This window comes from Acinetobacter legionensis (genome assembly GCF_048552295.1).
In the GTDB taxonomy this organism is placed as follows: domain Bacteria; phylum Pseudomonadota; class Gammaproteobacteria; order Pseudomonadales; family Moraxellaceae; genus Acinetobacter.
The window spans coordinates 1-57373 of sequence record NZ_JBIMCW010000015.1; the positions used below are offsets into that span (position 1 = coordinate 1).

The 57373-nt window shown below is 36.1% G+C and carries 66 protein-coding genes; 48 read left to right on the forward strand and 18 right to left on the reverse strand.

The window, feature by feature from the left end:
* Window positions 1-73 precede the first annotated feature (73 nt).
* Genes ACG916_RS12785 through ACG916_RS12805 form a run of 5 tightly spaced genes read right to left on the reverse strand, consistent with a single transcriptional unit; the run spans window position 74 to window position 3843 of the window.
* Window positions 74-772 carry a hypothetical protein gene (locus tag ACG916_RS12785; RefSeq protein WP_419330070.1) on the reverse strand — a complete coding sequence of 233 codons (699 nt, stop codon included), beginning with the start codon at window positions 770-772 and terminating at the stop codon, window positions 74-76.
* Window positions 773-811: 39 nt separating this feature from the next.
* A complete protein-coding gene (locus ACG916_RS12790; protein WP_419329075.1) occupies window positions 812-1651 on the reverse strand; it encodes an HNH endonuclease in 840 nt (279 codons plus the stop codon).
* 1 nt (window position 1652) lies between these two features.
* Window positions 1653-2054: a (deoxy)nucleoside triphosphate pyrophosphohydrolase gene (locus ACG916_RS12795; protein ID WP_419329076.1), complete on the reverse strand. Its 402-nt coding sequence runs from the start codon at window positions 2052-2054 to the stop codon at window positions 1653-1655.
* Window positions 2055-2095: 41 nt separating this feature from the next.
* Complete coding sequence (gene xseB, locus ACG916_RS12800; RefSeq protein ID WP_419329128.1) at window positions 2096-2224, reverse strand: exodeoxyribonuclease VII small subunit; 129 nt, start codon at window positions 2222-2224, stop codon at window positions 2096-2098.
* 59 nt (window positions 2225-2283) lie between these two features.
* Window positions 2284-3843, reverse strand: a complete 1560-nt coding sequence (locus tag ACG916_RS12805) for a tyrosinase family protein (RefSeq protein ID WP_419329077.1) — start codon at window positions 3841-3843, stop codon at window positions 2284-2286.
* Window positions 3844-4515: 672 nt separating this feature from the next.
* Here ACG916_RS12805 and ACG916_RS12810 point away from each other — a divergent pair.
* From ACG916_RS12810 to ACG916_RS12935, 26 genes are all read left to right on the forward strand, one after another.
* Window positions 4516-4875 (forward strand): DUF6572 domain-containing protein, encoded by a 360-nt coding sequence (locus tag ACG916_RS12810; RefSeq protein ID WP_419329078.1) that lies wholly within the window; start codon window positions 4516-4518, stop codon window positions 4873-4875.
* A 515-nt stretch (window positions 4876-5390) separates the two neighbouring features.
* On the forward strand, window positions 5391-5777 hold the full coding sequence (locus ACG916_RS12815; protein WP_419329079.1) for a hypothetical protein: 387 nt from the start codon (window positions 5391-5393) through the stop codon (window positions 5775-5777).
* A 44-nt stretch (window positions 5778-5821) separates the two neighbouring features.
* Window positions 5822-6292: a PDDEXK family nuclease gene (locus ACG916_RS12820; RefSeq protein WP_419329080.1), complete on the forward strand. Its 471-nt coding sequence runs from the start codon at window positions 5822-5824 to the stop codon at window positions 6290-6292.
* Entirely contained in the window at window positions 6252-6893 is a 642-nt protein-coding gene (locus tag ACG916_RS12825) for a putative metallopeptidase (protein ID WP_419329081.1), read from the forward strand. Before ACG916_RS12820 ends, ACG916_RS12825 begins: the two co-directional genes overlap by 41 nt.
* Window positions 6894-6951: 58 nt before the next feature.
* Entirely contained in the window at window positions 6952-7428 is a 477-nt protein-coding gene (locus ACG916_RS12830) for a DUF2280 domain-containing protein (RefSeq protein WP_419329082.1), read from the forward strand.
* Window positions 7406-8932 carry a phage terminase large subunit gene (gene terL / locus ACG916_RS12835; protein ID WP_419329083.1) on the forward strand — a complete coding sequence of 509 codons (1527 nt, stop codon included), beginning with the start codon at window positions 7406-7408 and terminating at the stop codon, window positions 8930-8932. The genes ACG916_RS12830 and terL overlap by 23 nt, the downstream gene beginning before the upstream one ends.
* Before the next feature lie 8 nt (window positions 8933-8940).
* Window positions 8941-10278 carry a DUF1073 domain-containing protein gene (locus ACG916_RS12840; protein ID WP_419329084.1) on the forward strand — a complete coding sequence of 446 codons (1338 nt, stop codon included), beginning with the start codon at window positions 8941-8943 and terminating at the stop codon, window positions 10276-10278.
* Window positions 10223-11032: a phage minor head protein gene (locus ACG916_RS12845; protein WP_419329085.1), complete on the forward strand. Its 810-nt coding sequence runs from the start codon at window positions 10223-10225 to the stop codon at window positions 11030-11032. The genes ACG916_RS12840 and ACG916_RS12845 overlap by 56 nt, the downstream gene beginning before the upstream one ends.
* An 82-nt stretch (window positions 11033-11114) precedes the next feature.
* Window positions 11115-12110, forward strand: a complete 996-nt coding sequence (locus ACG916_RS12850) for a DUF6602 domain-containing protein (RefSeq protein WP_419329086.1) — start codon at window positions 11115-11117, stop codon at window positions 12108-12110.
* 70 nt (window positions 12111-12180) lie between these two features.
* Complete coding sequence (locus ACG916_RS12855) at window positions 12181-13368, forward strand: DUF2213 domain-containing protein (RefSeq protein WP_419329087.1); 1188 nt, start codon at window positions 12181-12183, stop codon at window positions 13366-13368.
* 12 nt (window positions 13369-13380) lie between these two features.
* Entirely contained in the window at window positions 13381-13851 is a 471-nt protein-coding gene (locus ACG916_RS12860) for a structural cement protein Gp24 (protein WP_419329088.1), read from the forward strand.
* Between the two features lie 3 nt (window positions 13852-13854).
* The gene (locus ACG916_RS12865; RefSeq protein ID WP_419329090.1) at window positions 13855-14835 is read left to right on the forward strand and encodes a major capsid family protein; all 981 of its coding nucleotides are present in this window, start codon (window positions 13855-13857) and stop codon (window positions 14833-14835) included.
* A 12-nt stretch (window positions 14836-14847) separates the two neighbouring features.
* On the forward strand, window positions 14848-15177 hold the full coding sequence (locus ACG916_RS12870; protein ID WP_419329091.1) for a hypothetical protein: 330 nt from the start codon (window positions 14848-14850) through the stop codon (window positions 15175-15177).
* Between the two features lie 9 nt (window positions 15178-15186).
* Window positions 15187-15570, forward strand: a complete 384-nt coding sequence (locus tag ACG916_RS12875) for a DUF4054 domain-containing protein (RefSeq protein WP_419329092.1) — start codon at window positions 15187-15189, stop codon at window positions 15568-15570.
* Between the two features lie 9 nt (window positions 15571-15579).
* Window positions 15580-15771, forward strand: a complete 192-nt coding sequence (locus tag ACG916_RS12880) for a hypothetical protein (protein ID WP_419329094.1) — start codon at window positions 15580-15582, stop codon at window positions 15769-15771.
* A gap of 7 nt (window positions 15772-15778) precedes the next feature.
* Window positions 15779-16255 carry a hypothetical protein gene (locus ACG916_RS12885; protein WP_209827000.1) on the forward strand — a complete coding sequence of 159 codons (477 nt, stop codon included), beginning with the start codon at window positions 15779-15781 and terminating at the stop codon, window positions 16253-16255.
* The gene (locus tag ACG916_RS12890; protein ID WP_419329095.1) at window positions 16248-16688 is read left to right on the forward strand and encodes a hypothetical protein; all 441 of its coding nucleotides are present in this window, start codon (window positions 16248-16250) and stop codon (window positions 16686-16688) included. Before ACG916_RS12885 ends, ACG916_RS12890 begins: the two co-directional genes overlap by 8 nt.
* Before the next feature lie 64 nt (window positions 16689-16752).
* The gene (locus ACG916_RS12895; RefSeq protein ID WP_419329096.1) at window positions 16753-17520 is read left to right on the forward strand and encodes a hypothetical protein; all 768 of its coding nucleotides are present in this window, start codon (window positions 16753-16755) and stop codon (window positions 17518-17520) included.
* A gap of 6 nt (window positions 17521-17526) precedes the next feature.
* Window positions 17527-17838 (forward strand): hypothetical protein, encoded by a 312-nt coding sequence (locus tag ACG916_RS12900; RefSeq protein WP_419329097.1) that lies wholly within the window; start codon window positions 17527-17529, stop codon window positions 17836-17838.
* Window positions 17839-17864: 26 nt separating this feature from the next.
* Window positions 17865-18089: a hypothetical protein gene (locus ACG916_RS12905; RefSeq protein ID WP_419329098.1), complete on the forward strand. Its 225-nt coding sequence runs from the start codon at window positions 17865-17867 to the stop codon at window positions 18087-18089.
* Window positions 18090-18151: 62 nt separating this feature from the next.
* On the forward strand, window positions 18152-18769 hold the full coding sequence (locus ACG916_RS12910; RefSeq protein ID WP_419329099.1) for a hypothetical protein: 618 nt from the start codon (window positions 18152-18154) through the stop codon (window positions 18767-18769).
* Between the two features lie 57 nt (window positions 18770-18826).
* Window positions 18827-20710, forward strand: a complete 1884-nt coding sequence (locus ACG916_RS12915; RefSeq protein ID WP_419330071.1) for a tape measure protein — start codon at window positions 18827-18829, stop codon at window positions 20708-20710.
* A gap of 83 nt (window positions 20711-20793) precedes the next feature.
* On the forward strand, window positions 20794-21279 hold the full coding sequence (locus ACG916_RS12920) for an SGNH/GDSL hydrolase family protein (protein ID WP_419330073.1): 486 nt from the start codon (window positions 20794-20796) through the stop codon (window positions 21277-21279).
* Between the two features lies 1 nt (window position 21280).
* Window positions 21281-22033, forward strand: coding sequence for a hypothetical protein (locus ACG916_RS12925; protein WP_419371670.1), 753 nt, complete (start codon window positions 21281-21283; stop codon window positions 22031-22033).
* Window positions 22034-22106: 73 nt separating this feature from the next.
* On the forward strand, window positions 22107-22478 hold the full coding sequence (locus tag ACG916_RS12930) for a hypothetical protein (protein WP_419329111.1): 372 nt from the start codon (window positions 22107-22109) through the stop codon (window positions 22476-22478).
* Window positions 22475-23059, forward strand: coding sequence for an N-acetylmuramidase family protein (locus ACG916_RS12935; RefSeq protein ID WP_419329112.1), 585 nt, complete (start codon window positions 22475-22477; stop codon window positions 23057-23059). Before ACG916_RS12930 ends, ACG916_RS12935 begins: the two co-directional genes overlap by 4 nt.
* Before the next feature lie 143 nt (window positions 23060-23202).
* Here ACG916_RS12935 and ACG916_RS12940 read toward each other — a convergent pair whose 3' ends face one another.
* The 3 genes from ACG916_RS12940 to ACG916_RS12950 form a co-directional block, all read right to left on the reverse strand.
* Window positions 23203-24315 (reverse strand): macro domain-containing protein, encoded by a 1113-nt coding sequence (locus ACG916_RS12940; RefSeq protein ID WP_419329114.1) that lies wholly within the window; start codon window positions 24313-24315, stop codon window positions 23203-23205.
* Window positions 24302-25693 (reverse strand): DarT ssDNA thymidine ADP-ribosyltransferase family protein, encoded by a 1392-nt coding sequence (locus ACG916_RS12945; protein WP_419329115.1) that lies wholly within the window; start codon window positions 25691-25693, stop codon window positions 24302-24304. Before ACG916_RS12945 ends, ACG916_RS12940 begins: the two co-directional genes overlap by 14 nt.
* A gap of 199 nt (window positions 25694-25892) precedes the next feature.
* Window positions 25893-26216, reverse strand: coding sequence for a hypothetical protein (locus ACG916_RS12950; protein ID WP_419329116.1), 324 nt, complete (start codon window positions 26214-26216; stop codon window positions 25893-25895).
* A gap of 57 nt (window positions 26217-26273) precedes the next feature.
* On the opposite strand from ACG916_RS12950, the gene ACG916_RS12955 reads away from it, so the two are divergent.
* The 3 genes from ACG916_RS12955 (at window position 26274) to fumC (ending at window position 29368) form a co-directional block, all read left to right on the forward strand.
* Window positions 26274-26402, forward strand: coding sequence for a hypothetical protein (locus tag ACG916_RS12955; protein WP_419329117.1), 129 nt, complete (start codon window positions 26274-26276; stop codon window positions 26400-26402).
* 410 nt (window positions 26403-26812) lie between these two features.
* Window positions 26813-27817, forward strand: coding sequence for an SDR family NAD(P)-dependent oxidoreductase (locus tag ACG916_RS12960; RefSeq protein ID WP_419329118.1), 1005 nt, complete (start codon window positions 26813-26815; stop codon window positions 27815-27817).
* A gap of 156 nt (window positions 27818-27973) precedes the next feature.
* Entirely contained in the window at window positions 27974-29368 is a 1395-nt protein-coding gene (fumC, locus tag ACG916_RS12965) for a class II fumarate hydratase (RefSeq protein ID WP_419329119.1), read from the forward strand.
* Window positions 29369-29527: 159 nt separating this feature from the next.
* On the opposite strand, the gene ACG916_RS12970 is transcribed toward fumC, so the two are convergent.
* The gene (locus ACG916_RS12970; protein ID WP_419329120.1) at window positions 29528-30451 is read right to left on the reverse strand and encodes a metal-dependent hydrolase; all 924 of its coding nucleotides are present in this window, start codon (window positions 30449-30451) and stop codon (window positions 29528-29530) included.
* Window positions 30452-31016: 565 nt separating this feature from the next.
* Between ACG916_RS12970 and ACG916_RS12975 the strand changes: the two genes are divergently transcribed.
* Window positions 31017-32237 carry a hypothetical protein gene (locus ACG916_RS12975; RefSeq protein ID WP_419330075.1) on the forward strand — a complete coding sequence of 407 codons (1221 nt, stop codon included), beginning with the start codon at window positions 31017-31019 and terminating at the stop codon, window positions 32235-32237.
* A gap of 52 nt (window positions 32238-32289) precedes the next feature.
* On the opposite strand, the gene ACG916_RS12980 is transcribed toward ACG916_RS12975, so the two are convergent.
* The 3 genes from ACG916_RS12980 to ACG916_RS12990 are packed head-to-tail and all read right to left on the reverse strand — an operon-like array spanning window position 32290 to window position 37121.
* A complete protein-coding gene (locus tag ACG916_RS12980) occupies window positions 32290-35127 on the reverse strand; it encodes a DEAD/DEAH box helicase family protein (protein WP_002121599.1) in 2838 nt (945 codons plus the stop codon).
* Window positions 35120-36871 (reverse strand): site-specific DNA-methyltransferase, encoded by a 1752-nt coding sequence (locus tag ACG916_RS12985; RefSeq protein WP_161404915.1) that lies wholly within the window; start codon window positions 36869-36871, stop codon window positions 35120-35122. The genes ACG916_RS12980 and ACG916_RS12985 overlap by 8 nt, the downstream gene beginning before the upstream one ends.
* Window positions 36872-36902: 31 nt before the next feature.
* Window positions 36903-37121 carry a DUF6471 domain-containing protein gene (locus ACG916_RS12990; RefSeq protein ID WP_002121548.1) on the reverse strand — a complete coding sequence of 73 codons (219 nt, stop codon included), beginning with the start codon at window positions 37119-37121 and terminating at the stop codon, window positions 36903-36905.
* Window positions 37122-37241: 120 nt separating this feature from the next.
* Between ACG916_RS12990 and ACG916_RS12995 the strand changes: the two genes are divergently transcribed.
* A complete protein-coding gene (locus ACG916_RS12995) occupies window positions 37242-38267 on the forward strand; it encodes an IS1595 family transposase (RefSeq protein ID WP_002121625.1) in 1026 nt (341 codons plus the stop codon).
* On the opposite strand, the gene ACG916_RS13000 is transcribed toward ACG916_RS12995, so the two are convergent.
* On the reverse strand, window positions 38264-38689 hold the full coding sequence (locus ACG916_RS13000; protein WP_002121608.1) for a hypothetical protein: 426 nt from the start codon (window positions 38687-38689) through the stop codon (window positions 38264-38266). The two genes, ACG916_RS12995 and ACG916_RS13000, sit on opposite strands and share 4 nt — an antisense overlap.
* A 79-nt stretch (window positions 38690-38768) precedes the next feature.
* Between ACG916_RS13000 and ACG916_RS13005 the strand changes: the two genes are divergently transcribed.
* A complete protein-coding gene (locus ACG916_RS13005; RefSeq protein ID WP_419330078.1) occupies window positions 38769-39365 on the forward strand; it encodes a zinc-dependent metalloprotease family protein in 597 nt (198 codons plus the stop codon).
* Window positions 39365-40072: a metalloprotease secretion chaperone CpaB gene (gene cpaB, locus ACG916_RS13010; protein ID WP_224965454.1), complete on the forward strand. Its 708-nt coding sequence runs from the start codon at window positions 39365-39367 to the stop codon at window positions 40070-40072. Before ACG916_RS13005 ends, cpaB begins: the two co-directional genes overlap by 1 nt.
* A 129-nt stretch (window positions 40073-40201) precedes the next feature.
* On the opposite strand, the gene ACG916_RS13015 is transcribed toward cpaB, so the two are convergent.
* The gene (locus tag ACG916_RS13015) at window positions 40202-40882 is read right to left on the reverse strand and encodes a hydrolase (protein ID WP_056511050.1); all 681 of its coding nucleotides are present in this window, start codon (window positions 40880-40882) and stop codon (window positions 40202-40204) included.
* A 128-nt stretch (window positions 40883-41010) separates the two neighbouring features.
* On the opposite strand from ACG916_RS13015, the gene ACG916_RS13020 reads away from it, so the two are divergent.
* The 8 genes from ACG916_RS13020 (at window position 41011) to ACG916_RS13055 (ending at window position 47785) form a co-directional block, all read left to right on the forward strand.
* Window positions 41011-41907, forward strand: coding sequence for a LysR substrate-binding domain-containing protein (locus ACG916_RS13020; RefSeq protein ID WP_056511052.1), 897 nt, complete (start codon window positions 41011-41013; stop codon window positions 41905-41907).
* Between the two features lie 200 nt (window positions 41908-42107).
* The gene (locus tag ACG916_RS13025; protein ID WP_004821426.1) at window positions 42108-42599 is read left to right on the forward strand and encodes a hypothetical protein; all 492 of its coding nucleotides are present in this window, start codon (window positions 42108-42110) and stop codon (window positions 42597-42599) included.
* Window positions 42600-43295: 696 nt separating this feature from the next.
* Window positions 43296-43898, forward strand: a complete 603-nt coding sequence (locus tag ACG916_RS13030; RefSeq protein WP_419329123.1) for a nitroreductase family protein — start codon at window positions 43296-43298, stop codon at window positions 43896-43898.
* A gap of 503 nt (window positions 43899-44401) precedes the next feature.
* A complete protein-coding gene (locus ACG916_RS13035) occupies window positions 44402-44839 on the forward strand; it encodes a DUF2946 domain-containing protein (protein ID WP_419329124.1) in 438 nt (145 codons plus the stop codon).
* Between the two features lie 90 nt (window positions 44840-44929).
* Complete coding sequence (locus tag ACG916_RS13040) at window positions 44930-45139, forward strand: hypothetical protein (protein WP_336951280.1); 210 nt, start codon at window positions 44930-44932, stop codon at window positions 45137-45139.
* Window positions 45130-46566, forward strand: coding sequence for a cytochrome ubiquinol oxidase subunit I (locus ACG916_RS13045; protein WP_419329125.1), 1437 nt, complete (start codon window positions 45130-45132; stop codon window positions 46564-46566). Before ACG916_RS13040 ends, ACG916_RS13045 begins: the two co-directional genes overlap by 10 nt.
* The gene (cydB, locus tag ACG916_RS13050) at window positions 46566-47570 is read left to right on the forward strand and encodes a cytochrome d ubiquinol oxidase subunit II (protein WP_004821432.1); all 1005 of its coding nucleotides are present in this window, start codon (window positions 46566-46568) and stop codon (window positions 47568-47570) included. Before ACG916_RS13045 ends, cydB begins: the two co-directional genes overlap by 1 nt.
* A 107-nt stretch (window positions 47571-47677) precedes the next feature.
* Window positions 47678-47785 carry a hypothetical protein gene (locus ACG916_RS13055; protein WP_004720571.1) on the forward strand — a complete coding sequence of 36 codons (108 nt, stop codon included), beginning with the start codon at window positions 47678-47680 and terminating at the stop codon, window positions 47783-47785.
* 327 nt (window positions 47786-48112) lie between these two features.
* On the opposite strand, the gene ACG916_RS13060 is transcribed toward ACG916_RS13055, so the two are convergent.
* From ACG916_RS13060 to ACG916_RS13070, 3 genes are all read right to left on the reverse strand, one after another.
* Window positions 48113-49351 (reverse strand): type II toxin-antitoxin system HipA family toxin, encoded by a 1239-nt coding sequence (locus ACG916_RS13060; RefSeq protein WP_419329126.1) that lies wholly within the window; start codon window positions 49349-49351, stop codon window positions 48113-48115.
* Window positions 49352-49364: 13 nt separating this feature from the next.
* On the reverse strand, window positions 49365-49706 hold the full coding sequence (locus ACG916_RS13065) for a helix-turn-helix transcriptional regulator (protein WP_419329127.1): 342 nt from the start codon (window positions 49704-49706) through the stop codon (window positions 49365-49367).
* Window positions 49707-49924: 218 nt separating this feature from the next.
* Window positions 49925-50842: a LysR family transcriptional regulator gene (locus ACG916_RS13070; protein ID WP_419328869.1), complete on the reverse strand. Its 918-nt coding sequence runs from the start codon at window positions 50840-50842 to the stop codon at window positions 49925-49927.
* 106 nt (window positions 50843-50948) lie between these two features.
* Here ACG916_RS13070 and ACG916_RS13075 point away from each other — a divergent pair, with 106 nt between their 5' ends.
* From ACG916_RS13075 to ACG916_RS13105, 7 genes are all read left to right on the forward strand, one after another.
* Window positions 50949-52187 (forward strand): acyl-CoA dehydrogenase family protein, encoded by a 1239-nt coding sequence (locus ACG916_RS13075; protein ID WP_419328871.1) that lies wholly within the window; start codon window positions 50949-50951, stop codon window positions 52185-52187.
* Window positions 52188-52320: 133 nt separating this feature from the next.
* A complete protein-coding gene (locus tag ACG916_RS13080) occupies window positions 52321-53442 on the forward strand; it encodes a phosphotransferase family protein (RefSeq protein ID WP_419328873.1) in 1122 nt (373 codons plus the stop codon).
* Complete coding sequence (locus tag ACG916_RS13085; protein WP_419328875.1) at window positions 53439-54137, forward strand: histidine phosphatase family protein; 699 nt, start codon at window positions 53439-53441, stop codon at window positions 54135-54137. The genes ACG916_RS13080 and ACG916_RS13085 overlap by 4 nt, the downstream gene beginning before the upstream one ends.
* A gap of 43 nt (window positions 54138-54180) precedes the next feature.
* Window positions 54181-54924 (forward strand): SDR family oxidoreductase, encoded by a 744-nt coding sequence (locus ACG916_RS13090; protein WP_336951266.1) that lies wholly within the window; start codon window positions 54181-54183, stop codon window positions 54922-54924.
* 101 nt (window positions 54925-55025) lie between these two features.
* Window positions 55026-55298, forward strand: a complete 273-nt coding sequence (locus tag ACG916_RS13095) for a hypothetical protein (RefSeq protein WP_419328876.1) — start codon at window positions 55026-55028, stop codon at window positions 55296-55298.
* A gap of 117 nt (window positions 55299-55415) precedes the next feature.
* Complete coding sequence (locus ACG916_RS13100) at window positions 55416-56129, forward strand: SGNH/GDSL hydrolase family protein (RefSeq protein ID WP_419328877.1); 714 nt, start codon at window positions 55416-55418, stop codon at window positions 56127-56129.
* A gap of 88 nt (window positions 56130-56217) precedes the next feature.
* Complete coding sequence (locus ACG916_RS13105; RefSeq protein WP_419328878.1) at window positions 56218-56532, forward strand: hypothetical protein; 315 nt, start codon at window positions 56218-56220, stop codon at window positions 56530-56532.
* 129 nt (window positions 56533-56661) lie between these two features.
* On the opposite strand, the gene ACG916_RS13110 is transcribed toward ACG916_RS13105, so the two are convergent.
* Window positions 56662-57021, reverse strand: coding sequence for a hypothetical protein (locus tag ACG916_RS13110; RefSeq protein WP_419328879.1), 360 nt, complete (start codon window positions 57019-57021; stop codon window positions 56662-56664).
* Window positions 57022-57373: the final 352 nt, after the last annotated feature.

The window sequence follows — 57373 nt, forward strand, 5'->3', positions numbered from 1 at the left end:
TTTTGATTGTTGCTTCATCCATGTGAAGTACCTTTTGTAATTATCCTCTGAAGGATAAATGAAAATTAAGTACTTACACAAAATTTAGAACAGTCCCTTCTTTTTCGACAGAATCCCTAAGAAAAAAAGGTCTTGAGTAGTTTTCTGGAAGATACGTAATAATCTGTTTACTATCTAGATCGATTCCATAACATTTATAGTTACCACATAAGATTGGAGCTGTTCTCATAATTTTATTATTTACAGATACATAGCCTTCTTTGTACTCACAAGTAGTATTTGTTTGGATCCTCTTATATTCAGTAATTAACTCTTTTTTTCCTTTATCAAAGTAATGAATGATTATTAGAATTGTAAATAGAAAAATAAAGGAATAGATTAAAAAAATTCCCAGAAAACTATTCAGAAATCTAACAGTACTAAATTTCCATTCAGGTAAGTTAAATTGAATTTGATAGCATAAAGCTTTAATTCGATATCTCTCATTATTACGCTCAGAAGGATGAACTGCGAGTATGTGAAACAATAGAGCAATGAATAAAAAAAACATTAATTTTAATAATGACAACATTAATTCATTAAAGGATTCTAAGGCTAAATTAGATGTATCCAAGTAACCGATTAGTAATACTTCACTGTAATTCAAACCTAATGTTGCAATCTGGACTCTCAATGGTTCACAAATTCCTGAATAATAGGCAAATTGGCAAGCAAAGATCAAAGCAGGTAAATAGATTAAAAAGAAAGAAATTCTTTTAAGAAGATTTTCCATAATATTCTCATGATTAGTAATGTTATTAGACTGAATTAATTATTCGATAATTTTTTTATTAAGGTTCAAATTAGCAAGTATTAATTTTTTCTTATCTTGATCAGAATTCACAATGTGCATTTTCTTATGGCAATTAGGACATAAAGCAACTGTGTTCTCTAGCGTATCAGTGCCGCCGTGTGCTAACCATTCAATATGATGAGTCTCTAGGTAGGGCTCTCCATTTGCATCTTTAAAAGGAGCGGACTCTTCACATAACTGGCAAATACCATTGGCCAAACGTTTTGCTAGCTGAGCAATAGAATCAGAACGGATAAAATATTTTGTCTGCGTATTACGATAGCTGACTTCAATCTGTGATGAAGCTTTGGCATCTGTAATAAGTTGTTCAGTCGTTTTTCTCTTATATTTACGTTGTTTCTTCTGACTAGCTTTAACGATGGTTTCTGTACTAATAGCCGAATGAGGGTTAGATAGTTTAAGAGGGAAAATCCATACGGAACGATTTTCCTTATTAGCATCTGGTTGATTTCTTTGATATGGCTCACTTATAAGGGTAACAGGGCCTTGGTAGATATATTCTTTATCAGTAAATACTTCGAATAGATGAACAGAAACACTATTAGTATGGGACTCTGCAAGTGTTTTATTCTGGCTTTTAAGCTCCTGGTCTCCCAGTTGACCCATACCAGTGTAATGAAGCTCATCACCAATCCATCTATCTTCATAGATTGATTCAACGTGATTCGAAATGATGACTAAAGTATTTGTTTTAAGAGACCGGCGCATTCCGCCTTGTGGCGAACAACCGAAATATTCACAAAGTCCTGCATTGTCTAAAACAGTACCAGGCAGTAAATCTTTATAATTTTTTAACATCTTAAATTTGATTCTCAAGTAAGTAATTAACTATTGGCTTATCAGCTGCTGCCCAATCTAATGATAAAAGTTCAGATGAATTTAACCATTCTACTTTTTTATGCTCTTGTATTATAAGATTATTGATAGAATAAGTTTCACAAAGAAAAGTAATTAATTCAATTTTAAAGTTCGGGTATTCATGAGATACCGTGATTAGATGTTTCTTTACACGGATTAGTAAATTAAGTTCTTCAAAAACCTCTCGGACTATAGCTTGTTCTGATGTTTCATTAAGCTCAACTTTTCCTCCAGGAAATTCATATTTATTCGATAAATACTCATACTTATGATCTCCTTTAAGAGCACATAATATTTTCGTTTCATGAAGTATAACTGCGGCAACAACTTTAACAATTTTCATGTCTATTCTTTAAAAGTCTCATTCAATGCCTGTTGAAATGCTTATACAAGCGATTTGCATGCGTTGTAAACTGACATAGACTCCTCAACAATTTTTATTAAATTATCGATATCAGGTTCTTCTTGAGATATTAGCAATTCTGCATAGTTGCACTCAAGATATGGTTTTATAGTAAATAAAAAAGCACAATAATGTGCTTTTTTATATTTAGTAGCGCTTTTTGGTTAACTTACTTAGCAGTTTTTAACTCCAGACTAACATCAGAAATCTCAAATTCATGAGAAATTTTCGCTTTATTTTCAGTTGTAAGGCGGGAGTCAGGCTTAATGATAACTTTAATATTGTTAATATTCGCCCCTCTGCTAATCAATCTATTTATTTCTTCACTAATATCATATGTGTCTGAATTAGTGGTATCAGGATGAGTTCCGAAAAATGAAATAGCATCTACTAAAACTTCAGCTTTGATATCTGGTGCTTTTAGATAGATTTCATACAAACCATTAACAGAGGTAATAGTTTTAATTTTTCCTAAAATTAAACTACCTTCATAGACAGGGGTATCTTTTAAAGATTTTAAAACTGTATTTGAATTAAATGGAATTTCAATAGTTTGGTTTTGAATTTTCCCTGAATAATTAGAACTCAATTTCAATGTGTTTACATTACTTAAATTATTAGAAGCAGTTAATGGTGTTGCACAATCTTTAAAAGATTCATATCCATAGTCCATTTTTGCTACTAAATCCTGCATCTCTTGAACTGAATATTGTTTCACCGAACCATCAGGTTGAACAAAAGAGTATTTGATGCCGTTATCTTTAAATTGCGTATTATTGTGGCCCACGCTGTTCCAACAAGCCCAAATTCGATCAATATTTGAGTGATGTAGCCAGAATATAGGGTCTTGTGCAGCAGATGGAACTTGCCCCATTACAATATAATCCTTGTTTGCATCACCTACAGATAAATGAACTTTATTGTGAACGCCTCTTTCAAGGTTGTTTGAGAAACTATCCATTGATTGGGAATTCATTATATCTTTCAATTTTAGATATTCAGGTTTGATTCCTGTTTTTTGAACATCTTCCGAACGCCCTTCGACATATAAGCTATTGGAAGTGTTTTTAGGTGTATTAAATTCTTTTGGAAGAATAGACTTCTGTGCATTAGTTTGGTCTGTATAATCCCAGTAAGGTAGAGCGAAATTGGATGTTTTTTGGGTTTTCTGGGAAAGTAATTCACGTGCTATATTCTCAAACGAGTACACATAGACTCTATGCCAAAGAAGGAATAATGAATTATCTGCACCCCATTCATGACATAAATCCCAAGCTTGTATTTCACTCAATTTGCCATCTGAATCTTTAAAATATGCCAAAGTTTTAGAAGTGTGTTGATGGTCTTTTACATCATGTTTCATTTTACTGCCTAGATTGTAATTTTCTGGCTTTAAAGAAACAGACTGAATAAATTTTGATTTATTGTCTTTATCGTACGGATTAAAATATCCATGAATACCTGATTGAAAGTACCAATTACGACGATCTGTTTTTGGCAAATCTTTCATAAGTTTAACAGCTAGTTTGTAGTCTTCCAAATCCACATTATTAGGACTAAAAACGCTTTTTCTTACATATTTAATGCTTTGAGGGTTATCTTTTAAATCATTTTCAGTACTACTTACTGTTTTCAAATTTGAAGCTGTATCTGCAAATGAGTTAGTAACAGCTATGCTTAAGCACAATGTTGTTAATGATAAAATTAAATTCCTATTAAAATTCTTCATACACACCCCATTTTTAAATTTTAGTTTACTGTTTATTAAATTTATATAAATAAATAATTGATATTTATATATTTTTATAATAGATGTTTTTTTAATCAATACAAGTGTGAATTATCTAAATAATAATTTTTTTAAAAGCTTCATCTTCTTGACCTTGTACAAAGTGTATGGCATATTTCTGCTATAGTGGACGAAGTTATGGTAATCCACTAAATATCACACAAGTGATTAATAACGAAACAGCACGCATACAAGAAGTAGGAGCGTGGTTTTATATCACATAAGTGATTACTAATTAAGAGCTCACAAAAATGTGGGCTTTTTTGTTTTCTATCCATGGATATATTGCAGAAAAGTGACAACATAGTAAAATTTACATAGCAATTTCTGGGGGATAGCTAATGTGGAATTTTATTAAAAGTTTTAATTGTATAAATGTTTGGTTGATTTTGGCTTTGATTGCACTTGGTTTCGTATTATTTCTTTATTTTACTTAAAACAATAGGTGTTAAACTCCTACCGATAAATAGGAAAACACATGAATATTTGCATCGGTGGCGAACAAGAATGGTCAAGAATCCAAGGTGGGATACTTTCAAATAAAATAAGGAAGCAGTGCCATTTATAATTTTAATTTTACGACCAAATAATTACCTTAAGTAGGACATTGATATGAGTATCACGAATCTTGATGAAATAGACTATATTGCCTATATTCCAGAGGAGAGGCATTTAAAATTAATGATTTTAGATAGTTACTTTTGGGATGATGATAGTGTGGGTAATAGTGATATAGATGAAAGGAATACAGCTCATGCTCAATTACTAACCGATAAGATTAATTTATATGTAAAGTACATTTTTTCAGATGAAATTGCGGAGAAATTTGGTTCTCATGAAATTGAAAAAACAAGTATTGAGATAATTCAACCAAATGAATTTAATGCATTTAGCAAACTTTTTTTTGATGATATTAAAGATTTTTTAGCTAAAAATAATATAGTGATAACTTATCGAGTTTTTGAAGAATAATACATTGCATTAAATTGATTAAAAAATGGTATAAGCGTCTCGCTCATAACGGGGAGATAATCAGTTAAAATCTGATAAGGCCCACCTAATCAGGAGAACAATATACTCCGAATAAAACAAATCTTCCGCCGTCACGTTTGGGTATATTCAGATTTCTTTACAGTGAGAGAGTGTCGGAAGTGTGGGAAGGTGATTAGTTCCTCATAATTTTAACAAATAGTAAGTTTGAGCTAAATTGTTCTACAAACTAGTGAACAATAATTTGAATAAATGTTAAAAAATACTATAGGTTAATTGATGTGTTCCTGATCCCCTCTGAACAAGAATGTCTTAATTAATCTTAAAACCCCTTCCGAGGGGTTTTTTAATGCCTAAAGGAAAGTGGGATGAAAAACCAACACCAAAATTCAAGCACTTCCGTGAAATTTGTAAAAAGAAAAACATTTTTTAGTTGAGAATGTTCAGATTAAAATATAAAGTAAAAAAGAATGTGATTAATAATAAGCGACATAATTATGAAATTTATAATTTTATTAACAAGTATTGCTTTTTTCGTCTCAGGTTGTGTTAACTCCCCAACAGGAACTTTACCAGGGAGTAGTAATAGAGTAGCCACGATTAGCGATAAAATGAGTAAAAGAGTAGGGCAATCAGAAATCACTTTAGTGAGTGAATTAGGTCCACCTGATTATAACTATACTGCTTCAAATGGTTCAAAAATTATATCTTATGAAGTGGATTGGGGTATTGGAGCAAACTCACCACTTTGTGTAATGAAGTATTTAATCGAAAATGGTATTGTAACTAAATGGGGTAATAAAGGTTGTCCAAAACGTTTCACTCTTAAAAACCAAGAACTTATTCCAAATTCGATACCAATTCCAAAACCAACACTTAATTAAATATTAATAACCTCCTTCGGGAGGTTTTTTATTGGGTACCATTTATGGAAATTAGCCAATACACCAGCCTAACTAAAAAGCAGATAGTTAAAACAAAACCAAGAACAAGACCACTGCCGAAAGCAAATGAAAAATACTTAGAAGCTTTTGAGGATTTGGAGCGTGCCTTACAGGTTTTGGATATTAAATATGAAAAGTTATTTCAGTTTGAATCTACCAAAAATTGGCGTTTTGACTTCCATTTAATTGAGTATCGAATCCTAGTTGAAATAGCTGGTGGACCTTGGTCAACTGGTAGAAAAAGAAAACAAATTTCGCATGATGCAGATCGTGAATACACCGCATATGAAATGGGATTTACTGTAGTTCGGTTGGAGTCAGCAGCTAGATTTAAAATTAATGAAGCTGGACCATTGCAGATACAAGCGAGCTTTGCACAGCAATGGCTTGAAAATTTAAAGAGGCATACATTTAATGAGCCAAATAAGACCATTTCCACCGACAGAGCTGATTGATCAAGCTGAGGAAGAAGAAGCGATTCGCTTGGCACCCGCCGTGGATCTTAAAGAATGGGTGATAACTAATTTCTTAACTCTTGGTGGCGTATTACATAACCCTGACCATGATCACATAGCAGAGCTATTACACGACGATGAAACCTTTTTAGCATTCGCTTGGGCTTCATCTGCCACCGTAGCTAAAAAAAGGATGGTACTTGGTCAGTGTGAAAAGGTCATGTTTAACCAGGGCGGTTGGCGTAAAGCTCGACAAGAACAACAAATGCGCGACTGGTTTGGTTTTGTTCCCATTTATCTCATTACGGTTGATGCAAGTTTCTGTGAACGTTCGAATGATCTTGAATTTTGTGCTTTGATTGAGCATGAGCTATATCACATTGGTGTAGAGCGTGATGAAGATGGGGAAATACTCTATAGCGATCATACAGGCTTACCAAAACACTATTTAGCTGGTCATGATGTAGAAGAATTTATCGGGGTGGTCAAACGTTGGGGAGCTAGCGAGAACGTCAAGCGAATGGTTGAGGTCGCTAAAAATCCGCCGTTTGTTTCAGACTTGGAAATAACGAAATGCTGCGGAACATGTCTAATTAATTGAGCTGAACGGCTCTTTTTTTTGGCTATTTAGGTGGACGTAGGTGGACGGATGATGATTTATGGCAGCTCTAAAAAAAGAGGTCAAACTCTTTATAGTTCGGTCACTTGCTGTATTTAACACACCGTCAGAAACAGTGGAGCTCGTCCACCAAGATTACGGGATAAAAGTTACTAAGCAGCAATGTGAAAAATATGATCCTACAAAACGATCAGGTGAGAATCTCAGTGAAGAATTGAGGCTTGATTTTGAAAAGACGCGTGAAATGTTTTTAGGTAAACCCGAAAGTATTCCAATAGCGAACTTGGCAGTGCGACTTCAGCGATTAGAGAATCAATACCAAAAGCACTCAAAGAATCGTGTAGCAGCTTTAAATATTCTTAAACAAGCTGCTGAAGATATAGGTGGTAAATATACCAATAAACAGGAAATAACCGGCGCAGGCGGTGGGCCACTTCAAAGTGAAAATTCAACCTATGTAACTGCCACAAAAGAGCAAGTAAGGCAGGTTATGGATGAACTCGAAAGTAAATACTAGCTTGCTGGAAATGCAGATAGAACAAGAGCGATGTGAAAAGGAGCATTTGTTCTTTACACGCCGTTTTTTTCTATCTCGTATGGGGTTTAAATTTTCAGTCAATTGGCACCATGAGTATATTGCCGACAAAATTGATGAGGTGATAACTGGAAAGGTTAAAAACCTAGTTATTAATGTTCCACCTGGTAGTGGTAAGACTGAACTTTTAACAAATCTTATTGCCCGTGGTATTGCTAGAAATGTCCGATCAAGATTTTTATATTTGTCTTTTTCCCAGTCATTGGTTGAGGATGTTTCAGCAACTGCACGAAATATTGTTAAGTCCGAAGATTATCAAAACTTATGGCCAGTGAAAATCTCCACCAGTACGGATGCAAAATCAAGTTGGAAAACTACTGTCGATGGTTATGATGCAGGGCATGTTTATTCTGCATCGATGGGCGGTCAGGTAACAGGTCGTCGTGCCGGTACTTTAGCCAATGATGGTTTTACCGGGGCAATCATTCTTGATGACCCGTTAAAGCCTGAGGATGCTTTTAGCCAAACGGCTAGACGGAAAGCGAACCGTAAAATTCTAAATACGGTCAATTCACGTAAAGCACGTTCTGATACACCAATCATATTGATCATGCAGCGGCTACACGTTGAAGATCCAACAAACTTTGTGATGACGGGTAATGTTCCTGGTGAATGGGAACAGATCAGCATACCTGCATTAATTGACGATGATTATATTAATCAATTGCCTGAAAACATTCAGCGAAAAATCCCGCGTGATGTTGAACGAGATGAATTAGGCCGCCAAAGTTATTGGCCATTGAAAGAATCATTGCAATCTCTGTTGCAGTTAGAGATGGGTGGCCAAGATAAGGATGGAGCCACTGTCTCCCGTTACACATTTGCCAGTCAATATCAGCAAGCACCTAAAAAACTTGGTGGTGACTTGGTTAAAGCTGAATGGTTTGGGCGTTATCTAAAATTACCTGTTTTGAAATGGCGGGCAATATGGGTTGATACGGCGCAAAAGACCAAAGAGCATAATGATTATTCAGTGTTTTTGTGTGGTGGTCTTGGACATGACGGCAAGCTTTATATCATTGATGTAAAGCGTGGTAAGTGGGAAGCACCAGAGTTGATCAAGGAAGCCAAGCTATTTATCAATAAGCATAAAGAATCCAATACAGAAATTGGCAAGCTTCGATATATGGCCATTGAGGATAAAGCCTCTGGTACAACGCTGATTCAAACCATTTCAAGACAAACTACATTGCCTATCCGAGCCATTCAACGAAGCATAGATAAACTCACACGCACAATGGATGTAGTGTTTTATGTTGAAGATGGCATGGTCATGTTGCCAGCATCTGCGCCATGGCTATTGAACTATGTAGAAGAGATTGAAGGATTAACCGCTGATATGACACATGATCATGATGATCAGTGGGATCCTACCATTGATGCAATTAATGACACTGTTGCAAGTAAGCCAACTGTATTTGATTAGGAAAAATTATGGCTAAGAAAAATAAGCCTGACGCTATCGGCGATGCAGGGGCTTACACTAATTTTGTGTCAAACATTGGCACAGGACGAGACAAGGCATCATATGGGCATTTTGTACGCCGTGATATTGCTGATGATCAGCTTGAAGCAGTTTATCAGGATTGGTTAGCGCGCCGTATTGTGAACCGTCCTGCTAGTGATATGTTACGTGCTGGATGGTTCTATGAAGGGATTCAAGGCAATGATTTATTAAAACTTACAGAAGCTTGTGAAGAATTCAATCTGAACAAGATTTTACTATCTAGTTTGATTTTATCTCGCTTATACGGTGTTGTGTATGTATTACTTGGTACTGCTGACGGTAAAACTTTAGATCAGCCATTTGAGCTGAATAAGCTTGGAATTGGACGTTTAGAGTTTTTCACTGTGATTAAGAAGAAATACATAACTGCCGATAAGACTAGGTACTTACCACCTCAAGAATGTGGTGGATTACTTAAACAGCCTGAGTTTTATAAGTTACGTTTTGATGATGGTAAGCCAGAGCAGAGAATTCACCACACCCGTTTAATTAAGATTTGCCATGCGGATGTCGTGAATGAAGAGCCTCAAAGCATCTTACAGGAAGTGTATAACGACCTATTAGACCATGCTAGTGTGAAACGTGGTGCTGCAAGTCTGGTGCATGAAGCAAAGATCGATATTATCCGTACACCAAGTTTGATTGAAAAAATCACAGATGATCTTAGAGCAGTAACTGACCGTTTTCTAAGTGTGGGATTGCTCAAAAGTCTTAACGGTCTATTGGTTTTGGATAAAGAGGAAGAGTACGACTCTAAATCATACACTTTCGGCGGCTTGCCTGAAATGATGCGTGAATTTTCGATTCAAACGTCAGGTGCTGCAGATATTCCATATACTATTTTGTTTGGTCAATCACCTGCAGGTTTAAATGCCACAGGTGAGCATGACACACGTAATTACTATGATGGGATTGCAACAAAACAAGTATGGGATTTTAAGCCGGTATTATTAAAGTTTCTCGCCGTGATTTGCCAAGCTACATTTGGTCGGCAATTTACAGGCTTGAATGTGGTTTTTAATCCATTGTGGCAATTGGACGCAAAGGTACGTTCAGAGGTTGAGAAAAACAATAAGGAGCGAGACCAAGGCTATCTAGATATGGGCATTTTGACCGAACCACAAATTGCACGTCAGCTACAAATTGATGGTGTTTATTCTGTGATTGATGATGCTCATATCAAGTTGCTTGAATCGATGGTGAATACAAATGACGACAATAATCCAACTGCTAAAGCCCCAACTCCAACAGATCCAGAAGAGTAAACGAGGCAGAAAGACAAAGCTAAAGCCAATTAAGGTTAATCGCCGTACTGAGCTTTATTACACCAGACAGCTTTTAGCGATCGCTCACTATTGCCAAGAACAAACCAAGGAGATAGTTTTACCAGCAATTGGCGAAAATATTGGTGATAGTTGGTTTAGTGAGATGTTATCGAAAATACGAGATAAGATAGTTCGATATGTTTCTGAAACGTCAAAGCCATTGGCAACTAAGGTTGTAAATGATGTTAGACAAGATGTGGATAGTCAAATTGCCAATCATACAAAATCCTCAATCGGTGTCGATTTAACACCTTTTTATCAAGCAAGTGATATTCAGCCAACAGTAGATCAGTGTATTGCTGCCAATGTATCGCTAATTAGGTCGATACCCCAGCAGTATTCCGATAAATTGGAAGCATTGGTTTTGAATGCTTTGCAGACTGGACAAACCAACGATGAGCTTGCTTTAGAAATACATAAGCTTGGACAATCTACAGAGTATAGTGCACGTTTAATTGCTGCAGATCAGATGGGCAAGATTAATTCTAATATCAACAAGCAACGACAGTTGGCTTTAGGTGTTGAATCTTATACATGGCAGACTGCCAAGGATGAGCGAGTGCGAACAGATCACAGAAACAAGCAAGGCAAAACTTTCCGGTGGGATGATCCGCCAAGCTGTGGACATCCTGGTGAACCTATTCGCTGTCGGTGTGTGGCGTTGCCAAATTATGAGGATATTTTGGTTGACTAAATATTTGAATTTTATAATTTACGATGGTTTTTATATTTATAATCAAGTATTTTGGGATCTTAATCCAAGATGAATGCAATAAATGAGTATAATTTCTGAAAAGTTCAATGCAAAAATTACTTCTCTCAAAGAAGAGTTTCAAATAAATAAAGATGTTGTTCACCAAGGGATTAAAGGCGGTCTTAATGAAGTTGAATTTTCAAATTTGGTTTCAGAAATAATTCCAAAAAAATTTAAGATATCAAAAGGAATTATAGAAAATATAGAAGGCGAGCAATCAAATGAAACTGATTTTTTTATATATGATGATGAAATTCTCCCTCCGTATATAAAAAATGATTTAGCATTTGTTCCAGTTGAAGCAACTAAATATGTTTTTGAGATAAAAAGCATATTAAATTCAACTGAATTAAAGACGACTATTTCTAAATTTTCAAAATATGCTGATTTAGGGGGGAGAGCACCAACTGTCTTATTTTCATTTTCAACTGATATACAGGGAAGTGAGTTAGATAGGTATAGAAAAAATGATGCTAATTTTTATACTTATCCAGAACTAATGGTTTTATGCGTCTCTGATAAGGGTTATTACTACAAAATGGTGGAGGAGAAGTATTTAATAGAAATTTTGCCCATAGAAGAATTTATTAAAAATGTTAAAAAAGAAGAGGATTTCAAGCTTAAGGTTGGGGATACCACAATATCTTTCGATAATTTAAAGCAAACCAATCTAACAATAAATAGTGATTCGCTTAAGTTAAATGGGATCGATTACTCAAAGATAAAATATAAAATACATAGGTGGTTTGGTGTTGAGAATGCTGGAAATATTATTGAGTTATCATTATTATCCGGAATTTCAAATACATTGTGCAAAGAGAAGTTTGGGAAATACTTACTTCATGGCAAAGACCCAGTTTTTAAAGTTTTTTCAATCTGTTTTGAAGATATGTGGGGTAATATAAGTTGTCAAGATTTTGATCCAAATGGTCTGTCTTATAATTTGACTGATATTGAATTTACTTTTTCATCAAATAAAGAAAACCACAAGCTTCTTTTTAATTTAAAAAGCAATTGAAAACTTAAATACGAATAAAGTTTAAATCCAAAAGCCCACCGAACGGTGGGTTTTTTTATGAGCGCAATTTATGAAAATCCTATACCAACTCAAAATTGGCGACTTTGCACCAAGTGAATCATCACGCTCATTTACCAAAGAAGGGTATTTAAAATGCGTCAATGTTCGCTTGGCTAAAGCACCACAGGTACGTCAGTACTACGCCTACGAATTCCCATCATTAGAGGGATTCACGGCAGATCAGAACATTAATGTATACACACCTGCAGATGAACTTTTTAAGCCTGAGACTATACAAAGTTTCAAGGGTGTAGATGTTACTGACTATCACCCACCCAAAAATGAAATTAATGCGTCTAACTGGAAAGATTATCACATTGGCTATTGTGAGAACGTGCGTCAAGAAGGTGATTATTTGGTGGGTGATTTACTCATTAAAGATAATACCAGCATTGACTTAATTCAAAGCAATGAGCGCATTGAGATGTCGCTAGGCTATGCAGCCATATTAGTAGTGGAACAAGGTATGGCGCCAGATGGTACGCCGTACCAAGCGAAGTTCATTAATTTTACAGGCGATCACATGGCACTGGTGAAATACGGTCGCTGTGGTGGTGATTGTCGCATCGGTGACCAAAAACCAAACCCAAAGGGGAAAACAATGGAAGTAGAAGTAAATGGTATCCGCTTCGATATTGGTGATAACAAGCCTTTAGCGGATGCTTTAAACATTCAAAAACAACAATTGGAAAATTTTAAAGCCGTCAAATTAAAAGTAGGTGATAAGCAATTTTCTATTGGTGATGAATTACCTGCAGTGCAAGCGGTCGTTGATCAATTACATACAGACAAAGCAACGCTTGAACAGAAAGTCGGTGATTTAGAAAAAAATCAGATGACACCTGAAAAGTTAGAAAAGGCTGCATCGGAACGTGCAGCTGTTATTGCGGATGCCAAAGCATTATTGCCAACAGTTAAAACAGAAGGCTGTAGTTGTGAGCAGATCAAACGTGAAGTGATTGCATCAAAAACAGGTGACAACCTTGTGACTGCAGTATTAGGTGGTGTTGCTGTGGGTGATGCAAAACCTGATCAGGTTGATATTGTTTTTCGTGCATTGTCAGCGGTCAAAGGTGTTACTCCAGCAAACTTTGTCAATGATGCGCTGAATATTCAGCAACAACAAAACATTGGTGATGGTAAGCCTAATGAACAAAAGCCAAGTACAAAAAAAGATGCTTGGAAAGAGAAATTTTAAGGAGTAATTAGCATGTCATTAACACCTCAAGCGATTCCTGGTATGCGTGCACGTTTGCATATGCCTGAAGAAATCCTATCTTTGCCTGTTTCAGGTGATGAAGTTTTAAGTGATGGTGATGTTGTTGTGCAAACATCAGATGGAAAAACAGTTAAATCTGTAACTGATGCATCCAATACAAAATTTGGAGTCGTCGTTTTCCAGCACATTGGAAAATCGGGCAAAAATTCTAAAGGTAAAGAAGCTTATCAAAAACTTGATTGTGCACCGATCATGCAAATTGGATCTATATGGGTAAAACCTACAGCACCTGTGACCAACATCAATGCAAAGGTATATGTTCGCACCTCAAATCCAACAGCTGTAGCGCCGTTGGGCTCTTTATCTTCTGAAGCTACAGATTCAACTGAATTACCAAATTCAGTATGGGAGACCATCACCGGTTCTGATGGTCTAGCAATTCTTCGTTTACGTGGAGCGTAATACATGTCTAAAGAATTAGAACAAATGAAGCTTCGTTTATCTGCAGTAGCACATAGTGTTAAAGCTGCAGTGGGTGATGCATTCAATTTAGATACATTTGCCAAGTTACTGATCAAACTTGAATCAGTAGATGAAATGTCTCCTCAATTAGCAGAAGCACAGGCCTATGCTAAATACTTACCAATTGAAGGTTTAGCTGGTGCGGTGGTTGGTTCAGCCAGTGTTTTGCAACGTAAACGTGGTGCTGGCCGTGGTAAACGTCACTCTGGTTTAGGTAATGATGTGCCTTTGGCAGAGGTAATGTATGACGAAGTAAAACTCACCGTACAAGTTGGTGTGATTGGATATGAAACTTCAATCTTTGAAACTGCCGCCGCTCTAAAAGCTGGAATTGCTTTAGCAACCGACAAAATCACTGCAACACGTCTAGCTTTTGAAAATCACATGAGTGATGTGGCATGGTTTGGTGAGGCTGAAACAGGTCTGAATGGCTTTTATAATCAAACTGGTGTGGAAGTATTGGCATCAACTGTTGATTATGTAACTGCAACCATTGAAGTCGTTTTGGCAGATATTAATAAAGCCATTAAAGGTGCAAATAATGCATCTAAGTTTGATGGTAGTGTTCAGCCAGATACATTTGTAATGCCTGAAAATAAATTTACCATCTTGGCCAGCCGTATTGTTCCTGATTCAGCGGGTAAAACCTTCCTTGAATACATCAAGGAAAAGAACACCTTTGCGATGCAAAATAAAACACTTAATTTTGCTTCAGAAAGTTATTTGGAAGGTAAAGGTGTTGGAGGAACAGATCGAAGCATTATTTATCGCCGTGATCCAAACTGCATAACTTTCCGTTGTAATGATTTGGAGTTCTTAGCAGCACAGCCAATCAATTATGTGATGCGTACACCTGGGCATTATATGTATGAAGGTGTTTATCTAAAACGTGTCGACTCTCTTCGTTACTATGATGTTGAATAAGGAAAAATAACAATGCCAAAATTGACATACAGCGGCTTACAAGCCGCTTTTTCTTTTGATGGGATTCAAGTTGGTAAAGATCAGACCATTGAAATTACAGCAACAGATTTAAAAAAAATCTCATCGGGTAAAGTTTTTAAAACTTTGCTTGAATCTGGTGATGTTTCAATTACAGAAGATTCCAAGACTAAATCAACTGGTAGCAAAGCAAAAGATGATGGCAAGGGGGATGATGCAGCATTAGTCGCTGTTAAAGGTGAACTTACCCAGCTAGGTATCACATTTACGGATGATGAAACTCTTGAACAACTTCAGGCAAAGTTAACCCAAGCAAAGGAATAAGTGGGAGCTATGGATCTACAAGCATTTAGAGAAAGATTCAAATCAGATTCTCAACTTTACAACTCAAATGATTCAGAAATTCAAGATGCTTTGGAAGAAGCTGAACTTGTTGTTTCAATTATTGAGTTTGGGAAACTGAAGGAACGTGCTGTAGGTCTATATGCAGCACATATTCTTAAAGTTCAAAAATCCAATCCAAATGGTACAGCCATTTCCAATGCTTCGAGTATGTCGATCGCTGGTCAGAGTGTGAGTTACGCTCGATCCTCAAAAGAAACATTCTATGATCAAAGCATTTATGGCCAACGCTATTTGGCATTAAAAAATTCAATCCCAATTGATGATAAAGGCACAAACCCTAATAGTTTGGGTGTTGGGGCATTTGTCATTTAGGAGTAAGTAATGTTGTTTAAGTATCTAGCACCTGATTCTTACAAACCCACATGTATAGTGATTTCAGGTCAGTCTTATGCATTAAAAAATGGAGTGGTTGAGGCAAAAGAAGATATTTATTATGCCCTACAACCTTTGGGTTTTACACGCTATGTAGATGAACCCAAAAAAGCAGTAACAGTGGCAACGACTAAAAGCTAGGTGATTTATGGTTGATTCTGTAGATGTTCATATTCAATTGAACGAAGAAAATAACCGGGTGAAAGTTGAAGTACGCAGAACGATTACAGCATTAACCTTAAAACTTCAGCGAATGGTTCAAGAAGATATGTTGAGCGGACAAAGGCTGAATGTTCAATCAGGGCGCTTACGTGGTTCGCTTGCTTCAAAGGTTGAAGAAACCGGCGGTGTGATCGAAGGAATTGTTTCCGCTGGTGGGGCTCATGTTAAATATGCTTTTATCCATGAGTTTGGATTATCTGCTGCCATAAGTATTAAAGAGCATTTAAGGCATATCAAGCAAGCATTTGGCAGACCAATCACCCCAAGAGATGTACTGGTTAAGGCGCATAGCCGTGTTGTGAATTTTAAAGAAAGACGGTTTATGCGTGATTCTTTAGATGAGATTGCCAAGATTGTGCCTAAAAATATAGATAAAGCGATTGAACGAGGTCTGAATGGATAGTGAAAGTATTTACCAAGCTTTGTTTAATCGGCTTTCAAATATACAAGGGATAGTTGCAGTCAGCCGCCGTTTAAAGCATTTCAACCATGTTCATAATGATCAACGGCCAGCATTATTCGTCACGCAAGGGAATCAAGCTGAAAATCCCGTCAAAGGATTAAACGCTAAGATTATCCTTAGTGCTGATTTGTATTTGTATGTCTTTGAAGCTGATCCAGTTAAAGCGATATCAACGCAAATAAATACCTATGTTGACGCTATCCGTGAAGCCATTAAACCAGACTTTCCTGAGATATGTGAATATCAAACCTTAAATGGCTTGGTTGAGCATTGTCGGATCGATGGAACAATTGAGGTTTATGAAGGTGTTGATGGAATGCTGGATGGACAAGGTATAGCCATCATCCCAATTCAAATTTTAACAACCAACTAAACTTTCCACCCTAATTTATAACCGCCTAATTCGCGGTTTTGTCATTTTTGAGAGGTCAAAATCAATGGCTCAATATTTATTTGGTGCAGGCAAAATCGTTGCTACACCGATCCAAGATGTTTACGGTAAACCAATCAGCAATCCTACACCTGTTGAAGTGGGAGTAATGCAAAGTACTTCAGTCGATATTTCATATGATTTAAAAGAATTATTTGGACGTGGCCAATTTGCTGTAGATGCTGCACGTGGCAAAGGTTCAATTAAATGTAAGGCTACAATTGGTCGAATTAATGGTGCTTTGCTTAATTCGATTTTCTTCGGTGGTGTTGTGGCAGATGGTGGTATTGAGGTTATCACTCAAACTATCAATGGTGAAAAAATTGCCACTGGTGGGATTGTTACGCCTGTTGTGCCTAATGCTGGGACCTTTGTTAAAGATATGGGCGTGACAGATGGTAAAGCGATTCCACTTACACTTGTGGCATCTGCGCCAGTTGTGGGTCAATACAGTGTAGATGAGGCGACTGGTGCATACACATTTGCAACTGCTGATGTGGGTAAAGTGGTATTTATCAGCTTTAAATATTCGGCAACAGTGGCAGGTGCAAAGTCAGGCTTAGTCAATAACCTTGATATGGGTTACACACCTGAATTTTCAGTGAACCTGCAGCGTGAATATAAAGGTAAGTTCATGGGCATGGAGTTTTTCCGCTGTACCAGTAACAAACTTGGGTTTAGCTCTAAACAAGATGATTACGATCTTCCTGAATTCGAATTTCAGCCGATGGCTGATGATTTAAACCGCGTTTTCTCTTGGAATACTTCGGAGTAATAATCAATGCAATTTAAAGAAATTGAAAACCCACGCGGTACCACGATTCAAATTGATGGTCAGCCTTTCGTTTTTGCGCCGTTGTCGCTTGGTGCAGTTGAAAAGCTTTTACCAGCATTGCAAGGCTTTCAGCCAAATGATGTTGGGACAGTGATCGATGTAGCGCATAAATCATTGAAGCGTAATTATCCGGATATCTCCCGCGATGATGTTGCAGACATGATTTACATGGATCAGCTGGAAGAGGTGATGGGTGCTGTTATGGCAGTATCAGGACTAAAAAATAATAAAGCTGATGCAGGTGAATCGGGGGAATAGACTGGGAGGAGCTTTATACTCATTTAATGATGACGACTGGTAAGGATTATGACTATATTCGTGATCAAATGGATTTACCAAGAATCAGCGCATTAAATGAGTATCAAACTAAGTTTCCTCCCGCAGGTGTAGGTATTCAGCGACTTTGTCGGATTTTAGAAGCATTTATGGGGATTGAAAATAGTTCACAGCCTCAAGATGATGATGAAGATGATTTAGAAGAAATGTTGAGTGCATTTCCGCAAGGGTGACTTCGGTTGCCCTGATCAAATATACTGCCATAACAATTAAGTATCATTTATTAGAAGTGCGTATGGAATTTTCAATAGAAGTATTTGCAAATTGGGCAATAGCAATATCATATCCAGTATTAGTTATTTTTGCTTTTACGATTTTCGGGATAGATAAATTTAAGCAAAGAAAAAATGGTTTATATTTTAAACAAATTATTGAGCGAAAAATCGGAAAAAATTTGTCTATCAATTCGGAAGATTGCTCTAGGATTTTAAGAGCGTCAGGCCTAAGTACACAGCAGGCAATTCAGCTTATATATGAGATGATGTATGCGAGTGATGATGAGTCAAAGTTTAAAGGTTATACTGAAGTGCTTATATCTTTAGAAAAGTTAGAACCATTTGGAAATCTTCCTACGGATTTAAAACAAGTAATTCACAGATTAGTGGAAATTACAGAAAACACTGGCTCTGTCTCAGATAAATACCTTTTAATACCATTACAAAAAGCGCTTGAAAACTCAAAAATTGTAGAGGAAAAACAAAATAGATCTAAGTTTATGAATAATTTTGTTATTTGTATGGGTGTTGGTAGTTTAGTGATTAGTATTGCCAGTTATTACATTTCTACTAAAAGTCCTTCAAAAGCAGAAATGGTTGAAATAGTTGAACAAGGGATTAAAAATTCTAAAAATTGATTTGTAATCAAATTCATGCCGCCAATAAGGCGGTTTTTTAATGCCTAAGGAAAAGTTATGGCCAATGAAGTTGAAGTAAAAATCACAGCCTCTACGGATGCCCTTTCCGATGGTATGAATGAGGCAACCAGTAAAGTTCAATCTGCTGCAGCTGATATTAACCGTATTGCAGATACGATTAAGAATGCATTTGATGGTGTACGTGATTCACTTAAAAATATTGATGTTAGCTTAAACATTGATATGAGCGATGTTCAACAAAAATTGAGCAATGCAGCCAATACCATTAAATCACGTATTAATAGCATTGTTGATGAAGCTTCAATCAAATTAAAAATTGACACAACAGCACTAAACACTGAAATTGGACATGCGGAAAGTTTAATCCGTGCACGACTGTCTTCACTGCCAATTCAGAACGTGCGTCTTGATATAGATGTACAGGCTATAAGACAACGATTAAACCAGATAAATAATCAATCAGTTAAAGTGAAAGTTGGATTAGACTTATCTACGCTTCAAGCGCAAATGCAACAAGCAAGAACCACTATCACATCCACTCTGCAATCAACATTAGCAAGAGCCATTCAGATTACAGTCAATCTTCCTTTGCTTGCGTCTCAACTTAGTCGTGCAAGAACTATGATTAATAATGCATTGAATCAATTGCGAAGCTCGAATATCAACTTAAATACAGTGATTAATATTGATGCTACGAGTACCTTATTAAGAACATCTTTGGATCGCCTTAAGACAAGTATTGATCTTTTACGAAACAGATTAAACACGGGAAGCGGATCAGGCGCAGGTCCTAGCGGTGGTGGAGGTGGTCCACCAGTATTTGCTGGAGTAGGCGGGATGTTCACCGGCTTGATGGCTGTCACAGTTAGTATGACAGCAGCAATATCAGGTCTAAAAAAAGTAATTAGTACACAGCGTGAATTTGATATTTTAAATGCTCAGCTTGAAACAGCCACAAAGTCATCCGAAGGAGCAAAAGAAGCTTTTGCTACATTGCAAGAATTTGCAAAGAAAACTCCATACAGTCTTGAACAAGCTGTAACAGGATTTACCAAATTAGTTAATTTGGGTTTAACACCGTCTGAACGTGCCATGATGTCTTATGGAAATACCTCAGCTGCTATGGGTAAAGACTTAATGCAATTAATTGAGGCTGTAGCAGATGCAAGTACAGGTGAGTTTGAGCGCTTAAAAGAATTTGGTATCAAAGCCAAACAACAGGGTGATAAAGTATCACTTACTTTTCATGGTGTTACAAAAACTATAGGAAATAATGCCAAAGAAATTGAGAGTTATTTAATTGCAATTGGTGAGAATGAGTTTGCTGGCGCAATGGCTAAACGCGTCGATACACTCGATGGTGCAATTGCCTCATTAAGCGATACTTGGGATTCACTTTTTCGCGCAGTTAGTAATTTAGGGGTTGGCGATGTTATCAAGAGGGCGGTCAATACTGCAGAGGATTCAATTAGTAGTCTGATTAAAGTATTGGAATCTGGTGCTGTTGAGGCAGCTTTGAGAGGTATGGCTAATGCCTTTAATATTTTTAGCAACAGTACCCAGTCCGACATGAACAACATGAAAAGTGCTTTCTCCGGTTTAGGTGATTACTTAGTTTCATCTTGGGAGTCTACACTTAATGAGATAAATGCATTAGGTAATATTTTTAGTACAGCTCGTTCATATGTTCAAAAAGCTGCAGTTAGTGTTGCTGCTGGTGTTGATATTGTGTCGGATCCTTTTAATAGGAATACTACAAATCAACAAAAAACTGATAATTGGAAATCTTCATTAGATCAGATCGATGCAGAACTCAGTAGTAGAACTGATGCGCTTAAAAACTCACTCGGCATGAATACTCTTCTCAAAGTGCAAAGCTCAATGATTGATATCGGGAAGAGCATTACTCCAACTCAGTAAAGAAAGTACAAATTACTTTAAATGGCGCTTCTTCTGTAATTCTTAAAGTGATCAGCGGAACGATCTGCTTTTTTGGGATGCATATGAGAAAAACAACGGGTAGCGGTGTCGAGCTAAATAAAGTCGGAAACGGAAATAGTACGGGCCAGGACTATTTAAAGATTTCTCCAGCTGGACAGTCTGAAGTAGCCAGTTTTTTAAATCCTGATGTATTGATTATTATTTTGGGCACAAATGATTATCGGCGGGGGCATTCTGTGGCTAATTATCAAGCGGGAATAATGGCCATGATTGACGGTTTTAAATCAGCAGCCCCAAATTGTGCGGTTATTTTGATCGCACCAGCACAATCAAGTGTTGCATCACCGCCCATACCTTTGGTTAATTTTGTGGAAGCAGCATTCGAGCTGATCTATTACAGACAAACAGAAGTCTACAACATGTTTGATGATTGGGGTTCTTACGTTTTAGAAAATACAAATGGTCAATGGGCAGATACTTTGCATGTTAGCAAGTCTGGAGCATACAGACTTTCGCGACAAATTTTTAAACGGTTTTTGGAGATTTAATATGAATGGTTATCTTAAAATTGGTGGCGTATTACCAACCAACCCCAACTATAAAAAAATCACAGATATCGCTCTATTACCTTCATTAAATCGTGAAGGTTTAGTGGCTGGATATTCACTAAAAGAAAATAGTGTTTTTAACTTTGCTACGGGCACCAATTCTCAGCTTGTAGGAAGTCAACCAGGGAAAGGTGCAAATGGTCTATTTTTAAATAGTTCATCTTTTATTGATACCGGTATTCAAAAGTCTGAGAGTTTTACTTATCTGGTTATCGCTCCAAGAACCGCCACTTTAGGCGGTTTTTTAATGGGTGATTATGTTCATGCCTCACTTTCATCAACAGGTGTTGAGCAAGGCACAAGCCTTTCGAGTCGTGGGGATGTTTATGCAGGTGTATCAACAGGACTTGCTCAAGCATTTGGGCTACAAGATTCAAATGTGGCAGGTGATTTAACTTTATTTATATATTCATGTACAAAAAGAGTTGATTCAAGCTTTTCACAAACTTATGCAAACTTGCAGGGAGGGCGAAATATTTTCTTAGAACGGACAGCTACAAATTTATTGAATTTGGTTAATAACACAGTCGGGATTGGTTGGAATAAAAAGGCTGCAACGTTAAATTGGGATGTGAATCAACGAGAGATTTTATATGCTTGTTTGTACAACAAAGGCTTTTCTAAAGCAGAGTTAGAAAGCTGGGCCTTAAGCATCAGACAAGAATTACTGAATCTCAAGAATCTTACTATTTAGGGCATTACGCTTTAAAAATTATATAGCACCCAACTGGGTGCTTTTTTATTGCCAAAAAATTAGGGGAAATACATTGAACGATCCGATTTCAATTAAAGGCTTACCATGGTTTTTTAAAATTATGGCTGCGGTAATAGGGGCTATTTTTGCTCTTACTTTATCTGGAGATATCGACACACAAGGACGTATCAAAATCACCATGGGCGTCATTATGAAGTTCACTTTTAGTGTGGCCATTAGCTTATATGGTGGATCTGCTTTTATTGAATATTACGACTTAACCCATTACACACACATGGCACAGGGATTTGTCATGTTGATTTTTGCCATTTTTGGAATGCTTTGTATTGGTATTGCTTACCAGTCAGTGCAGCTACTTAAAGGCAAATCTTTTAATGAAATCATCACAGAGATTAAAGAAGCATTTGGAGCAATATTTAAATGAATAAAAAACTAACTAACCAGCAAATTAATGATCAAGCAAAGGATTTGGATGTTGAAGTTGCTGCACTCCAGGCTGTTATAGAAGTTGAATGTCGTGGATCAGGTTTTAATGCTGACAATAGACCTGTGATTTTGTTTGAGCGTCATATTATGCGACAGCGTTTGATTGCAAATGGTAAATCAGATATTGCCCAGACAATGATGATCAAGCGACCTGATTTATGTAATACAACAACAGGGGAGTATGGTTTATATTCTGCTCAAAACGGTCGTTTGAATGCGGCCTCGCAATACGACCGAACATCAGCATTAGAATCATGTTCATGGGGTTTAGGGCAGGTGATGGGCTATCACTGGCAAGCTTTGGAATATTCATCGCTACAGGCATTTATCAATGCAATGTATAAAGATGAAGCATCACAGCTTGACGCAATGTGTCGTTATATTAAAGTAAATAATTTGATCAATGCTTTGAAGAATAAAGATTGGAAAGCCTTTGCCCGTAGATACAACGGGATTGCATACACTAAAAATAGCTATGATGTGAAGCTAGGAAATGCGTATAAAAAAGCCTTGAGTTGAGGGCTAGCTCAATAATACTTTATTGTAATTGGCATGGTGGTGGCTGAAAAGCCTTTACTTGTATGTTTACAATAATTGCAATAAATATTTATGACTATAAAAAACACCTTAAGGTGTTTTTTATAGTCAGGATAATGAAAATATTAAATATTAAATATATTTGAAATAGGTTTTGCCTTAATTGATTCTAATATAACTCTATTTTCAGCTACATCAATCAAGTTGTCACTATAATAAATATCAATGTCTAAATCATTTATTAAGTCAATGTTTTTTTTGCTACCTAGCCACTCAATGTTGCTACAAGTAAGTAAGACTTTCTTCGAAAACAAAATTCTTCCTAATGCTGATGGAATGTATTGTGTCTTATCAAAAACTTTATTCGGATCTCCAAAAGATATTATTTCAATATCATCTAGGTGGAAATCTAAACTGTTCTTTTCAATAAAGCTAGAAATACCACTAGGTAAAAAAATAGAAATTTTTTGACCCTTCATTGATCTGTTTTTTGCAATCTTTAAGTCAAATGATGTTCCACCAAATATGAAACTACCATTTACATTATTAATAATTTTTTGTATCAAGTTAATTTCAATCTCATCTGGTTTTGATGATGCTATCAATGAAAAATCATACTTTTCATATAAATTGTATTTATGAAAAATAAAGATATTTTTTTCTGTATAATACTTTAGAAAATCAGGATAATTGGGATCTTTAGGTTGAATGAGATGTATATCCGTGTTTTTCAGATAGTCCAACCATTTTGATTCATAATTATTTTTGATTTTCTTCGAAGAAGATGGTTCAAAAACTAATATTTCATTTTGGTTGTTTCCTAAGTATTTTTCTATCATTTTTTTAACAATATTCCAGTCTAATCCACCGTGCCCACATCCAAGTGCTGGAAGGGTGATAGTTTTTCCAGATACAGTTTCTAGGAAATTTTCTAACCAAATAAGCCCTTCTTCAATATATTCATACTTTGATTTGTTCTTCCAATGATCCTTTGTTGGAAAATTAACAATATAAGTTTGTTTAGATAACATATCACCTTCAGACCATAAGGAGGGTTTTCCTGGTTTCAATATACCATCCTTACAGTCTTTAACATATTGCTTATACATTTCTGGGTATTTTTCTTTAAATAACAAAGCAACTCCCGCACCCATTACTCCTACACAATTAACTGTATTTATGCGGATGTCTGCTTCATAATCAAAAAAATCACCTTCAACAAATTTAAGCATTTTCATCAATTTCCGCTATTGCTTCATTATATAAATCATTTAGAGCATCTTCGTGTTCTTCTAACCACGGCTCATATACATCTTTCATATCTGCCTTACCTACTGCAAAAAGCAAATTAACCTCATCAAGAGAGTCTGTTATATCAAATAGTTGTTGCTTATTTCTACCTTTTCCAACTATTTCTCCAATAAGATCATCATATGTTACACACAGAAAAATTTTTGAAATTTCATCCTCTGAAATATTTTCTATTTCTTCGCTTAAAATTCGTTGTAACATAGGAAGGGATCTTCCACTATGATTGTAGTCACGTTTCGTCATTATACTATTGGTCCATCTAGATGCTGGACCCTTACCAATATCATGTAGCAGACAAGATACTTGTGCAATTAGTTGATCGTCTTTATCTAAATCCTGAAACTCTGTTAAATCAATTAAATTATCATGTACATTATTGGAATGCTCTTTAATTGTAGATACATGCTCGCCATAACTCATTGTTATATTATATGCTTCAGATACCTCAACTACATTATCTGGATTCTCTAATAAATCTTCATAGAACTCTGATAAATTCTTATAGTTGAATTCAAATGCTTCATTTTGTTTGTTTTTTCTATAGTCTTCAATACTCTTTTGATAATATTGCGCTGTGTAGCTCAATAAGACTTTTGGGCCTAAAACTGCAGGCAAACTCCATATTCTTCCACCAAATATTGGATCATGCTCACAATAGTAATGATGACCAGGTTTAGCAATATCTATTCTTGGGGTTGGTATTGATTTTTCCTTATAAAGCTTTGTTATTCTTTGCTTTATATTTTCATTCCAAACAATAATGTGGTCTATGTATTTCAGTGGTAAAGTTTCATGAATTAAAAATTCAGCCATCTTCTCTTGTTTGAGCTCATCAGATTCGGATTTTTTTAAATTTTCTATCTCCATCCAATTTAGTTTAACTAATTCGGATTCTTTGGAATATAACTCTGGTAAATTATCAATTCTATTTATTGATGCGCTACTAAAATAAGTGTTTTTTAGCTCTTTTAAGCATTTTTTTACGTCGATAGCAAAGAAAAATATTTCATATTCATCAATGTTTTTTGAAGTTAAAACCTGAAATAACATTGGACATTTATAAGCAAAATAAAATGGAACGAAATCATGTAACCTATGTTTTATTTTATCTTCACCCCATATAGAAATTTCGTCTCTTAATTTTAAGTTGTTGTCTATGATAATTCTTGATCTTGTATTTTGAATTCTGTTATTTGCTACATTTTCATGTTCTAGTTCTAAGTCATTTTTTGCATTAGTCGACAAAAGCCCATTCTGTAATATACTTTCTAAGTTTTTAATGTGTGTAAAGTGAAATGCGTACATAAACAACCCCGTAGTAGAAAAGTTTAAATATAAAATTTAGTTAATTGCCAATTTATAACATTTTTAAGATAGAAGTTAACCTAATTAAATTGATAAATAATAATTTTTTAGTATTTTAAAGTATTGCTTAATTCTAAATGCTTTTTGTTAAGATTTTTTATTGTGAATATTTTTTATGCTCATAAAAGGTCTATTATTTTTATAGAGTAAAACTTTTAAAAAGCACCATAAAGTATTTTTTAATCCCTAAAACTCTCACTTCTAGGAATAGAGTACCAATAGTGTATTTTTCCCAGTCATTCAAGGTTTCAATATTAATAAGTTTATATTGAGGATTTCTGTAGAAAAGCTCTGAAATCATCCGTTCAACACTTGCAGTTCGCTCATGAAGAGGTTCTTTCGGATAGTCTTCAATACTATTCATATCCTGAAAATATATTGAACGACCAGTAATTTTCTTTTCTGTAGCTGCAGTATTCAGTCCTATATCAATCAGATTAAGAAAGGCTGTATTGAAAGACATTTTATCCAATTCAGCATATTCGACAATTATATTGTAGTAATCTTGAGGTATACGCAGTTGAGTGCGTTCAACGTGCTTTGGTATAAACAATGGTGGAAAGAATATGGTGATGCGATTTGTAAGATCACTCCAAATATAACATCTGCAGTACATGACTATTTTGTAGATGGTGCATTTATAGCCTGAATGTTTGTTGATGAAACTGAAAGTGCCGCTTTAAGAAAAAAACTTGGCTCCCATCAATGGAATTTAACTACGAATGATTGATTAAGGTTGATCTAACTTTCACCACTTTTTATATTTGACGAAATATCTATGAATTATTAAATTTTACTAGATGTTCTGTTGAGTGTTTCTAACTAAGAAATAACTATAAAAATGAATGAAATGTGGATTTTCTATTTCTAACCATAACTGAACTGCAACACACACTATATTTGTAAGGCGGTAAGATTAAATTAATGATCTTGTAGGTTAATAAGCCAAGGATAATTCAGTTGGTTTTAGTTTTTCTGGCTTGTGGATAAGTTGATGAACGCACCAAATAAACACCGATATGATGCAAGTAATTGATTTTTAAAAGGAGTATCTATACAATGATTTTAGTGACTGGTGGTTTAGGCTTTATAGGCTCGCATGTGGTTTTAAGTTTGCTAGCTCAAGGGCAAGCGGTCGTCATTGTGGATAATCTAGCCAATGCCAATCTGCAATGCTTAGAGCGCTTAGAATTTATTACAGGAATGTATATTCCCTTTGTCAAAATTGATATTCGTAATACTCCCGCTTTAAATAAAGTATTTGAACAATATTCAATAGATACCGTTGTCCATTGTGCCGGATTTAAATCCATTGAAGAGTCAAATTTAAAACCACTTGAATATTATAATGACAATCTCAGTTGTATTATGAGTTTATTACGCGCGATGCAGCGTACCGGTGTCAGAAATTTAGTACATCTTTCTAGCCTTATGGTTTATGCTCAATCGAGTTTAGAACTGAATGAACAAACCGTATTTAATTATGGTTATCCGAATCCTTATATAAAATCTCAGCAAATGATTGAAGAAATCATTAAAGACACATTTAAAACTGACGAAGAATGGAAAATTGCCATTTTAAGGGTTTCAAATGTTGTCGGTGCATTTGAGCATGGTGTCTTGGGGGAGTTTGTTGTACCACTTCCTAAAAATGTTGTCCCTTTGGCTCTACAAGTTGCGGCTCAGCAACGTGATCTGATTGAAGTACAACGTAATTCAGATACTCAGGATAAAACGACTGAGCGTAGCTTTGTACATGTTCTTGACCTATGTGAAGCAATTAGATCCACTATTCTTTGGCTACATGAGCAGGGCAATGTTTACCAAAGTTTTGATATTTCAGGTCCTGTCAGTTCGATACAGAACTTGATTAACTTGATCGAAGAGGTTACGTCAAGTCAAATCCATCAAATTGATGCAGTTTATAAATTAGATGAACTGGATCAGGTTGCATCTACCAGCAAAAAAGCATTCGAGGTTTTAAAATGGAAAGCTCAGCGCTCACTTAAACAAATGATCGAAGATGAATGGCGTTTTTATCAAAATACTTTAAATAATCGGTAAAAATCCAGAATAGATTATTTTTGTAAATAATTATCATTTACATGTTTAATTGATTTGTTTAGCATAATCGCTTCGCTGAAGCTGGTGTTTTTACGCAGATGTTGTCAAAACAAGCTTTAACTTGAAAATAAGATATGGACGAAGAAGAGGTTGAAAATGCAAACACGTATTGAACATGACACAATGGGCGATGTTGAAGTCCCAAGCGAAGCAATGTGGGGTGCACAAACTCAGCGAAGCGTAGAAAACTTTAAAATTGGTACAGAACATATGCCACGGCCGATGATTCGAGCGATGGGTCTGGTCAAAAAGGCAGCAGCAATAACCAATGCCAGCTTAAATCAAATTCCGCATGATCTGTCACAGTATATTGTCGATGCTGCAGATGAGGTGATTTTAGGGAAATGGGATTCACAATTTCCGTTGGTGGTTTGGCAAACAGGTTCCGGTACGCAAAGTAACATGAACTGTAATGAAGTCATTGCCAATATTGCCAATCAAAAGTTGGGTAATCCATTAGGTTCACAAAAGCCTGTGCATCCGAATGATCATGTCAATCGCGCACAATCTACGAATGATTCATTTCCAACAGCGATTCATGTGGCTGCTGCAGTTCAAATCAATGAGTTGCTTATTCCAGCAGTAAAACGCTTACGAGATACTTTAAATCGTAAATCAGAAGAGTTTGACGATATTGTTAAGATTGGTCGTACTCATTTACAGGATGCAACACCACTTACATTAGGACAGGAATTCAGTGGTTATGTATCACAACTGGATCATGGACTAAAACGTTTACAACAGGCTTTGGTGTGGCTCTATGAGTTACCACTTGGTGGCACAGCTGTTGGTACAGGTTTAAATGCGCATCCTGAATATGCAGACAAAGCTGCAGAAGAATTAGCCAAACTTACGGGGTTACCATTTATTAGTAATCCCAATAAGTTTGAAGCTCTTGCTGGTCGTGATGCTGCTGTATTTGCTTCTGGCTCATTGAAAACCTTAGCTGCAAGTTTAAATAAAATTGCCAATGATATACGCTGGTTAGCAAGTGGACCACGTTGTGGTTTGGGTGAGTTACGTATTCCTGAGAATGAACCAGGTTCAAGCATCATGCCTGGTAAAGTCAACCCAACCCAATGTGAAGCAATGACAATGGTGGTTGCGCAAGTCATGGGGAATGATACAACGATTAATTTTGCTGGTGCAGCGGGGAATTTTGAACTGAATGTTTATATGCCTGTGATTGCATATAATCTTGTTCAGTCGATTCAATTGCTTGGTGATGCGTGTAATAGTTTTGATGAACACTGCGCCGTAGGTATTGAACCAAATCGTGAAAAAATTGATTATTTCTTACATAATTCATTAATGTTGGTAACAGCATTGAATCCTGTGATTGGTTATGAAAATGCGGCTAAAGTTGCTAAAACTGCTTATAAAGAAGATAAGACTTTAAAAGAAGTTGCGATAGAACTTGGTTTTGTTACAGCTGAACAGTTTGATGAAGTGGTACAACCTGAAAAAATGGTACGTCCAAACACGAAATAAGGAGCTGTAAACGACTATACTTTTGATGATTCATTTAGAAAGCATCAGTCGTCTAAAAAAGCACCTTAAGGTGCTTTTTTAGACTTTGGAGGGGGTATAAGACTTACATTAACCATGTTTCTCGCTAACTTTATGGTCGCTCTATTTTGTTATGAGCCTCTAATTGAGCGCCGTTTTCTCAAAATATTGAACAGCAGGTGAACGTGACATATAAGCTAAAGCCTGCTCAGTATCACCTTCATGAATTGGGTTAAACTTTGGAGATGTCCAACGTAGAGTGGCTTTCCATAAATATTTAATGGTTGGTAGGTGATCTGTTTTCGTTGCGGTTTTTTCAAACTCTCGAATAAAAGAAAAGAACCCACGGCGCATTAATTTTTGGATTTGTTGATGTTCAGTATCTTGTTGGCCCAGACTACGAGCAAAATCAACGAGGAAGTAAATAAAAAGCGGAAAAATTCCCATCATAATGATTTGTCTGGAAACATAAAAACCTAGCTTTTGTTGTAATAAATGCTCAAACAAATCATAAGCGACACAACGATGTTCAACTTCTTCCGCAAGATGCCAGCGGAATAAATCAGCCATAGCTGGATCTGCTTTATCCCAAGATTTGCTATCAAGCGTCCATTGCCCAATTGTACCTGTAAAGTGCTCGATCGCTGCAATAACACCTACACGAAAGATTAACCAATATTCGTCAAATTTTTTCCCTTTTAAAAAAGGAATTCCTAATGGTTTGTCACCTAATAAAATGTTGAAAACAAGATGGGCACGATTTAATGGTTCTTGTATGTCATAGCCATTTTCTCTTAAAAAGTCTTGTACTTTTTCATGTGCGCGTGCATGTGCAGCTTCTTGACGGACAAAGCCAATAACTTCTTGTTTTAATTTTTCATCTGTAATATGTGGGAGGGTTTTATTAAATACCCGACAAAACCAAAACTCACCCGCAGGCAAAAGCATATTGATACCATTGGCAATATGTGAACATAGTGGATCATCTGGCATCCAACATACAGAAGACTCAGAAAAATCGAAATATACTTTTCTTGCTTTAATTTGATGACTTTCCGTGATCATTGTGGTTATCCAACATGAAACTGTTAAGCGATTAAAAGTTTTTACCATTTAGAATAATTAGCGACCATATCCTTTGAGGACACTTTTTTTGTGATTTTTACTCTTTTGAATAGAAAATATTGCTTTATAAATTTGACGTTATTTATTTAAATTATTAATATTTTTATTTTTTATTTTAAAAATTCAGGAAATAAAGTTGTGAAAATCAATGTGGATAAGATGATATAAAAATAATTTTAATGTATTGAATCAGCTATAGAAATATCAAATTTCTATATTGGAATACTGAAATTTAAACTCAGCGATTATTCAACAAAAAGAAGGATAATTCACGAATTATTAATTGGTTTAGGTTGATGATTTTACTAAGTTTTATTTCATAAGCTCTGCATTGTTTTGGGGGTGTAATATTTGTTTTTTATTTATATATCATATATTTATAATTTAATTTAACCTGGGGTTGCTGTTAGTTTTATCGATTTTATTAACAATTTTTAATTTTATTTTTCAATAAAAATTAATTTATAGTGTCAGCTCAACTTTATAATATTGACTCAGGTATAACATGAATAAAAGAAAAGTTATTACAGTCTTCATTACAAGTGGCATGGTCACTTTTGCCATAGCCGCAACCACACTATCACCAAACCAGAATAACCAGAGTGGAATCATCCCAACAGGCTATGATGATCTGATATTTAGTGTATCTAATGGCAATTGGGTGAAGAATATTTCCTTACCGAATGTAGCAAAAGAAGGTGCCTTAATTACAATTCAATCAACTGCGGGTTATGACAGTGATATTGATTTAAGTAATGTAAATATTGAAAAAAAAGGCGTTCTCACGCTAAAGTCTGGAAACAGTTATCGTTTTAAATTTAGTAATGGAAAATGGGAGTTTTATGCGCCTGAAACTGCCAATTTTACGCCTGAAAAAAATGGCAATACTATTCCAGTATTTCAACAATCACAGGCTCAATATGTTGTAAGTGATGCTGCTTGGACTGATACAATTCATTTACCGCAAACAGGTCAGAATGGCCAGATTCTTGTGGTTAAGTCCAATGCGCTTAAATCCTCAAAAATTAATTCACAAAATGCTTTATTTCCGAGTACATTGGTTGTCAATAAAAATGATGCATATATCTTTCAATATAATCAAGAACTGAGTAAATGGGTTCCACTGTCTGTTCCGACACGTATTATCAACGTGATCAATGGTAATACTGCGGCATTAAATACCGCTTTGCAAAATTTAACTGCACCTAAAACAGAAATTCGTTTTGCTGATGGGGCGTGGGTGTCTTCATTAAAATTACCGCAAACAGCAAACGACCGAGATCGTATCATTGTTAGCTCAACTGCAAGCTGGCAATCAGTGATTGAAAATGAAAATACCAATACAACCGCAACCCTAAAAATCAACAAGGGCAATCGTTATGAGTTCATTTATATTGCAGATAAATCGTATTGGGTGTTGGCTTCGTCTCCTAAAACTGTATTCACTGCAAACACCGCTGCACAAGGTTTTACATTTAAAACCCCTGTTGTTGAAATAACCGCTGATAATGCACAATGGGCACCTGTTGTAAATTTGCCAGCGGCTCAGTCGGGTGACAAGGTCATCTTATCGAATTCTGCGGATACAGCGTTTACAGTTTCAGGTAGCAACATTAGTGCAAGTTTGAAAAAAGGCGATAAAATCCGTTTGATATTCAACAATGGGGTTTGGAACACCGATAGCTATCAGATTGATCTATTGCTTGTGAATAGCGATATTATGTAGCAACCGCACAAAGATATAATAATCAATTGCTTACATTTAGAAAAAGCCGAGATTAACTCGGCATTCTTGTTTGGAAATCAATGGCAAACTCTGATTCAGTGCGTGGTTCTGTATTGTAGAATTTAAAGCCTAAACACTTGACCTCTTTATAACCATGCGATTTGACTTCATTTAAGAACTCAACATAGTTTTTTGAATCATCTTGTTCTGCGTCAAAAACAATTTGGCTTTCATCGTCCAAACTTATCAATACTTCCTCTTTCCAAGCATCCTTTTCAAGTAAATGACCGCCTTTAGGCTCAATTAGGCATTGATAGTACATTTCGCCATTTTCAGCATCATTAATGATCAGCATATAGTCAGGGCTGAACCTTCGACCATCTTTAGGACTAAACAACCAATAGTCCAGTTCATTGCGTATCAAGTAAATTTCTGCACCCTTGTAGCGTGATTTAAGCTCTTCAATCTGAGTTGCAACAAACTTAACAAAGCGTTTTTCTTCGCTTGTGCCATAGTTCTCACTGTAGGCGTACCAATCGGCAGTTTCAACATCAAACTGTAGATCGGGGTTGTCATGGCTTGACTGTGGTTTTGCACGTTCATCAGGTGCATGATCACTTGTTTCACCATCTAAATCTTGGATAGGGAATGAAACCAAGTAGATGTTCTTTTCTTGCTGAAAGATAGACGACAGTGATTTTGGTCTAAAAATATGACTTCCTGTAATTTGTGGCATGTGCCGATCTATGGCTTTACGCACTTCGGGTAGAATCACACCGACCAATAATTGCAGTTTTTCATGGGCTTCAAGTTGATCAATATCCTTACCTTCCGAATACGAATATTTAATCTCATATAAAGGTAGATATTTTTCAATCAACTCATCAATGCTCTCTATCCCAACAATATGATTTTTCAGATGGTTAAATCGAAAGAAATTATTTTCTGATGACATTAATGCCTTACGGATAATAAACGGTGAAAAGTATTCATCCGTTAAATGAATGGTTTTATACTGAATCCCTGCCTGAATACTATTTTGCTCTTTATCCGTTAAGCTTCTTGTATAAAGTCGGTAGGTACTTGCTTTGATTTCCCTCCTAAAAGTAGCATCAATTTCTGTATCCGTTGTTTTACTGCGGTGTAGTTGTTGATTAACCAATACAAAACCTTTTCTATAGGTTTCACTATTGAGGAATTCGGACTTGAGTTTAATCGTCCGTTTTTCCATACTTTTATTGACAATTCCCTCATCGAGTAAGGCATATTGCAAGTTATCTAAGAACGTGCCTGTTTTAACAAAGTGGTAGAAGAAAGTTTCCAAAATACGCCCATGCTCATGAGGTGCATTATCAAATTTACGTTTGAATGGGTCGAACTCATAACTATGTTCTTCATCAAATAACCCTCCAATTTGAGAAATCTTATAAGCTCTTGGCAGTTTGTATGGACACAATCTTGCACCACGACCAATCAACTGAATATCTTGTAGTGATACTTTTTTAGACTCTGAAATATCAAAATGAATGATGTCGTACAGGCTTAATACATCCCATCCCTCATTGAGTGCATTAACAGAAAAAATTGCTCGAATGACATTTCTTTTACTATCTAAATGAGGAAGTAGATATGCTTTCTCCTTCTCCTTACTGTTATACGGCATGCTGTTATCTTCACGAAAACGCATTTTAATTTCAGCAATAAACGCATTTAAGCCATTAGGGTCTTGAGAGGATACCAGCCCTGATTTTCGTGAACCAAGCCAACTAAACATTTGAGAGATAAATCGGTTTCGATCTTCTTCTATGAGTGATTGCTGTGTGCCTGAACTTAAGTTTTTTAAATGATCTAAGTCACTTATTTTGAGTGAACTAATTACTTTATGGAAAAACTCCCGATCTTCCTCACTCTTAGCAATTTTAGTGGATTTAATCAAAATAATCGGATTAATCTCAACATTCATTTCACGATCAGCAAGTAATCTGCGGTATTCACTCATCACAACCGCATTGATGACCAATAAACGCTTTTGATCTTCAATCTGCGTTTCTTCGTTATAAAGGAAGCCGACTTCCTTGCTGTATCCATCCTTATTGAATTGCAGAAAATCGTAACGATGAATCAACTTATCACGATATTTTTTATGGATGAGAGGGTTTTCTAAATCTACGGTAGCGGTAAACTCTAACAGTAAATTATCGGGACGAGCATAGATTGCCGATTGAACAGCCGTTTCCCAATTGCGAATATCTTCTTCATCGGTTTTCTTGAGTTTTTTACGTGTATCTACGTTTAAACGGTGTGCTTCATCGGCAATCACCACAACAGCATTATCCGCAAAATCTTGAGCAGTTAAGCTATTTTCCTTGTCTTCTGTCAGGCGATTATATAACAGTGCTGTGCTGAAAAACATGAAGTTAATCGCATCTTTTTGGGCATCTTGAAAGCGATCAATCGCACGGATATGAATAGTTTTACCATTTAATTTAACCCCTTTAGGATTAAATAAATACTTGTCAAATTTATAATCGGTGAAGTTTTTTACCGCCTGATTCTTAATTTGCAATTGGTGTACCAAGAACACAAAATTGCGGTAGCCTTTTTGATATAGATACAGAATAGCAGCAGCCATCGTGAGCGTTTTACCCGTCCCTGTCGCTAGGTTAAAAAGTAGATGCTTTGCTTTGTCAGGGTCTTGCTCAAATAACCAAATAAAATGCTTGATCGCAACTTCTTGATAATCACGTAATGTCTTTGAGATGTTATCAGTTATATAAGTCGGGAGTTTGTAATCTTGCACCCATTCCTGATATTCAGGGTTAGATTCAATTTGACTAAATAAAAATTGGTCTAGCGTATCTTTAACTTTATTTTTTACACGTTTAGTCATTTTTAGCACCATAGAATAAATCGGTTAAATTCATTTCTTCTTCTGAAACATGGTAACGACTGTCACGCATATCAGCATGGTTAAGAAACAATTGGTTTTCATCCAAAATGCTAATCAACAATTCCTTGCGTTGATCTAAGTCAAGGGAACGGAAGTTTTCGTCCTTTTCAAACTCATTTTTATCAAACCAAAATTTTAGAAAGGCATTTTTAGCCATATCAGCATAGACTTCATCCAATTCGCCTTTGCTATTCGCTGCCATAATTTGATTTAAAAAATCTTGGTTATATTTTTTTAGCTCAAAATAAACAAATGAACCACCACCTTGCCAATCCACCGATTTAGAAATACCACCTTGTTCACCCTCAAGGACTTTCAGTAAGCGAGCTTTGGTTATATCTTCGATGTAGTCCATTTGCTCAATACCAATCCATCTGCGTCCCATCTTGTGAGCGACAGCACATGTTGTTCCTGAACCTAAATGGTAGTCTAGAACGATGTCATTTTCATCAGTTGATAGTTCTATTGCACGTTGAATTAGATTTTCAGGTTTTGGGTTCTCAAATACAACATCACCAAACATGGCTTGTTGGTGCTTTGTTGCGTTTGTGGTGGTATCAGTAGAAGTCCATAAAATTGTATCAGGTGTTACATCAGACCAAAGTGTTGATGCAGCTTTTCCTTTACCTGCTTCAATAGCATCTTCTAAATATACTTTTAATTGTGGTTTAGTTAAGCCCTTTGAACCAAATTGAATGCGATTTCTTTCAAGTAAACTGAGGTATTCTTTTTCTGTTGTACGCCAATGACGACCTTTAGGTGGCGTATAAACATCTCCATTATTAGGATTGGTAATCTTATATTCTAAATTTTCACGGACATTAGGAGCATCAAATGGTTCAATTTTGTATTTACCTAGTTCATCCTCAAGATCAAAACCCTCTATATCCAAGGCTAATTTAAAATGAGCCTTATTGATTGCTGTTTTGTCTTTAGCGTATGTAAGAACGTGTGTGCTTGAAATAGATAATAAACCATCACTAGAAATAGATTTTCTTGATTGCCAAATTACATCCGCAATAAAATTTTCCCGTCCAAAAATATCATCTGCTAATACCTTTAGGTAATGTGCGCCATCATCTGAAATAGTGATGAAAATAATGCCGTTTTCTTTTAAAAACTCTCTAGCAATTTCAAGGCGATTTTTCATAAAAACCAACCAAGAGGATAATTTAAAGTTTGAATTATATGCAAAAGTGTCCGCAGGTTTTGTATCTATAAAATAATAAGGTGGGTCAATGAATATACATTTTACTGCATTAGAAAATCGTTGCTTCAAAGAATGCAAAGCGAGTAGGTTATTACCTTTAATTAAAAGGTTTTGTTGTAATTCACCATTTTGATCAAAAAAATTTATTTTAGTTTCAGATTCGTCTACTGTGTGCTGTGCTGTGCTGTGCTGTGCTGTGCAAGGGTGCGAATAATATTGAAAATTAGTCAATGCTTTTGGCTCAAATAACGTATCAATATCTTTTCCATCAATTTCTTGATGTAAAAAGCGTTCTTCACGCCCTGAATCCTCTTTACTCATACCTGCTTCAAGCACAGTATCTTTAAAAGGGAAGCTTAAAACCACATCGTTATTATTATTTAAAAAACCAATTCGATCATGGCTTGTGGAGTAAAGCCCAATTTTATTGCTATGGCGTGTGTATCTGCCTTTTTTCAGTGAATTATCAGACATTAAGAATATCCTATTTAGGTTTGGTAAGTGGTTATAGTCGAATTTCTTTACAATCAATCGCTTTAAGTATTTGAAGCATAAATATTGCCCCAAACGTACCACGATTGATCTTGTTGCTAATGTTTTGTGGTGTTTCTGATATACCCATTGCTTCAAGCTTTTTGGATAGATCAATCAGGCTTATATTTTTTCGGGCAATTTCTGCCTTAATTAAGCCTTTGGCATAGTCTTTCCATTCATCGTCACTCACGGTTTGACCTCATAAAAGATAAACGACATAGCATGTCGCTATAATATTTTAAATCATTATATTTGATGATTAAAACTATTACAATATATTAAGCATATCTTGTTTGTGATGGGTGATTTTATGAAAAAAGAATCTAAGCAACATTTCCTACTATCAGCAAAGGCTCGTACTTTATCTGTATATGAAATTATGCAAATCACCCATGAACAAGCTTTCTTATTGTTCAAAGAAATGCGGTGGGGAAAAGAACAACCGATATGCCCTCATTGCGATACCCAAGATCATCACTATTTCATACGTGGACGCAAGCAATGGCGTTGCAAGTGCTGTAATCATACGTTCAGCGTAACATCAGGTACGATCTTTGCCTTTCACAAACTACCACTCAAAATCTATTTAGCTGCTATTGCCATTTACTCTAACGCTGTAAAAGGCTTATCTGCTTTGCAGTTAGGTCGGGATTTAGGTGTTCAGTATAAGACTGCTTTTGTATTGGCACATAAAATCCGTGAAAGCCTTATAGATCAGCGTGACGATGAATTACTATCAGGTGATGTTCACATGGATGGTGCGTATGTAAATGGCTATGTACGCCCTAAAAACCACAAGGATGACCGTGTAGATCGGCGCAAGGCTGAATATCAAAATCCAAATAAACGGTGCATTGTGGTACTACGCCAAAAAGCAATGAACAGTAATCTACAAGGTGCTGATAAAACCAAAACTTATGTAGTTTATAGTGAAAACCAAAAAGACATTAATCATCTTGCCAATCAGCATATCAAACACGGCTCAACAATCCATGCAGATGAAAGTACCGCATACGATACACTAAATGCTCGTTTCACGACTAAGCGTGTCAATCATCAATATGAATACCGTTCTAAAGATGGTGTGACCAATAATCTTGCTGAAAGCTATTTTAGTCGGTTCAGACGTATGCAGTTAGGGCAGATGCACAAGTTTGGTGTGATGTACCTTGCCAACTATGCCAATGAAGCTGCTTATCGTGAAGATACTCGTAGATGGTCGAATGGTGAAATCTTTACTGATATTTTAATGAAATGCGCTCAAACTCGAACACATAAAGATTGGTGTGGCTATTGGCAGGGCAATAAGCGTAAATCAGAGCGTTTAGTCTGCTAATCCGCTATGCCCCACAAATGAGGACGATGATTGCTATGGGCTATAATAATACCTTTATCTCTTAATCGGTTCAGCACTTTGATGAAGCTAGGTGAAATATCATTGCCTACAGATGAATCTATGCCTTTAATGTCCAAAACTTTCATCATTAAATCTTTGTAGTTCATTGGCTCTTTTGCTTCACGCAAGCAAGTTAAGACTAATGACTGTAGTTCACCTCTTCCAAAATAAGGGTTTCTTTGATTTGTACGCTTAGATTTAACGCTTCTTAGATCAAATTCAGGTGAAAATAACTTAATAGTGTGATCTACATGCAGTAGCATTTCAGAGATACGTTGAATTTCTTTTTGATGTGCTTCAATTTGACCAAGCAATTCCGCACGTTTTTTAGTTAATCCTGATACGATATGTGATTCAGCCATAATCCCTTTCCTTATGTGTAAAGGAATTATTTTAAATGGCGAATCACTCTATTTATTGTGCTGTTGCTACATAATAGCGGTGAATAGCCCGGTAGTCAATGACAAACTCGGTGCAACTGCTGCAAAAATTCAAGCCCGTGAAGCACTTAGATTAACCAATGAAGCGCTTGAAAACTCGCAAGCAAAAGCCTACTACAAAGAAGTCGGATACTTGGATTATCGAATCCCTGGAACGACACTCGGTGATGCGATTAATTTAGGACGTTCAGATGCCACCGTACAAGCGGAAAGAACCAGAACAGGTGCTGATGCGATATATACCATTACAGATCATTCTGGTTGCGGTCTCGCCTATGTAAATAGCACACCTAGCAAGTACAACATGATCGGATCACATAACTATGGTTGTGGTATCACTGCAATGCGGCATGAGTTAGGGCATAACATGGGGCTAGGACATAGTTTTGATCGAACCACAGGTTATAACTGGGGATTTGGTCATCCTTTAGGCAGTACCATTATGGGTGGAAATCAAATTGGCTTATATTCAAGCCCAGATATCTATAGTCCTGAATATGGCGTGCGTTTAGGTGAAACTGACAAATTTGATGGCTTAAGAAAAATTAATGAGAATGTTGAAGCTATTTCAAAATTTTTAGTTGCGGTTAATCCATAATGAATAAACGGATATATCTCATTATTTCCGTTGTTTTAACTGTTTTGGTGGTTTCTTTGTTGGCTTGGTTCATCTCAGGTCAACAGGAGACAGCTGATACAGCTAAAGCGATTGCGTCTAAACAAAATGAACAAATCGATCAAGTGAATTCACCGAAACTAAATGCAAATCTTACTGAAACACAAGTATTGCAACGTATAAAAGACAGCCATGCTCGCCGTAAACTTGTAACGCTGGATGAGGACAAATTACGTGCAGGGATTTTCAATCAACAGATGTTCAATTTGAGTACTGTCGATACGGTGTCTATGCATAATCCCGTTCCTTTGACAGATGCACAAAAAAAAGATGGGCGAATATTTCTGAGGAATGATCTATATACCTTAGAGGCGAAGAATGTCGGCGATCAAATCGTGTTTAATGTGTCAGGCTATGGTTTAAACAGACGGGCTGTTATAGAACGAATAGAAGTAGATCCAGGTGAAGATATTGTTAGTTGGTCAGGCTCTCTAGAAGGAGGAGATCAAAATAATGAGAAGTTTCATATTACTCAAACCATTAAAGACAATTTTACCATGGGCACGATTACAGCAGATGGTAAAACCTATACCATTTTGATGAAAAATGGCTATGGATGGGTCAATGACGTTGCCAATGAATCTGCCGCACTTGAGGCAGCGGAAAAGGAGACGGATCATGTACATTAATTTTTTTAATCTAAAGACATGATTTATTCTCTAAACCTGAAGTAGCAATAAAATGAAAATAGTAATTACAGCGTCATAACAAAGATTTAGACACCGCGAAAGGTGTCTAAAATCATCATTTATTTAAAATTATTTACGTACTGAATCAAGTACTTCTTTGTTTGTCACAACTTCTTGTGCTTTTGAATAACTTTCAATCAGTAATTGATAAGCAGGGAAGATTTGAGTGTACACTTGAGCCCATTCAGCAGCATCTTCACGGTTCCAAGTTTGTTGAATTTCTGAAGCAACCGCCGCTGTATCCATCGGTACCGCACCTGCTTGAACCACACGTGCTAAGGTAATTTCTTGTGCCATTTTGCTATACGTACCTGATGCATCAACCACAACAAAAACTTTATAGCCATCAGCAATTGCACTAATCGCTGGAAAAGCCATACACACACTGGTAATCGTACCCGCAATAATCAGGGTCTTTTTACCTGTTGCTTTAACCGCTTCAACGAACTCTTGATTATGCCAAGCATTAATTTCACCTTTACGTGCGACATATTTTGCATGGGGCGCATTTGCGTGTATTTCAGGAATAAGTGGGCCATTGGGGCCTTGAGGAACTGAGGCCGTGGTAATGACAGGAATGTTTGATAATGATGCTATTTTCGCTAAGGCTGCTGCGCGTTGGCGTAGTTCTGTCATTGGCATATCAGCAACGGTTTGAAATAAACCACTTTGATGATCAATTAACAGCATAACGGAATCATTTACATCAATCACTGGGGCTTGGCCATTAAAATTAGCTGGAGTAGACATTTTATATATCCTTAGTTAAGCAATCATTTGCTGTTTTTAATACTAACAGTAGGACAAACATTGAATTATGCTATTTATATGACATATTGTCTTATGTAGAGAACAGTTGCGATATTTAAGGGGATATGATGAAAGACTTAAATGACCTGTATTATTTTACCAAAGTGATTGAATATGGCGGCTTTTCAGCTGCAAGTAATGCGTTGGGCGTGACCAAATCATTGTTAAGTCGAAGAGTTGCGGAATTGGAAAACCGTTTAGGAGTAAAACTACTCAATCGAACCACCAAAAGAATTTCGATTACAGATGTCGGGAACATATATTTACAACACTGTAAAGCAATGCTTGTGGAAGCTGAATCAGCTGATGAGGCAATCGCACTGTTAAGCGCAGAGCCGACTGGAATTGTAAAAATTTCTTGTCCTACAAATTTATTGCATATTAATGTCAGTAAAATGTTGAATAAATTTTTAGCACGTTATCCGAAAGTTAAATTGCATGTGGAAGCGACAAATAGAAAGGTAGACTTGTTTAATGAACGTTATGACGTTGCAATTCGAATCAGACCCTTACCTTTAAAAGATAGTGATTTGATTGTACGTAGCCTATCCATTTCAAAACAATTTATTGTCGCAAGCCCTGATTTGTTGAATCAAAATTTCTTGATTAAAACACCAGGAGAATTAACAAGATTGCCTATTTTAATGATGGAGTCTTTGTCCTTTGAATATCATTGGGATCTTTATAATTCTAATAATGAATTATATGTGGTTAAGGATGAGCCGAGGCTAACCACTACTGATTTAAGTGCATTGCATTTAGCGACCTTAGATGGCTTGGGAATTGCAAAACTACCGGAATTAATTATTGCTGAAGACTTAAAAGCGGGCAGGCTAGTTAAAGTGATTCCTGAGTGGGAACCGATGCCAGAGCTTATTCATTTGGCCTATACTTCTAGAAGAGGTCTATTACCATCGGTAAAAGCTTTAATCGAGTTTTTGGTCACTGAGTTTGACCAGGTTTAGTTCTTTACAAGAATCAGCTTTATTCGCCCACCAGAATCTTTGATCGACAACAGGTGAATACTGCAATTGGCATTGAATAAACTGTCATAATTGTTAAAATGCATTTCTTTCGCTGTTTTCATGTTGTTTTTATTTTGTATTTAGGCTGCAAGATGATCAATAACGTTATAATAAACAGTATTTTAATTAAGGATTTTTTAATGTTATCAATTTATTTAACAGATGTTCAGGAAAATGTGCAGTTTAAAGATTACCCTGGTGAGCACCCTGTTAAATTTATTTTAAATTTCAAAAAGATTTTTCCAAGTGTAATGGAAATTTTACTCCCAGTACTTCCTGATGATGAAGACTTGGATAAAATGACTTGGGAATCCACAACTGAAGATTTTGAGATTTTTAAGAAACTCCTTACAGGTTGGGGCGTGATTGAGTTACGTTTACAAGCGATTAGCCAATATAAAAATAAAAATTTTGCAGATCAATTGCTTAAACAAGCTCAAGCCAAACGTAAAGAATTTGCAAAAAAGCAGCAACAATTGTCTACGGTTGAACTGGACTACTTATTTATGCATGAAACACATGCATTGATTGACGCTGAATTGGTTGAGTTAGGTGAAAAATTCTATTTACCTACTTTGCGAGATATTTGGAAAAACACTGTACCCGCCAAAGTGCTGAATGCTAATTTCTAGTCAAAAATTAGCAATAGATTGAAATGCTCAAATTCATGCATAAAAGGCAGTTTAAAACTGCCTTTTATTTTTTATTCTCTGTTTAAGTTCTTTAAATTGTAGGCCCAAGCGTATAAAACATAAAAAATAGAATAAATATTGAACTGATGATACTTAATATATTTAAAACTTTCATTTTTTAACCAATTGCGATATCTAAATTTTGAGTGGAAACATTTTTAATGCTTGGATTTTATTCGGCAGTTGTTTAAGCATGATGACAATGATTTAAATGAGGTCATTCATTTAGCAAGTCTTTATGATTTGATTTTAAATGTTGGTACTTCTTATTCAATCTTCTTTATTACGCGTTTGTACGATAAAACTTCTGATTGTGGCTAAAATTATCTCAGTCTTCGTTATGAAAGTCGAAAATAGATTCGCTATTATCCTTCATGCTTTACGATGTATACATCTCATGCTCAATTTTAACCTACAACGCAAGCCAGTTATGAAATGTCAACAGCCCCTTATATTTCTCCTAATTCACTTTTGCTTAGAAACATATGACAAAAGTAGATATTTCTAGCAAGTTTTTTTATGTTGTAATACTTTTGATTTTAATCAATTCATACTTGTTATGATTTTTTAAAATATCTTGATAATCTTTTTTAAAGTATCGGATTTCCCCGGGGATATATCCAAGGATATTCAGCAATGTCGAATAATTTTTTAGATTTAATTCATAAACGCCGTACAATTTATGCGATTGGACGTAATGTTAATCAATCTCCTGAGCATTTTACTGATTTGATTCAGCAAGCGATCAAGCAAAGTCCATCTTCTTTTAATTCGCAATCATCTCGTGCAGTGATCTTGTTTAATGCTGAACATGAGAAGTTCTGGAACTTTGTAAAAGTTCAACTGAAAGCTTATGCCAAAGATGAAGCGAGTGCCTTAAAAACAGAGACTAAAATGGACAGCTTTATCGCAGGCTTTGGTACCGTTCTTTTCTTTGAAGATTTAGAGGTGATCCAAAACTTACAAGAAAAATTTCCAGCTTATGCAGAAAACTTTCCGATTTGGGCTGAACACTCTACAGCAATCGCACAATTTTCAACGTGGACAGCCTTAAATAGTGACGGTATTGGTGCATCCTTACAGCACTATAATCCAATTGTCGATGAACAAGTTCATGCGGAATGGGATATACCTAAAACTTGGAAACTTCGTGCACAGTTGGTATTTGGTTCAATTGAAGCGGCGGCGGCTGAAAAGGCCTATATCGATGATGCTGTGCGTTTTAAAGTGTTTAAATAATTGTTTTATTTTCTCTAGCTTCTTGGCTTGCTCAGCCAAGAAGCTTTGGTATTGAAAAGGCTAATCAATCTATTGATCTAATTATACAAAGTGTCGGTTATCTGGACCCAATTTCAATTCGCAGATTGTTTAGAAAGAAAATCGGCTGAACACCCTTAGAATATCGTTGTAGATTCAGTCGTCGGGTATAAGCTTTTCAATTGAATTTAGCTTGAAAGTTGAGCTGGTGCTATTTACTCACTAAAAGCTGAGGCGACGATGGATGCTTTTTTAAGTTTTATTGATCATTGCTATATAACAAACAAATCATTAAAAAAGAAAACGATTTCCAAAAAAGTGCTAAAGAGGCTTTGATTTAAAATTTAAATGTACTATAGTAAAGCTAGAAAAGTTGAGTAATATGCTTGGTTTTTATGCAGTTGATTCTTTATTTCAAGTTAAAGATCTACAGTTAAAAGCAAACTTATACTTTTTTCTATCTCTCTCAATATGAGCAATCAATTGTGTTAAGAAGCAGTGGTCTGTTGCTGGCATTTGCGACAGTATTTTTACAGCTTGCGGTTTTTTTACAGCCGTTATTACCTGAGCAGTATCAAATTGCTCCGGTCTGTGAAGACATCACTCAAGCTTTATTGCGACCAACACATGCACATATTCATCATGGGCAAGAATCTAGTTTTATTCATCACTATTTACATTTAGATCAAGCCCAGCAAGCAAGCAGCTCAAGTCATGATCATCATGACATCAACCACCAATGCCAGTATTGTGTGGTATATGGCAATTTAGTGATGCCACCAGAAATTGGCGTAAAAGAAATCCTAGTACGTATTCAAGTACGTTTAATGGCCTATGTTGAAAACTTTCAGCATGTCTATTTTCAATTACAACGCCTGTTTCTGATTCCTCAAGGGCGAGCCCCACCTGTAGTCTTTGCATAACACATTCACCGATCCAAAGCTTTAGCTTCTTTAAATGAAAGCTTTAAAGCCATGCGGTCGTATTTCGAATTTATTGTGTAGAGAATGATCATGATTTTTCAAAATTTCCTCGATTTACAGGAAAGCAGCCTTTGCATGCTATTTTTAGCATTGTTTAAAAATACAGCAAAAAGAAAACAACAGATTGTACTGAATGTTCAGGCGTATGCTGAGTTTGTAAAACAAAAAATGTTTATCAATGTATTCAAAATTCAATCTTTACCAACTTTACCAATGAATAAGGTGATGTCATGGATCTAGGATTAACTGCTTTAGAATTGGCGCGTATTCAGTTTGCTTTTACTGTTTCTTTTCATATTATTTTTCCTTCAATTTCTATCGGACTTGCAAGCTTTTTAGCTGTGCTTGAATGGCGCTGGCTAAAAACTCAAAACCCTGTTTACCAAGATTTATTTAAATTTTGGGTGAAAATTTTTGCTGTCGCTTTTGGTATGGGCGTGGTTTCTGGTGTGGTGATGAGTTATCAGTTTGGAACAAACTGGAGTGAATTTTCACGTGTTGCAGGCTCTGTGACAGGCCCATTATTGGCTTATGAGGTATTGAGTGCATTTTTCTTAGAAGCTGGTTTCCTAGGCATTATGCTGTTTGGTTGGGGGCGGGTAGGTCCTCGAGCGCATTTCTTTGCAACTGCTATGGTGGCAATTGGTACTTGTATTTCAATGTTCTGGATTTTATCTTCAAACAGTTGGATGCAAACACCACAAGGCTTTAGCATCGAAAATGGAATTATCGTACCGCAAGATTGGTTTGCAATTGTGTTTAACCCCTCATTTCCTTATCGTTTAGCCCATATGGCTGCTGCAGCATTCCTTGTTTCAGCCTTGCTGGTGGCTGCAACTGCTGCGTGGCATTTATTGAAAGGACGCCGTGACGCGCTAATCAAAAAATCGTTCTCAATGGCATTGTGGATGATTCTGGTCCTTGCACCATTACAGGTTCTCATCGGCGATAATCACGGTTTAAATACCTTAAAACATCAGCCTGCTAAACTTGCAGCGATTGAAGGGCATTGGGAAACCAACAAAGGTGAGGGCATGCCGCTATATCTGTTTGGTATTCCAGATATGCAAGCAGAAGAAACCAAATATGCTATTGGTATTCCAAATCTTGGTAGCTTAATCATGACCCATACGCTGGATGGTGAGGTAAAAGGCTTAAAAGAGTTTGCCCCTGAAGATCGTCCTAATTCTACCGTGGTGTTCTGGAGTTTTAGAATCATGGTTGGAATGGGCATGTTGATGATTCTCCTCGCCTTGATGGCATTGTTTCTACGCAAAGGTGGCAAGCTTTATGAAAATAAATGGTTACATCGTTTTGCTTTTGCTATGGGACCATCAGGATTTATTGCCTTGCTTGCAGGTTGGTTTACCACAGAGGTTGGTCGTCAACCGTGGGTGGTATATGGAGTGATGCGAACCAAAGATGCTTTATCTCCTGTTTCTGCGGAACAAGTCGGCCTCACTTTAATTATTTTCGTTGTGGTGTATTGCATCGTATTTGGCATCGGCATTTACTATATGTTGAAATTGATGCACAAAGGTCCACAATTTATCTACGCCACACCAGAAAGTGTAGCGCATAGTGAAGAAGCGGTTATTTTGGCCTCTAAACGCCCATTGACGAGTGTTGAAGATAGCGTTGATTCCAATGAACAGGAGCGTAAATAATGATTGATTTATCTCTGATTTGGATTGTCATTATCGCCATTGGTGTATTCATCTATGTAGTACTAGATGGTTTTGATTTAGGTATTGGGATTTTATTTCCCTTTGTTAAAGATCAACACGAACGTGATGTGATGATGAACACTGTTGCACCTGTTTGGGATGGTAATGAAACCTGGATGGTACTCGGTGGTGCAGCGTTATATGCGGCATTTCCAATGGTCTATGCGACTGTATTATCCGCGTTATATATGCCAGTTATCCTTATGGTGATTGCTTTAATTTTCCGTGGTGTGGCTTTTGAGTTTCGTTTTAAAGCCAATCGAACCAAGCATTTATGGGACAAAGCATTTATTGGTGGATCAATTCTTGCCAGCTTTTTCCAAGGGATGATTCTTGGCGCATATATCCAAGGGATCAAAGTAGAAAACCATATGTATGCAGGTGGTGGTTTAGACTGGTTATCGCCGTTTACTGTGTTTACAGGTATTGGTGTTGTTGTACTTTACGCAGCACTCGGTTGTGGATGGTTAATTTTTAAAACTGAACTTGATTTACAAGATCGTATGTATCAGTTGATGCCTAAATTAATCGTTGCTTTGTTTGTCATCTTTGGCGCAGTCAGTATTTATACCCCGATGGCACATCCTGAAATTGCAGCACGCTGGTTTAGCCAACCACAATTGATGTATTTTAGTCCTGTACCAATATTGGTGGTGCTGTTTACTTTCCTAGTACTTCGCGCATGTAAAAAGCGTTATGAACTGAGTCCATTCCTTTATACCTTGGCTTTGGTTTTCCTTGCTTATACTGGGTTTATCATCAGTTTGTGGCCTTATGTGATTCCGCCATCAGTGACTATCTGGGAAGCTGCCGCGCCACAGAGCAGTCAATTGTTTGCTTTAATTGGTGCATTGATTTTAATTCCAATTATTTTGATCTATACCGGGCTTTCGTATTGGGTGTTTCGAGACAAAGTTCGAATTGGTGATGAAGGGTATCACTAAGGTTAAACGTAGCATGTTTAGTCTTTTGGCTTGAGTGAAAAATAGCCTAAGTAAGATTAAACATGCAACATGGTAAAAATTTAAAGGTTTAAATGAGGTAAGCAAGTATGAAACTATCTCAAACGCAATGGTTTGTCGTGTTATGGCTAGGTGGATTTCTAACATTGGCGCTTATTGCTGGTTTTTTTAGAATGTTAATTCAATTAGCCTACTAAGGTTTTACTGAATAAAAAATGAGGAACTATGTTCCTCATTTTTTGTTTTTCATTAACTATTGAGATAATAGACTGAAATAAAAATATAAACCGCAGTAAAGGCAACAGTGACAATAATCGTAAAATAATAAAATAGCCTAAGCACAATTATAGGAATGCAATCTGATATTATCTTTTATAATGACATAAAAAGTACTTTATCTAATTTAAACTGGATTTTATGTCATGTTTGGATTATTTTCTGGCAAAGGTTGATGACTAAACTCCGGCACACCCTAGCCAATGATTTTCATGATGCATAGTATAAATGGCTGGCATTGTTGAACTTTAGTTTTTGAGGATATCTAGATAGAAATAGGATTCTAATTGGCGAATTTCTGTAGGCTTAAGACCCGCATCTAACAGGTATTTTCCTCTATTTTCGAGAACATCACGGACATCCTTAATACATTCTCTAGCTTGATCCAGGTTTAGTCCAAAGGCATTGCTACGACTGATAAGATTGTCATAGCTTCCAAACCGTCCATCATTGCCTAAAACCAGAGCATGTTCATTTGGAAATGAGCTTGGCATACCATGAGGTAAAACATCAAAAAGCGGGCTTAAAGCATAATGTTGCTTTTTCATGTCATACATTAAAAAACCATGATTTTTTAAATGATCGTCAGTATTGCTAATCATGACATTCAGCACCATACGCTTATAGAGTTCTTTTTGATTGCTGATAGCGTCAAAACAAATCTGACTACAGACTTTGGCAATACTCATATAGGACATTTTAGGATCTCCTATACGAATTTTCTGAATATTGAGCAAACTATTGGCACTTATATAGTGTTTTTTACGTTCAGGGCAGTTTCGATCAAAGCGTTCAACTAAGAGAATAGGGCGGCCCGCACATTCTGTTAGTTCGGCATTACATGTATTGAGCCCCATGTCTCGTGCCATATTCAGTGAAGCATATTCAACTTTACAGGTATCAAACAAATCATCACTTTTATTAAATTTAGCAATCCATTCTTTATTTTTATACATCACAAGGGTTTTGGGTCTGGCTCCGCCCATTGAAGCCCCGTTATATAACAGCTTATTTAATTCGAGTTGCTCAAGTTTCATCTCAAACGGATCTCGTTTTTTTTCGATAAGTTCAGTAATTTGTATGAAGGTTTCTAATTCTGCATATTGGATGATATTTGAATTGTTTTTTATATGCGATTTAGACAAGCTTCCAACAATACAGCCGACTGAATTTCCTTGTGAAGCGAGTAACCATTCCAATTGATTTAATGGTGTTCTACGGTGTAAGGCATTGGTTAAGCGTTTACCCCAATTGTCTGGTGTTGCATCTGCAAGTACACCAAAACCATCTTTAGAAATAGTTTCATATGGTTTGTTATCAGACTGAAAGCTTAGATTAAGTGGATCTAAAGGGAAGGCATCTACACGTTGTAAGTATGATTGACCATAAAGAAAGCGATAAATCGGCTTTTCATAAGAAAAGTGCGCAGCAATTGTTGGCTGGGAGCCTGTATCTATGAAAACATAACATCCTTTAACTTCATCCATGTTCATTTACCTATCAGAAATCATCACTAATCACAGACTGTTTTTTTAATCTTGCACGTACTGAACTATTACGATTTTCGAGTGCTAAGCCAACTTCATCCAACTCAGGATTCGCAAGTGAGCCTAGGGTATGTTCAAGGCCAAAGATTACTAAAACTGAAATCACATTTTTTAGGCTGATACTTGGATCACCTTTTTCCATACGTGAGATTGTTCGGTTATCTACATGAATGCGATTGGCCAAATCATGAATGGTCATATTACGTCGAAGTCGGGCTTTTTTGATATTCGTCCCAATTTGAGTCAACATGTCTTCCACACCATCAAGCATAAAATTATGCGCCGAAGTTCTCATAGCAACATCATCCAAAACATGACATAAAATGTATATTATCATGGTTAAGGTGGATTTTATGTCTTATTTTTATAATTTGAATTCAATGTATGAAATGTCGAATGGAATAGATAAGTGGCTTAATTTCACCTACTAGAATGAAGAAAATCATTAGAAATAGGGATGATCGTACGTGTGCGGCTTAACCGCATGCTAAATCCAATCGTTTATAAAATAGCCTAAGCAAAAATTTTAGAAATTTCTTCTCTTAAATAAATATGCCTAGAATTTTCATTTAGCGCACCGTGCCAATAAATTCCCATATTTAATACAGGTATATCAATAGGATGCTCAAAAATATTGATACTTTGATCAACTTGTAAATGTGCCAGTATCTGCTTTGGGATGGTTAACATCGCATCAGGGTATTGTGCTAAAACTTGCAGGGCAGTTGAATAATGCTGACAACGCATAAAAATCTGACGACGAAATTGCGCTTGATTTAAATATATGTCCTCTAAAAGCAAACCAGTACGGCGTGAAGAAACACCGATATGAGGTGATGCAAAATACAGTTCAGAATTGATATTTGTATGCTGAGAACAAATCACAAAATGATCTTGAACCAAATTTTGATAATTAATTTTATCACCATAATTTTGTTCTAGATCAATGACAAAATCGACTTGTTGAGCAGCTAAATCAGCAATTACATTCTTGCGGTCAAGCTTGGTACTTAGAAACTGAATGGTTAAATTCAATTTTTGGAAATGGTGAATCAATTTGGGAAAAATAATCGGTTCAATTTCATCATGTATTGCAATGCGTAAGGTTTGTACTGAACTGGGATCAAACTGTTGTTTTTGTTTGGAGATATTTTGAAAAGCAAATAAAGCATTTTGTACAGATGGATAAATCTGTTCAGCAAAAGGTGTCGGCAGCATTTTACTCCCAGCGCGAACAAATAAATCATCTTGCAAATGCTGCCTAAGTCTTTGTAAAGCATGACTCGCAGCAGACTGAGTAATGCATAAAATCTTTGCCGCTTTTGAAATATTTCTTTGCTCATAAATGGTGATAAAAAGTGGGTATAAATTAATATCAATATGATTGAAAATCGACATATCAAGATTGGTTTTATTATGAATCATATTCATAGTGAGGTATTGAATTAAATCATTTGGTTCATAATAGGTTTTCAGCTAAGGTAAAGTAAAGAGTCACTATTCAAATATTTATCCATATATTTACAGGAAGATAAGCATGTTTGAACTTTCAGCACGTGCGCAAGAATTTGTAGAACGTACCAAAGCCTTTATTAAAAATGAAATTGAACCTGTAGAAGCTGATTTTTGGAATGAAGTCCATCATCTTAATCAAGGTGGTGATTGGACAAAATGGCAATGGCCAGCACAACTTGAAGTCCTGAAAAATAAAGCAAAAGCTGCTGGACTTTGGAACATGTTTCTACCAGATCCAGTATTGGGTGCAGGTTTATCTGTACAGGAATATGCCCATATTGCAGAACTGTCAGGCCGTAGTTTAATCGCACCCACAGTATTTAATTGTAATGCTCCAGATAGTGGCAATATGGAAGTGCTATGGCGTTATGGTTCAGATCAACAAAAACAACAATGGCTTAAGCCGTTATTAGAAGGAAAAATCCGTTCAGTATTTTGTATGACTGAACCAGCAGTTGCTTCATCGGACGCAACCAATATGCAGGCAACTGCAGTGGTAGAAGGTGATGAAATTGTATTGAATGGTCGTAAATGGTGGTCTTCAGGTTTGGGAGATCCAAATGCGAAAATTATTATCTTTATGGCGCATACACCTGATGAAAGCAAAGATCGTCATCATCAACATTCCATGGTTTTATTGCCTGTGGATACTCAAGGTGTGACCATTGAACGTATGTTACCCGTGTTTGGTGATTATGATGCGCCACATGGGCACGGCGAAATTAGTTTTAATCAAGTTCGTGTACCTGTAAGTAATTTTATTGGTGGTGCTGGACAAGGGTTTGAAATTGCACAAGGGCGTCTAGGTCCGGGTCGTATTCATCATTGTATGCGATGCATTGGTGCTGCTGAAAAAGCATTAGAATTAATGATTGATCGAGGAATGAGTCGAACTGCTTTTGGTAAAGAAGTGCTTAAATTAGGTGGAAATTTAGAACGTGTGGCAGATGCTCGTGTTGCGATTGATCAAGCACGACTGTTAACCCTGTATGCGGCGTATAAAATGGATACTCAAGGGACTATGGCTGCGCTTACCGAGATTTCAGCCATTAAAGTTGTTGCACCTTCAGTTCTTGAAAAAGTAGTTGATATGGCCATTCAAATTCATGGTGGCATGGGCGTATCACGAGATACACCTTTAACAGGATTCTTTGCTCAAGCCCGCAGTTTACGTTTAGCGGATGGCCCAGATGAAGTGCATAAAGGGATGATTGCAAAATTAGAATTAAAAAAACGAGGTTATGGCTCGCGTAAAAAATAACAATTTGCTGATAAAAAATAACTGCTTTATGTTAGAGGTGTTATATATAAAGTAGTGAGCAAGTGAAGTTTTTAGTTAAAAGTATCATTCTTTATAGATGTATGGTTTAAAACATAAGATTCAGGGAAATAATATGTCAGTCATTGATATTGGTGGAAGTATACGTGAAGGAGAGGAGCTGGACATTCGTGCTGTCGGAAATTGGCTCATTGAAAATGGATCTGAAATTTCAGGCAATGTAGAAGTGACTCAATATTCTGGCGGAGCTTCAAACTGGACCTATCGTTTAAAATATGACAATGCTGATTTAATTTTACGTCGTCCACCCAAAGGGACAAAGGCGAAATCTGCACATGATATGGCGCGTGAATATCATGTACAAAAATGGCTTGCACCATACTACCCAGTTCTTCCTGAAATGGTCGCGCTGTGTCAGGATGAATCCGTAATCGGTTGTGACTTCTATGTGATGAAACGCATTGAAGGGATTATTCCACGTGCCAAACTGCCCCCTGAACTGAATTTTACTCAACAGCAAGTGCATGAATTGTGTATTAATGTCTTGGACAAGCTGATTGAATTACATCAAGTTCCATATCAAGGCACCGAACTAGAAAAACTTGGAAAAGGTGATGGGTATTGCCGTCGTCAGGTTGAAGGTTGGGATGCACGTTATGAAAAGGCGCACACCATCAATGTGCCGAGTTTTAAATTTGTACGTAAATGGCTTAATGAAAATATTCCTGCTGACTCAAACACGTGTTTGATTCACAATGATTGGCGTTTTGATAATGTCATTCTTGACCCTAAAAACCCAACCCAAGTGATTGGTGTATTGGATTGGGAAATGGCAACCATTGGTGATCCTCTCATGGATTTAGGTTCTGCTTTGGCCTATTGGGTGGAAGATACAGACAATCAAATTTTTAAATCAACCCGTCGCCAGCCTACACATTTAAAAGGGATGCTTACCCGTAAAGAAGTGGTTGAATATTATTTAGAAAAAACCGGATTAAAACCAGATAATTGGGCATTCTACGAAGTATTTGGTATTTTCCGTTTAGCTGTAATCGCACAGCAAATTTATTATCGTTACTATCATAAACAAACAGATAATCCTGCTTTTAAAGATTTTTGGATTGTGATTCATGCCTTACATATTCGTGCCTTAAAGCTCATCGGTATACAAAAAATTGAAGCCAATGAAGTTGCACAGAAATATCTTGAAAAATTTAAGGAAATTTTAGGAAAATGACCACAATCTACCTCGTTCGTCATGGACAAGCGTCATTTGGTGCAGAGAGTTATGACAAACTTTCACCCAATGGCGAGTTACAAGCCAAACTATTGGGTCAATATCTCGATAAAATTTTGAAAGAAGAGCCTTATGTGGTTGCAGGTTCAATGTTACGCCATCAGCAAACAGCAAGTTTTGCTTTGGCTGAAAGTTTTTCTGATGCTCAAATTGTGACGGACCATCATTGGAATGAATTTAACCATCAACAAGTTTTTGCTCAATATGATCCGCGTTTTAATCAACCGCATCTACTTAAACAGGATGTTGCCAAAGAAAAAAGTCCACGTGCCTATTTGGCAAAAATTTTTGAAGGGGCAATTGACCGTTGGACTGGTGGTGAATATCACCATGAGTATGACGAATCTTGGCCAGATTTTAAAAACCGTGTAGAAACGGCCTTACAGAATTTATGTGATGAGCTGGTAAAAACCAACCCTCGCTATGCAATTGTATTTACTTCTGGCGGTGTTATTTCAGTTGTTGCAGGAAAACTCTTGGAGTTAAGCGCCAATAAAACCTTTGCATTGAATTGGGCAATTGCCAATACCAGTTTAACCACATTACGACTGGTGGGAAATGAACCGCAATTATTGAGCTTGAATGAACATCATTTTATTAAGGCTGAAGATCCGCAACTATTGACGTGGATTTAAAGTCGCACTTTTAGAAATATAAAAACAGTTTAAGGAATTTGTCATGGCAAAAACAATTTTAATCACAGGCGCAAGTTCTGGAATCGGTGCAGGAATGGCACGAGAATTTGCGCAAAAAGGTTATAACTTAGCCGTCTGTGCGCGTCGTTTAGAGCGTTTAGAAAGCTTAAAACAAGAGTTGGAGTCTAAATATGGTATCAAAGTGATTGCCAAAACTTTAGATGTGACCAACTATGAGCAAGTTTTTCAAGTCTTTCGAGCATTTAAGCAAGACTTTGGTAAGCTTGATCGTATCATTGTCAATGCAGGTGTTGGTGATGGTCGTCGAATTGGCAATGGCAAATTTGAGATTAACCGTGCAACTGTAGAAACCAATTTTATTTCTGCATTGGCACAGTGTGAAGCTGCTGTTGAAATATTTCGTGAACAAAAGTTTGGTCATCTGGTTGTGATTTCGTCTATGAGTGCACTTCGTGGCATGCCTAAACACTTGACCGCGTATGGCGCAAGTAAAGCGGGTGTAGCTGCTTTAGCGGAGGGGATACGTGCTGAGTTAATTGACACGAAAATTAAAGTTTCTACGATTTTCCCTGGTTATATTCGTACTGAAATTAATGAAGGGTCAAAAAAACTGCCGTTTGAGGTCGATGTTGAAACAGGTTCTTATTTATTGGTTAAAGCAATTGAAAAACAACCTGTTAAAGCTTATGTACCACAATGGCCTTGGTTACCGATAGGACTAGCCATGAAAATATTGCCATTAAAAATTGTGAATAAACTCGGTTGAGCTTTATTTAGTTTTAAAAGACCCAGTAAGGGTCTTTTTTATTGCAATGCATAGATAAAGCTTTAAAATCTAACTGGATAAAAAATAATGAGAATTTTAACATGTTTATCGTAGTGGGTTTTTTCCTAACCAGCTTTTTAGTTTTTCTTGCGCGTATCTTGTATCTCTTCTTTTTTGAAAAGCACTGTGAAATTCAACAATGCCTGATGCAAATCGATGATATTCAAAAGTTAATGTATCTTGGTATTATTTTAATCGGGACCTATAATGCCTATTTGATGAGCAAAAGCAGAAAGTATGCGGTTTTAGTTTTTGAATTTATTGGTACATTCATATTTGCTTTTGCCTTAAATTTTGTTGATTTAGTCCAATAGCGACTTGACCATACAATTAAGTAAAATCGACATTGTACTTTATGATTTTAATATTGCGACAAGCTATATTCGACTCTGACTGATTTTGAGATAGCTTTGTTGGATTGGTATTCAAATATGCTTTTAAAAATTTCTACCATTGTTCTCGTTCCCGCATTAATTCTTCAAGGTTATCGCGTCAAGAAAAATACACCTCGATTAGCTGAACCTCAAGGATTGCGAAAAGGTGTTATAGGACAAGGAAAAGCACTATCTATTTTAATTTTGGGTGACTCTGCTGCCGCAGGTGTGGGGGTTGAAGATCAACGTGAAGCCTTGTTGGGGTGTTTACTTGATGAATTAGTCTCGAATTTTAAAGTCACTTATCAATTAGAAGCGAAAACAGGAGATAGCACCTTAGAAATTTTGCAAAGAACCAAGCAATTAGACAATCAGCAGTTTGATGTTGTGATTACATCGGTTGGAGTAAACGATGTCACAAAACTTATTTCACCACAAAAATGGATTCAGCAACAAAAGGGGCTTTATACAGAAATTGAAGCTAAGTTTTTACCAAAGATGATTTTAGTCACGGGTGTTCCCCCAATGAATCTGTTTCCAGCATTACCAAATCCACTGGGATGGCTGTTTGGGCAGTATTCGAGTGCAATGAATCAGAAGTTAGCCCAATTCATCGAAAATAAAATCAATTATCAATTGATTCGTTTTGATTTAGCCCATTTTAAAACTTTAAATTTACAAATGGCACGTGATGGTTTTCATCCGAGTCAGGAAATTTATCAAATTTGGGCAAAACAAATTTCACAGAGTATTTTTAGCAAATTCATGTGATAAAATTAAGCAAATTCAAAAAGAACATAAAATATGAATTATTACCCGAAAACTCTCTATTAGGTTTTAACTACCTAATGAGAGAAATATGGATAAGCTTAAACACCTTAAACAACAATATGTAAGCGTTGTTAAAAAAGGTTTAACTGGCGATTATGATGATGAAATTTTTCCAAATCGCCAAGATATTTGGTATCGCCACTACAGTGTTAAACAAGAAAAAAGTAGTTTTTTCTTGCACGAGATTGAGTATAAATCCTATCCTCTTAAACTAAGACGTAGACGTGGTAGGGCATTGATGTGCTCTTGGACGAATGAACATCCACCTTTTTTTTGCTATGGTGGAAAAAACTGGAAACATCATTCAAAAAGAAAACATCAATACTACTGTGAAAAGAAATAAAAATAGGGGAGTGTGTAAGTTCCTTATTTTTATTTAGATACCAATAATTTAAATTATTTATATAAAACAAATATTTAATCTAAATTTTTTAAAAAATTGTAAGCGCTAAAACTTGATAAATGACCATCACTATTTTGTATCTTTACACTGAATATTTTCTTTTTCTTTGTAATAGTTTAAAGCAATATCTAAGTCTGAAAGTAATTTAGCTTCAGTATAGTTCTCTGGATTTAATTTAAGTAAATTTGGCATGTAATTCGATTTGTATTCTTTAGGATAATCTCTACATACGATTCTGGTCTTATCATCCAATGTTGTATTTGGATCATCAAGTTGATCAAGATATTTACTAATCATTTCATCTGATTGTTCAAATTGTGCAGTGAGGGTTGGTCGATCTGTTTGCGCAGTTGTATGCTGCTCAGGCTCTTTATTGCAAGCAGACAGGGCAATGATCAAGAATAATGCTGTAAAAAGTTTAATGTTCATAACGAATTGATTTTTAATGTTAAGAAAAAGTTTTCGGTTGTATAAAATCAGTTAATATTTAGATAAATCTTAAAGAACCTTAACTATCAAATATATTACCGAGATATGCAATGATTTTTATTACCATATCTTGAAATTGTTACAAATTCAAGATATTTAATGATTTTATTTGAAATTTCCGATTAAAAACAGCACATCGCCACGTTTTGTATTTTTTATATAGGGTGGAATTGACGCAACGACTTTTATTAGCGCTAAGAATATTGATTAAAGCTCTGTTATATATGAAATTTCTAGTAATTTTTTAAAATCAGTAATCACAGCAGCAATAAAGAATTGACCCTTCATAAAG

Coding starts and splice junctions, on each gene's coding strand:
- ACG916_RS12785 (WP_419330070.1), bottom strand. CDS start 772: ATGGAAAATCTTCTTAAAAGAATTTCTTTCTTTTTAATCTATTTACCT.
- ACG916_RS12790 (WP_419329075.1), bottom strand. CDS start 1,651: ATGTTAAAAAATTATAAAGATTTACTGCCTGGTACTGTTTTAGACAAT.
- ACG916_RS12795 (WP_419329076.1), bottom strand. CDS start 2,054: ATGAAAATTGTTAAAGTTGTTGCCGCAGTTATACTTCATGAAACGAAA.
- ACG916_RS12805 (WP_419329077.1), bottom strand. CDS start 3,843: ATGAAGAATTTTAATAGGAATTTAATTTTATCATTAACAACATTGTGC.
- ACG916_RS12810 (WP_419329078.1), top strand. CDS start 4,516: ATGAGTATCACGAATCTTGATGAAATAGACTATATTGCCTATATTCCA.
- ACG916_RS12815 (WP_419329079.1), top strand. CDS start 5,391: ATGAAATTTATAATTTTATTAACAAGTATTGCTTTTTTCGTCTCAGGT.
- ACG916_RS12820 (WP_419329080.1), top strand. CDS start 5,822: ATGGAAATTAGCCAATACACCAGCCTAACTAAAAAGCAGATAGTTAAA.
- ACG916_RS12825 (WP_419329081.1), top strand. CDS start 6,252: ATGAGCCAAATAAGACCATTTCCACCGACAGAGCTGATTGATCAAGCT.
- ACG916_RS12830 (WP_419329082.1), top strand. CDS start 6,952: ATGGCAGCTCTAAAAAAAGAGGTCAAACTCTTTATAGTTCGGTCACTT.
- terL (WP_419329083.1), top strand. CDS start 7,406: ATGAACTCGAAAGTAAATACTAGCTTGCTGGAAATGCAGATAGAACAA.
- ACG916_RS12840 (WP_419329084.1), top strand. CDS start 8,941: ATGGCTAAGAAAAATAAGCCTGACGCTATCGGCGATGCAGGGGCTTAC.
- ACG916_RS12845 (WP_419329085.1), top strand. CDS start 10,223: ATGACGACAATAATCCAACTGCTAAAGCCCCAACTCCAACAGATCCAG.
- ACG916_RS12850 (WP_419329086.1), top strand. CDS start 11,115: ATGAGTATAATTTCTGAAAAGTTCAATGCAAAAATTACTTCTCTCAAA.
- ACG916_RS12855 (WP_419329087.1), top strand. CDS start 12,181: ATGAAAATCCTATACCAACTCAAAATTGGCGACTTTGCACCAAGTGAA.
- ACG916_RS12860 (WP_419329088.1), top strand. CDS start 13,381: ATGTCATTAACACCTCAAGCGATTCCTGGTATGCGTGCACGTTTGCAT.
- ACG916_RS12865 (WP_419329090.1), top strand. CDS start 13,855: ATGTCTAAAGAATTAGAACAAATGAAGCTTCGTTTATCTGCAGTAGCA.
- ACG916_RS12870 (WP_419329091.1), top strand. CDS start 14,848: ATGCCAAAATTGACATACAGCGGCTTACAAGCCGCTTTTTCTTTTGAT.
- ACG916_RS12875 (WP_419329092.1), top strand. CDS start 15,187: ATGGATCTACAAGCATTTAGAGAAAGATTCAAATCAGATTCTCAACTT.
- ACG916_RS12880 (WP_419329094.1), top strand. CDS start 15,580: ATGTTGTTTAAGTATCTAGCACCTGATTCTTACAAACCCACATGTATA.
- ACG916_RS12885 (WP_209827000.1), top strand. CDS start 15,779: ATGGTTGATTCTGTAGATGTTCATATTCAATTGAACGAAGAAAATAAC.
- ACG916_RS12890 (WP_419329095.1), top strand. CDS start 16,248: ATGGATAGTGAAAGTATTTACCAAGCTTTGTTTAATCGGCTTTCAAAT.
- ACG916_RS12895 (WP_419329096.1), top strand. CDS start 16,753: ATGGCTCAATATTTATTTGGTGCAGGCAAAATCGTTGCTACACCGATC.
- ACG916_RS12900 (WP_419329097.1), top strand. CDS start 17,527: ATGCAATTTAAAGAAATTGAAAACCCACGCGGTACCACGATTCAAATT.
- ACG916_RS12905 (WP_419329098.1), top strand. CDS start 17,865: ATGATGACGACTGGTAAGGATTATGACTATATTCGTGATCAAATGGAT.
- ACG916_RS12910 (WP_419329099.1), top strand. CDS start 18,152: ATGGAATTTTCAATAGAAGTATTTGCAAATTGGGCAATAGCAATATCA.
- ACG916_RS12915 (WP_419330071.1), top strand. CDS start 18,827: ATGGCCAATGAAGTTGAAGTAAAAATCACAGCCTCTACGGATGCCCTT.
- ACG916_RS12920 (WP_419330073.1), top strand. CDS start 20,794: ATGAGAAAAACAACGGGTAGCGGTGTCGAGCTAAATAAAGTCGGAAAC.
- ACG916_RS12925 (WP_419371670.1), top strand. CDS start 21,281: ATGAATGGTTATCTTAAAATTGGTGGCGTATTACCAACCAACCCCAAC.
- ACG916_RS12935 (WP_419329112.1), top strand. CDS start 22,475: ATGAATAAAAAACTAACTAACCAGCAAATTAATGATCAAGCAAAGGAT.
- ACG916_RS12940 (WP_419329114.1), bottom strand. CDS start 24,315: ATGAAAATGCTTAAATTTGTTGAAGGTGATTTTTTTGATTATGAAGCA.
- ACG916_RS12945 (WP_419329115.1), bottom strand. CDS start 25,693: ATGTACGCATTTCACTTTACACACATTAAAAACTTAGAAAGTATATTA.
- ACG916_RS12950 (WP_419329116.1), bottom strand. CDS start 26,216: ATGTCTTTCAATACAGCCTTTCTTAATCTGATTGATATAGGACTGAAT.
- ACG916_RS12960 (WP_419329118.1), top strand. CDS start 26,813: ATGATTTTAGTGACTGGTGGTTTAGGCTTTATAGGCTCGCATGTGGTT.
- fumC (WP_419329119.1), top strand. CDS start 27,974: ATGCAAACACGTATTGAACATGACACAATGGGCGATGTTGAAGTCCCA.
- ACG916_RS12970 (WP_419329120.1), bottom strand. CDS start 30,451: ATGATCACGGAAAGTCATCAAATTAAAGCAAGAAAAGTATATTTCGAT.
- ACG916_RS12975 (WP_419330075.1), top strand. CDS start 31,017: ATGAATAAAAGAAAAGTTATTACAGTCTTCATTACAAGTGGCATGGTC.
- ACG916_RS12980 (WP_002121599.1), bottom strand. CDS start 35,127: ATGACTAAACGTGTAAAAAATAAAGTTAAAGATACGCTAGACCAATTT.
- ACG916_RS12985 (WP_161404915.1), bottom strand. CDS start 36,871: ATGTCTGATAATTCACTGAAAAAAGGCAGATACACACGCCATAGCAAT.
- ACG916_RS12995 (WP_002121625.1), top strand. CDS start 37,242: ATGAAAAAAGAATCTAAGCAACATTTCCTACTATCAGCAAAGGCTCGT.
- ACG916_RS13000 (WP_002121608.1), bottom strand. CDS start 38,689: ATGGCTGAATCACATATCGTATCAGGATTAACTAAAAAACGTGCGGAA.
- cpaB (WP_224965454.1), top strand. CDS start 39,365: ATGAATAAACGGATATATCTCATTATTTCCGTTGTTTTAACTGTTTTG.
- ACG916_RS13015 (WP_056511050.1), bottom strand. CDS start 40,882: ATGTCTACTCCAGCTAATTTTAATGGCCAAGCCCCAGTGATTGATGTA.
- ACG916_RS13020 (WP_056511052.1), top strand. CDS start 41,011: ATGAAAGACTTAAATGACCTGTATTATTTTACCAAAGTGATTGAATAT.
- ACG916_RS13025 (WP_004821426.1), top strand. CDS start 42,108: ATGTTATCAATTTATTTAACAGATGTTCAGGAAAATGTGCAGTTTAAA.
- ACG916_RS13030 (WP_419329123.1), top strand. CDS start 43,296: ATGTCGAATAATTTTTTAGATTTAATTCATAAACGCCGTACAATTTAT.
- ACG916_RS13040 (WP_336951280.1), top strand. CDS start 44,930: ATGATTTTTCAAAATTTCCTCGATTTACAGGAAAGCAGCCTTTGCATG.
- ACG916_RS13045 (WP_419329125.1), top strand. CDS start 45,130: ATGGATCTAGGATTAACTGCTTTAGAATTGGCGCGTATTCAGTTTGCT.
- cydB (WP_004821432.1), top strand. CDS start 46,566: ATGATTGATTTATCTCTGATTTGGATTGTCATTATCGCCATTGGTGTA.
- ACG916_RS13055 (WP_004720571.1), top strand. CDS start 47,678: ATGAAACTATCTCAAACGCAATGGTTTGTCGTGTTATGGCTAGGTGGA.
- ACG916_RS13060 (WP_419329126.1), bottom strand. CDS start 49,351: ATGGATGAAGTTAAAGGATGTTATGTTTTCATAGATACAGGCTCCCAG.
- ACG916_RS13065 (WP_419329127.1), bottom strand. CDS start 49,706: ATGAGAACTTCGGCGCATAATTTTATGCTTGATGGTGTGGAAGACATG.
- ACG916_RS13070 (WP_419328869.1), bottom strand. CDS start 50,842: ATGAATATGATTCATAATAAAACCAATCTTGATATGTCGATTTTCAAT.
- ACG916_RS13075 (WP_419328871.1), top strand. CDS start 50,949: ATGTTTGAACTTTCAGCACGTGCGCAAGAATTTGTAGAACGTACCAAA.
- ACG916_RS13080 (WP_419328873.1), top strand. CDS start 52,321: ATGTCAGTCATTGATATTGGTGGAAGTATACGTGAAGGAGAGGAGCTG.
- ACG916_RS13085 (WP_419328875.1), top strand. CDS start 53,439: ATGACCACAATCTACCTCGTTCGTCATGGACAAGCGTCATTTGGTGCA.
- ACG916_RS13090 (WP_336951266.1), top strand. CDS start 54,181: ATGGCAAAAACAATTTTAATCACAGGCGCAAGTTCTGGAATCGGTGCA.
- ACG916_RS13095 (WP_419328876.1), top strand. CDS start 55,026: ATGTTTATCGTAGTGGGTTTTTTCCTAACCAGCTTTTTAGTTTTTCTT.
- ACG916_RS13100 (WP_419328877.1), top strand. CDS start 55,416: ATGCTTTTAAAAATTTCTACCATTGTTCTCGTTCCCGCATTAATTCTT.
- ACG916_RS13105 (WP_419328878.1), top strand. CDS start 56,218: ATGGATAAGCTTAAACACCTTAAACAACAATATGTAAGCGTTGTTAAA.
- ACG916_RS13110 (WP_419328879.1), bottom strand. CDS start 57,021: ATGAACATTAAACTTTTTACAGCATTATTCTTGATCATTGCCCTGTCT.